43 protein-coding genes and 2 pseudogenes (2 of these 45 cut by a window edge) are annotated in these 57671 nt (G+C 68.3%); 19 read left to right on the top strand and 26 right to left on the bottom strand.

Features of this window, described 5'->3' with window-relative positions; all coding sequences use genetic code 11:
- The 9 genes from ACZ54P_RS33990 to ACZ54P_RS34030 form a co-directional block, all read right to left on the bottom strand.
- Positions 1-3824: the 5' end (the start) of an amino acid adenylation domain-containing protein gene (locus tag ACZ54P_RS33990; RefSeq protein ID WP_465465703.1), read on the bottom strand. 5617 nt of this gene lie to the left of the window's left edge; 3824 of the gene's 9441 nt are visible here — the first part of the coding sequence; its start codon is at positions 3822-3824; the stop codon falls past the left edge of the window.
- Between the two features lie 2 nt (positions 3825-3826).
- Positions 3827-5779, bottom strand: coding sequence for an ABC transporter ATP-binding protein (locus tag ACZ54P_RS33995; protein ID WP_465465704.1), 1953 nt, complete (start codon positions 5777-5779; stop codon positions 3827-3829).
- Positions 5780-5914: 135 nt separating this feature from the next.
- Positions 5915-6739, bottom strand: a complete 825-nt coding sequence (locus tag ACZ54P_RS34000) for a prephenate dehydrogenase (protein WP_465465705.1) — start codon at positions 6737-6739, stop codon at positions 5915-5917.
- A gap of 133 nt (positions 6740-6872) precedes the next feature.
- Complete coding sequence (locus tag ACZ54P_RS34005; protein WP_465465706.1) at positions 6873-7838, bottom strand: ParB/RepB/Spo0J family partition protein; 966 nt, start codon at positions 7836-7838, stop codon at positions 6873-6875.
- Between the two features lie 1517 nt (positions 7839-9355).
- Positions 9356-9886 carry a M15 family metallopeptidase gene (locus ACZ54P_RS34010; protein ID WP_465465707.1) on the bottom strand — a complete coding sequence of 177 codons (531 nt, stop codon included), beginning with the start codon at positions 9884-9886 and terminating at the stop codon, positions 9356-9358.
- A gap of 981 nt (positions 9887-10867) precedes the next feature.
- Positions 10868-11476, bottom strand: coding sequence for a D-Ala-D-Ala dipeptidase VanX (gene vanX / locus ACZ54P_RS34015; RefSeq protein ID WP_465465708.1), 609 nt, complete (start codon positions 11474-11476; stop codon positions 10868-10870).
- Complete coding sequence (gene vanA, locus ACZ54P_RS34020) at positions 11473-12513, bottom strand: D-alanine--(R)-lactate ligase (protein WP_465465709.1); 1041 nt, start codon at positions 12511-12513, stop codon at positions 11473-11475. The genes vanX and vanA overlap by 4 nt, the downstream gene beginning before the upstream one ends.
- Complete coding sequence (gene vanH / locus ACZ54P_RS34025; protein ID WP_465465755.1) at positions 12506-13465, bottom strand: D-lactate dehydrogenase VanH; 960 nt, start codon at positions 13463-13465, stop codon at positions 12506-12508. Before vanH ends, vanA begins: the two co-directional genes overlap by 8 nt.
- Before the next feature lie 202 nt (positions 13466-13667).
- A complete protein-coding gene (locus ACZ54P_RS34030) occupies positions 13668-14372 on the bottom strand; it encodes an alpha/beta fold hydrolase (RefSeq protein WP_465465710.1) in 705 nt (234 codons plus the stop codon).
- A gap of 82 nt (positions 14373-14454) precedes the next feature.
- On the opposite strand from ACZ54P_RS34030, the gene ACZ54P_RS34035 reads away from it, so the two are divergent.
- Positions 14455-15069: a TetR/AcrR family transcriptional regulator gene (locus ACZ54P_RS34035; protein WP_465465756.1), complete on the top strand. Its 615-nt coding sequence runs from the start codon at positions 14455-14457 to the stop codon at positions 15067-15069.
- 35 nt (positions 15070-15104) lie between these two features.
- Here ACZ54P_RS34035 and ACZ54P_RS34040 read toward each other — a convergent pair whose 3' ends face one another.
- Complete coding sequence (locus ACZ54P_RS34040) at positions 15105-16457, bottom strand: hypothetical protein (RefSeq protein ID WP_465465711.1); 1353 nt, start codon at positions 16455-16457, stop codon at positions 15105-15107.
- A 293-nt stretch (positions 16458-16750) separates the two neighbouring features.
- Positions 16751-17014 (bottom strand): hypothetical protein, encoded by a 264-nt coding sequence (locus tag ACZ54P_RS34045; protein ID WP_465465760.1) that lies wholly within the window; start codon positions 17012-17014, stop codon positions 16751-16753.
- Here ACZ54P_RS34045 and ACZ54P_RS34050 point away from each other — a divergent pair.
- Both ACZ54P_RS34050 and ACZ54P_RS34055 read left to right on the top strand, forming a co-directional pair.
- A pseudogene (locus tag ACZ54P_RS34050) lies at positions 16907-17143 on the top strand (RICIN domain-containing protein); the annotation flags it as partial. The gene ACZ54P_RS34045 and the pseudogene ACZ54P_RS34050 overlap by 108 nt on opposite strands.
- 64 nt (positions 17144-17207) lie before the next feature.
- A pseudogene (locus ACZ54P_RS34055) lies at positions 17208-17330 on the top strand (RICIN domain-containing protein); the annotation flags it as partial.
- Between the two features lie 139 nt (positions 17331-17469).
- Here ACZ54P_RS34055 and ACZ54P_RS34060 read toward each other — a convergent pair.
- Entirely contained in the window at positions 17470-17766 is a 297-nt protein-coding gene (locus tag ACZ54P_RS34060; protein ID WP_016331847.1) for a DUF1540 domain-containing protein, read from the bottom strand.
- A gap of 225 nt (positions 17767-17991) precedes the next feature.
- On the opposite strand from ACZ54P_RS34060, the gene ACZ54P_RS34065 reads away from it, so the two are divergent.
- Positions 17992-18225, top strand: a complete 234-nt coding sequence (locus ACZ54P_RS34065; RefSeq protein WP_465465712.1) for a hypothetical protein — start codon at positions 17992-17994, stop codon at positions 18223-18225.
- Position 18226: 1 nt separating this feature from the next.
- Here ACZ54P_RS34065 and ACZ54P_RS34070 read toward each other — a convergent pair whose 3' ends face one another.
- Positions 18227-19042 (bottom strand): oxidoreductase, encoded by an 816-nt coding sequence (locus tag ACZ54P_RS34070; protein WP_465465713.1) that lies wholly within the window; start codon positions 19040-19042, stop codon positions 18227-18229.
- 150 nt (positions 19043-19192) lie between these two features.
- On the opposite strand from ACZ54P_RS34070, the gene ACZ54P_RS34075 reads away from it, so the two are divergent.
- From ACZ54P_RS34075 to ACZ54P_RS34090, 4 genes are all read left to right on the top strand, one after another.
- Positions 19193-19873, top strand: coding sequence for a GbsR/MarR family transcriptional regulator (locus tag ACZ54P_RS34075; RefSeq protein WP_465465714.1), 681 nt, complete (start codon positions 19193-19195; stop codon positions 19871-19873).
- Positions 19874-20225: 352 nt separating this feature from the next.
- A complete protein-coding gene (locus ACZ54P_RS34080; protein ID WP_465465715.1) occupies positions 20226-20369 on the top strand; it encodes a hypothetical protein in 144 nt (47 codons plus the stop codon).
- A gap of 139 nt (positions 20370-20508) precedes the next feature.
- Positions 20509-21063, top strand: a complete 555-nt coding sequence (locus tag ACZ54P_RS34085) for a YbhB/YbcL family Raf kinase inhibitor-like protein (protein ID WP_465465757.1) — start codon at positions 20509-20511, stop codon at positions 21061-21063.
- Positions 21064-21095: 32 nt separating this feature from the next.
- Positions 21096-24260: an AfsR/SARP family transcriptional regulator gene (locus tag ACZ54P_RS34090; protein ID WP_465465716.1), complete on the top strand. Its 3165-nt coding sequence runs from the start codon at positions 21096-21098 to the stop codon at positions 24258-24260.
- Here the strand turns inward: ACZ54P_RS34090 and ACZ54P_RS34095 are convergent.
- Positions 24244-24966, bottom strand: coding sequence for an ABC transporter permease (locus ACZ54P_RS34095; protein WP_465465758.1), 723 nt, complete (start codon positions 24964-24966; stop codon positions 24244-24246). The two genes, ACZ54P_RS34090 and ACZ54P_RS34095, sit on opposite strands and share 17 nt — an antisense overlap.
- Before the next feature lie 17 nt (positions 24967-24983).
- On the bottom strand, positions 24984-25919 hold the full coding sequence (locus tag ACZ54P_RS34100; RefSeq protein ID WP_465465717.1) for an ATP-binding cassette domain-containing protein: 936 nt from the start codon (positions 25917-25919) through the stop codon (positions 24984-24986).
- A 133-nt stretch (positions 25920-26052) separates the two neighbouring features.
- Between ACZ54P_RS34100 and ACZ54P_RS34105 the strand changes: the two genes are divergently transcribed.
- Positions 26053-27267: a cytochrome P450 gene (locus tag ACZ54P_RS34105; RefSeq protein ID WP_465465718.1), complete on the top strand. Its 1215-nt coding sequence runs from the start codon at positions 26053-26055 to the stop codon at positions 27265-27267.
- Positions 27268-27925: 658 nt separating this feature from the next.
- On the opposite strand, the gene ACZ54P_RS34110 is transcribed toward ACZ54P_RS34105, so the two are convergent.
- Together ACZ54P_RS34110 and ACZ54P_RS34115 are read right to left on the bottom strand one after the other, a co-directional pair.
- Entirely contained in the window at positions 27926-30451 is a 2526-nt protein-coding gene (locus ACZ54P_RS34110; protein ID WP_465465719.1) for a phosphocholine-specific phospholipase C, read from the bottom strand.
- 257 nt (positions 30452-30708) lie between these two features.
- Positions 30709-31119, bottom strand: a complete 411-nt coding sequence (locus ACZ54P_RS34115) for a hypothetical protein (RefSeq protein WP_465465720.1) — start codon at positions 31117-31119, stop codon at positions 30709-30711.
- 186 nt (positions 31120-31305) lie between these two features.
- On the opposite strand from ACZ54P_RS34115, the gene ACZ54P_RS34120 reads away from it, so the two are divergent.
- The 3 genes from ACZ54P_RS34120 to ACZ54P_RS34130 all read left to right on the top strand — a co-directional run bounded on the left by ACZ54P_RS34120 (position 31306) and on the right by ACZ54P_RS34130 (position 34111).
- Positions 31306-32019: a Crp/Fnr family transcriptional regulator gene (locus ACZ54P_RS34120; RefSeq protein WP_465465721.1), complete on the top strand. Its 714-nt coding sequence runs from the start codon at positions 31306-31308 to the stop codon at positions 32017-32019.
- A 77-nt stretch (positions 32020-32096) separates the two neighbouring features.
- Positions 32097-32294 (top strand): hypothetical protein, encoded by a 198-nt coding sequence (locus ACZ54P_RS34125; protein WP_465465722.1) that lies wholly within the window; start codon positions 32097-32099, stop codon positions 32292-32294.
- 38 nt (positions 32295-32332) lie between these two features.
- Positions 32333-34111: an aKG-HExxH-type peptide beta-hydroxylase gene (locus ACZ54P_RS34130; protein WP_465465723.1), complete on the top strand. Its 1779-nt coding sequence runs from the start codon at positions 32333-32335 to the stop codon at positions 34109-34111.
- 1 nt (position 34112) lies between these two features.
- Here the strand turns inward: ACZ54P_RS34130 and fxsT are convergent, their stop codons facing one another.
- From fxsT to ACZ54P_RS34150, 4 genes are all read right to left on the bottom strand, one after another.
- Entirely contained in the window at positions 34113-38456 is a 4344-nt protein-coding gene (gene fxsT / locus ACZ54P_RS34135) for an FxSxx-COOH system tetratricopeptide repeat protein (RefSeq protein ID WP_465465724.1), read from the bottom strand.
- A 1-nt stretch (position 38457) separates the two neighbouring features.
- The gene (locus tag ACZ54P_RS34140; protein ID WP_465465725.1) at positions 38458-39540 is read right to left on the bottom strand and encodes an AAA family ATPase; all 1083 of its coding nucleotides are present in this window, start codon (positions 39538-39540) and stop codon (positions 38458-38460) included.
- A gap of 13 nt (positions 39541-39553) precedes the next feature.
- Complete coding sequence (locus tag ACZ54P_RS34145; RefSeq protein WP_465465726.1) at positions 39554-41365, bottom strand: VMAP-C domain-containing protein; 1812 nt, start codon at positions 41363-41365, stop codon at positions 39554-39556.
- Positions 41366-41604: 239 nt separating this feature from the next.
- Complete coding sequence (locus tag ACZ54P_RS34150) at positions 41605-42639, bottom strand: helix-turn-helix domain-containing protein (RefSeq protein WP_465465727.1); 1035 nt, start codon at positions 42637-42639, stop codon at positions 41605-41607.
- A gap of 96 nt (positions 42640-42735) precedes the next feature.
- On the opposite strand from ACZ54P_RS34150, the gene ACZ54P_RS34155 reads away from it, so the two are divergent.
- The 4 genes from ACZ54P_RS34155 to ACZ54P_RS34170 all read left to right on the top strand — a co-directional run bounded on the left by ACZ54P_RS34155 (position 42736) and on the right by ACZ54P_RS34170 (position 48494).
- Positions 42736-43635, top strand: a complete 900-nt coding sequence (locus ACZ54P_RS34155) for an alpha/beta hydrolase (protein ID WP_465465728.1) — start codon at positions 42736-42738, stop codon at positions 43633-43635.
- Entirely contained in the window at positions 43635-45389 is a 1755-nt protein-coding gene (locus tag ACZ54P_RS34160; RefSeq protein WP_465465729.1) for an ABC transporter ATP-binding protein, read from the top strand. Before ACZ54P_RS34155 ends, ACZ54P_RS34160 begins: the two co-directional genes overlap by 1 nt.
- Entirely contained in the window at positions 45386-47086 is a 1701-nt protein-coding gene (locus ACZ54P_RS34165) for an ABC transporter ATP-binding protein (protein ID WP_465465730.1), read from the top strand. The genes ACZ54P_RS34160 and ACZ54P_RS34165 overlap by 4 nt, the downstream gene beginning before the upstream one ends.
- Positions 47087-47288: 202 nt before the next feature.
- The gene (locus ACZ54P_RS34170) at positions 47289-48494 is read left to right on the top strand and encodes an acyl-CoA dehydrogenase family protein (protein ID WP_465465731.1); all 1206 of its coding nucleotides are present in this window, start codon (positions 47289-47291) and stop codon (positions 48492-48494) included.
- A gap of 61 nt (positions 48495-48555) precedes the next feature.
- Here the strand turns inward: ACZ54P_RS34170 and ACZ54P_RS34175 are convergent, their stop codons facing one another.
- From ACZ54P_RS34175 to ACZ54P_RS34190, 4 genes are all read right to left on the bottom strand, one after another.
- The gene (locus ACZ54P_RS34175) at positions 48556-49521 is read right to left on the bottom strand and encodes a sporulation protein (RefSeq protein ID WP_465465732.1); all 966 of its coding nucleotides are present in this window, start codon (positions 49519-49521) and stop codon (positions 48556-48558) included.
- Between the two features lie 44 nt (positions 49522-49565).
- The gene (locus ACZ54P_RS34180) at positions 49566-50909 is read right to left on the bottom strand and encodes an erythromycin esterase family protein (protein ID WP_465465733.1); all 1344 of its coding nucleotides are present in this window, start codon (positions 50907-50909) and stop codon (positions 49566-49568) included.
- Positions 50910-51099: 190 nt separating this feature from the next.
- Positions 51100-51942 carry a dioxygenase family protein gene (locus tag ACZ54P_RS34185; RefSeq protein ID WP_465465734.1) on the bottom strand — a complete coding sequence of 281 codons (843 nt, stop codon included), beginning with the start codon at positions 51940-51942 and terminating at the stop codon, positions 51100-51102.
- 78 nt (positions 51943-52020) lie between these two features.
- The gene (locus tag ACZ54P_RS34190; RefSeq protein WP_465465735.1) at positions 52021-52926 is read right to left on the bottom strand and encodes an AraC family transcriptional regulator; all 906 of its coding nucleotides are present in this window, start codon (positions 52924-52926) and stop codon (positions 52021-52023) included.
- 137 nt (positions 52927-53063) lie between these two features.
- Here ACZ54P_RS34190 and ACZ54P_RS34195 point away from each other — a divergent pair, with 137 nt between their 5' ends.
- The 3 genes from ACZ54P_RS34195 to ACZ54P_RS34205 all read left to right on the top strand — a co-directional run bounded on the left by ACZ54P_RS34195 (position 53064) and on the right by ACZ54P_RS34205 (position 56469).
- Positions 53064-54251, top strand: coding sequence for a glycosyltransferase 87 family protein (locus ACZ54P_RS34195; RefSeq protein WP_465465736.1), 1188 nt, complete (start codon positions 53064-53066; stop codon positions 54249-54251).
- A gap of 312 nt (positions 54252-54563) precedes the next feature.
- Entirely contained in the window at positions 54564-55520 is a 957-nt protein-coding gene (locus tag ACZ54P_RS34200; RefSeq protein WP_465465737.1) for a helix-turn-helix transcriptional regulator, read from the top strand.
- A 199-nt stretch (positions 55521-55719) separates the two neighbouring features.
- Positions 55720-56469 carry an SDR family NAD(P)-dependent oxidoreductase gene (locus tag ACZ54P_RS34205; protein WP_465465738.1) on the top strand — a complete coding sequence of 250 codons (750 nt, stop codon included), beginning with the start codon at positions 55720-55722 and terminating at the stop codon, positions 56467-56469.
- A gap of 157 nt (positions 56470-56626) precedes the next feature.
- Here ACZ54P_RS34205 and ACZ54P_RS34210 read toward each other — a convergent pair whose 3' ends face one another.
- Positions 56627-57671: the 3' portion of an FAD-dependent oxidoreductase gene (locus tag ACZ54P_RS34210; RefSeq protein WP_465465739.1), read on the bottom strand. Its footprint extends 164 nt past the window's final position; the window shows 1045 of its 1209 coding nt (coding positions 165-1209); its start codon lies off the right edge, out of view; it ends in the stop codon at positions 56627-56629.

Raw genomic sequence — 57671 nt, forward strand, 5'->3', positions numbered from 1 at the left:
CCCAGTACCGACGGCGGCGCCTTCACCTGCGTGATGCGCCATTTCTCCAGCACGTCGGTGAACGACGCCCTCGGCGGCAGATCCTCCTCCGGCGGCACGACCAGCGTCGCCCCCGACAATAACGCCATCATGACCTCGGACACGATGGTGTCGAAGCCGAGCGCCGCGAACTGCAGAACGCGCGACGACGGCGTCACCCCGAACCGGTCGATATGCGCCAGCGCCAGATTCCCCAGTCCGGTATGGGTGACGACGACACCCTTCGGGGTTCCGGTCGACCCCGACGTGTAAATCACGTAGGCGGCACTACGCGGATCCACCCGCGGCAGTTCCGCGGTCGAAGCCGCCAGCTCCACCTCGTCGATCACCAGCAGCCGGTCCGCGAACTCCGCGGGCACCGTGGTCCGCGTCGTTCCGGCGCACACCACCAGCATCGGATCCGCGCTCCGGAAGATCCATTCCTTGCGCTCGTCCGGATAGGCCGGATCCACCGGCACGAACGTGCCGCCCGCCAGCAGCACGCCCACCATGCCCACCGTCCACCAGGACGATCTTCCGACCACGAGACCGACCCGGCATTCGGACCCGACACCGTGTGCCCGCAGCACGGCCGCGAACTTCAGCGACCGCTCCCACAATTCCGCGTAGGACAGCTCGCCTTCGCTGTCCACCACCGCCACGTTGTCCGGCAGCCGCGCCGCGATCCGGCCCACCAACGTCGGCAGCGGCTCGCCCGCCACCAACGGCGGTTCCCAGCGGCGCGTCTCAGCCGTGCCGACCCCGATCCGTCCCACCAGGCCCGCCGGGTCGGCGACCAGAGCGTCGATCGCGCCGACGAACCAGTCCAGCAGCGACTCGGCGACGATCTCCGGGACCTGCCCCTGCCAGTAGCCGAGCTGGATCCTGAACCGGTCCCCCGGCGTGATGCCGAGGGTCAACGGATAGTGGGTGCCCTCGATCGTGCGCCGATGCGTCCATTGGGCGGCGTACTCCCGCGGGTAGTTCTCGACCACCAGCAGCGTGTCGAAGGTCGCGCCGGATCCGGCCGCCTTCTGGATCTCCGGCAGCCCGAGATGCTGATGCGGTTTGAGGGCCGTCTGCCTGGTGTGCAGCTCGGTGAGCAGGTCCACGGCCGTTTGGCCGCCGTCCAAGGTCACCCGGACCGGCACCGCGCTCATCAGCAGACCCGGCATCGACTCCACACCCTCGAGTTCCGCGGGCCGGGTCGCGACCATGGTGCCGAACACCACGTCGGTCCGCCGCGTCAGGCGCGCCAGCACCATCGCCCACGCGGCGTGCACCACCGTGCTCGGCGTCAGCCCGTGCTCGCGGGAGAACTCCAGCAGCCTGGTGTGCAGCGCCGTCGACAGGTGAGTGGCCCGGTAGTCGTAGTCCGTCGCGGCGGCCGCCGTCGCGATCAGCGCGGGCTCGTCGAGGCCGGAGAGTTCCGTCCGCCAGGCCGCGCGTGCCGCGTCCTTGTCCTGCCGGTCCAGCCAAGCCAGGTAGTCCTTGAACGAGGCCCCGCCGCGCGGTTCCGGCAGCTGTCCGCCCGCCGCGTAGGCCTCGGACACCTCGTTGAGAATGACCGCGACCGACCAGCCGTCGACCAGGATGTGGTGGATGACGAACAGCAGCCGGTGCCGGTCCTGCCCGGTCCGGATCAGCACCAGCCGGACCAGCGGCGCGGCGGCGAGGTCGAACCGCTTCTCCTGTTCCTGTCCGGCCAAGGCCTCGACGGCGGCGTCGACGTCGTCGGCCCCGCTCAGGTCCACCGCCCGCCACGGCAGGATGAAGTCCCCGTGGACGGCCTGCACCGTCTTGCCCGATTCGATTCGATGGAAGGTCAGCCGAAGCTCGGCGTGCCGTCGGACGACCGCTTCCCACGCGGCCCGCAGCCTGGCCTCGTCCAGCGGTCCGTTCAGCTCCAGGATCACCTGCACCTGGTAGATGTCCGGCCCTTGGTCGTCGAGGATCGATTCGAAGAGCAGGCCTTCCTGCAACGGTGCCAGCGGCCAGATCTCGTCGGCGGCGGGAGCGGCGATCGCCAGCTCCGCCTCCTCCGCCGCGGTCAGCTCGATCAGGGGGCCGTCGACGGGCCTGTCGGCCGGTACCGGGCGCGCCACGGCCGCCAGCCGGGCGGGGGTCTTCTCCTCGAAGATCTGGACGGGGGTCACCAGCAATCCCGCCTTGGCCGCCCGTGCCGCCAGGCGCATCGCGAAGATCGAATCGCCGCCCAAGTCGAAGAAGCCGTCGTCGACACCGGCCCGGTCCAGCCGCAGGACCTCGGCGAACAGTCCACAAAGGACGCGCTCTTCCTCGGTCGCGGGTTCGCGGCTCGTGGCGCTCGCTTCGAACTCGGGCACGGGCAGCGCCGCCCTGTCCACCTTTCCGTTACGGGTCAGCGGAAACGCGTCCAGCGCGAGCACGGCGACCGGAACCAGGTACGCCGGCAGTACCGCCCCGAGCCGCTCGCGAACGAGAAGGGTGTCCACCTCGCCGTCGGCCACCACGTAGCCGACGAGCCGTCCGTCGATCGCCGCCACGAAGGCGTCTTGCACCTCCGGCTGCGCGATCAGCGCGGCCTCGATCTCACCGGGCTCGATCCGGAACCCGCGAACCTTCACCTGGTCGTCGGCGCGGCCCGCGAACAGCAGCTCACCGTCCGCGGTCCATTGGGCGAGGTCCCCCGTCCAGTACATCCGCTGCCCCGGTGCGGCGGGATCCGCCACGAACCGCTCCGCCGTCAGTCCCGCCCGGCCGAAGTAGCCCTCCGCCAGACTCCCGGACAGGTACAGGTCACCGACGACGCCCAGCGCCACGGGCCGCAGCGACTCGTCGAGCACCTGGACCCGGCGGCCCGCCAGCGGATGTCCGATCGGCAGCACCGGACCCAGCTCGTCACCCGGCTCCACCACCAGCCACGTCGCGCACATCGTCGCTTCCGTCGGACCGTACATATGCCGGATCCGCGCCAGGGGACAGGCTTCCCGCACCCGCTCCACCGCGTGCACGGGCACCACGTCGCCACCGGTCAGCACTTCACGGAACGCCGCGAACGATTCCGGCGATTCCTCCGCCACCGCGCGGAAACTCCCCGCGGTCAAGTACACCCTCGTCACCCCGGCCGCGGCCGCGGCCCGCAGGCGCCGGGCATCCACCGAACCCGGCTCGGCGATCACCACCCGGGCGCCCGACGCCAGCGGCGTCCAGATCTCGAACAGGGACGCGTCGAAGGCGTGCGGTGAATGCATGAGCACCGCTTCGCCGGACTCCATCACCCAACCGGGGTCCCGCACCAATTCCGCGACACTGCCCTGGGAGATCGCCACCCCCTTCGGCGTGCCCGTCGAGCCGGACGTGTACATCACGAACGCCAGCTCTCCCGGGCCCACCGCGGCCGCGGCCGCGCCGGGGACCTCGCCGTCCGTGGCGGCGTCCGCCACGAGCGACTCGATCCCCGACGGTACGGCGGCACGCGCCGCGGCCGAGCACACCATCAGCGCGGCCGCCGAATCCGAAACCATGAATTCCACCCGCGGAGCGGGGTAGGCGGCGTCCACCGGCACGTACGCCGCCCCCGCCTTCCACACGGCGAGCAACGCCGCCACCAGGTCGGCCGAACGGTCCATCATGACCGCGACGCGGTCGCCGGGGCGGATGCCCCGGTTGATCAACCGCCCGGCGAGCCGGGCCGCGCGCTCGTCGAGCTGCCGATACGTCAGCACCCGGTCGCCGTCGGCCACGGCCACCGCGTCGGGCGTCCGGTCGACGTGCGAGGCGAACAGGTCCAGCACCGTCGGCGTGGTCCGCGCTGCGGAATTCATCGTCATCCTCCGAAACCCATGTATTGGATCGCCGGCTCGGGCTCGTCCAGCTCGGGTTCTTCGACTTCCGGTTTGGGCGCGTCGTTTGCCGGGTTGGCGAACTGCGTGTGGTACAGCTCGGCGTAGAGACCGCCCTGGGCCAGCAGCTCGTCGTGCGTGCCGCGTTCCCGGACCCCGCCGCCGTCGATCACGAGGATCTGGTCGGCCTCGCGGATCGTGGACAACCGGTGGGCGATCACCAGTGAAGTCCGGTTGCGCAGGGCGGTCTTGAGCGCCCGCTGGACGGCCGCCTCCGACTCGGAGTCCAGGTGAGCGGTGGCTTCGTCGAGGACGACGATCGTGGGCGCCTTCAGCAGCAGCCTGGCGATGGCCAGTCGTTGCTTCTCCCCACCCGACATGCGGTAGCCGCGGTCACCCGTGACGGTGTCCAACCCGAGCGGGAGGGATTCGATCAGGTCCCAGATCTGGGCCCCCCGGCACGCCTCGATCAGCTCGTCTTCGGTGGCTGTCGGACGGGCGTAGAGCAGGTTCTCCCGGATCGTGTTGTGGAAGAGGTAGGCGTCCTGGCTGACCACACCGACCGTTTCCCGCAGCGATGAGAAGCTGACGTCCCGCAGATCGTGTCCGCCGACGCGCACGGTCCCGGAATTCGGGTCGTACAGCCGGGAGACCAGGTGGGTGATGGTGCTCTTCCCCGCGCCGGACGGACCGACGAGCGCGGTGAGGGTCCCGGCCCGCACGTGGAAGTTCACGCCGCGAAGGACCTCCGGCGCCACTTCCCCGCGTTCCCGCTCGCCCTTGAGGTGCTCCAGCGACGCCAGCGAAACCTCGTCCGCGGTGGGATAGCGGAACTTCACGTTCTCGAATTCGACGTCCGGCGCCACGTCCTTCTCGAGCTCGACCGCGTCGGGGCGCTCCTGGATCAGCGGCTTCAGATCAAGCAGCTCGAAGACCCGGGAAAAGCTCACCACGACGGTCTGCGCGAGTTCCTGCATCCCGGACAGCTGGGTGATCGGCCCGAACAGCCGCGAGAGCAGGGTGGCGATGGCGACCAGCGTGCCGAGCTGGAACGCCCCGGCGAGCACGAGCTCGCCGCCGATCCCGTAGACGAGCGCGGTGGCGAGCGAGGCCATCAGCGCCATCATGACGAAGGCCGTGCGGCCCCAGACGGAGAGGCTCACCCCGATGTCGCGGATCCGACCGGACCGCTCCTCGTACTCGGCCATCTCCTCGGCCGGGCGACCGAAGAGCTTGGAAAGCATCGCCCCCTGGACGTTGAACCGCTCCTGGAGAAGTCCGCCGAGGCCGGTGTTCGCGTCCATCAGCGCCACACTGCGCCGCTGGATCACCCGCCCCACCCGGATCCAGGGCACGAGGAAGAGCGGGATCAGCACCAGCGTGATGATGGCGACGAGCCACGAAAGGTAGATCAGCTCCGCCAGCACCACCACGACCATGACCACACCGGTGGCGGCCATGAGCAAACCGGTGAAGTGCTGCTGCGCCATGATCAGTTCCGTGTGCAGCCTGCCGACCAGCACCCCGGTCTGGGTGCGGGTGAAGAACGCGATCGGCAGCCGCCGGACGTGGTCGAGCGCCTGCACGCGGAGGTCGTAGGTGATGCCCTCCCCGATCTTCCCGGAGATGTAGCCGGACACCAGCGCCAGCACCGCGGCCACCAAGGCGAGTCCGGCGGTGAGGCAGGCCATCAGGACCACGACCCCGGAATCGTTCTTGACGATGCCTTCGTCGATGAGCTCCCTCAACAGCAACGGAGTCGCGACGACGATCAGCGCCTCCAGCACGGCGACGAGCACGAAAAGCGCCACCTTGCCGATATGCGGGCGGAAGTAGGTGAGGACGCGGCGCACAGTCCCCTTGTTGACCTTGGTCACCCAGGGATCGGGATCGTCATCACTCTTGTCCACCCCCCCGAAGCGCAACACCACATCCATCCGGTCACCTCTCTCATACGCCAAGTCGGCGATCTCAATCGTGCTTAATCGAGTCGATGTCCACGAGTGGGTCCAAGCGCGCACTTTCGGCACTTGGACGCGGTGGCAAGGCTTTTCGCCGCGGAACCCGCTGGCCTAGCCGGAAATCCGGCCTTGGCCGTCCGCGCCACGCCACAGCAGATCCGTCACCTGAGCCAGGTCGCCGGACCGCAGCGCCGAAGCGGCCGAGGCCAGATCGGCCGCGATCCGGTCGAGCACCGCCGCGACGGGCCCGGCGTTGCGCGCGAGAATCATCCGCCACAGCAAGGGATTTCCGGCGGCGATGCGGGTCACGTCGCGCAGCCCCTGGCCGGCCAGGGCCAGCGCGACCTCGTCGGCGGATGCCAGTCTCGCCGCCACCGCGGATGCCACCACGTGCGGGGCGTGCGACACCAGCGCCACCGCCGAGTCGTGCTCACCCGCGCCGACGACGACCGCCTTCGCGCCGCACAACGACACCAGTTCCCGCGTGAGCCGTAAGGCGTCCGCACTGGTCGCGGCGCCGGGGCAGAGTGCCCAAGGGCGGCCGGAGAACAGCTCGGCGCGGGCCGCCGCCGGACCGGATCGCTCCCGGCCGGCGAGCGGATGCCCTGGCACATAAGAGATCAGGTCGCAGCCGAGCCGCTCCGCGTCGGCGATCGGCTCGGCCTTGACACTGGCGACGTCGGTGTACGCCCGTGCGGCACCTTGCTTCTGCAGTGCGGCCAGCCGCTCCCCGACCAGGTGCGGCGGTACGGCGATCACCGCCAGATCCACTTCCTCACCGGTCCACTCCAGGCCCGCGCCGAGCTCCCGCGCCAGCCGTTCGGCATCCGGGTCGACGTCGGAAAGGTAGACGGCCACGCCCTTCTCGCGAAGGGCCAGCGCGGCCGAGGTGCCGATCAGTCCGGTGCCGACGACGAGCGCCTTCTGGAGGGTCACCGCTCTTTCTTAAGCCGCCCCCTTGCCGATGTCCAGCGGCGAGGACTGGGCACCGACCTATTCGTCCACTGTGGACTCAGGAGCGGCCGGTGGCCGAACGGCGCGTCGTTCGGCCACCGGGTGGGTCAAGCGCTCATCCCGCGGCCAGATCGGTCGCCCGGTTCTCCAGGTGGTCCGCGAAGCCCGCCCAAACCCTGGCGTGATCCCTCGCGAATCCGGCGACGACGCCGTACAGATGCGGCGGGACACCGCGCACGATCCGCTCCCATTCCTGCCCGTCGATGGAGTGCATGGTGAGCATGCGCAACAGGATCCGGCCGACTTCGCTCAACCGCAGCGCGGGATCGGCCTTGAGGCGCTCCAGCATGGCGAGCCGTTCACGGTCCACGGTCTGGCTGAGGTCCGGCTCCGTCAAACTCAACGGATGCGGCTTCGTCCGCAATCTCCTGGTCCCGTCCGGGGTCGGGCTCTCGCCACGTTCGAGCCTGCCCCGCACGTCGCGGACCGTCTCCGGGGAGATGCCGACCTGTTTGGCGACCTGACGGAGCGAAAGGCCAGGATCGTTGCGGATGAGCTCGGCGGCGAGTTTCCGCCGCTCCGAACTGTCGACGGGACGGATCCGCCCATCCCGCCCGATCCTCGCCTGGTTCCCGTTCTCTCCTCCACGTCTTCGCAGGTCCGCCACCGTGCCGGCGGAGATCCCCGTCGCCGAGGCCACCCGCCGATCGGACCACTGCGGATGCGTCCCGATGATCTGGACGGCCGCACGTTTGCGGTCGGCGAGCGAAAGCGGCAGCCCATGCCGGATGTTCGCCTCGACCGCCATGACGAAGGCATCCGATTCGGTGCCTTCGATGAACCTCGCCAAGATCTTCGTATCGCCCCGAACCCGCGCCACCTTCAACCGGTGCAGGCCATCGACCACCTGCATCGTCGGTTGGTGCACGAGAATGGGCGGAAGCTCCCACTCTGCCGACAACAGCGTCTCGACGTGCTCCGGATCCTCGCCCGAGGTTCGTGGCGAGCAAACGGAAGACAGCCGGGACAGCTCGATTTCGACGACCGGGAGAGCGAGAATGTCAACTCTCGTCGGATCCACCTAGCCCCCAATGAATCTGTTATTCGGCAACTTGCGGTACGGCATGGAACCCACGGTCCAACTGCTCAAGCTCCGTGGTTGGACACCGGGATTTCGGCCAGCGGGCTGGCCGCGGGACGGGAGCCCTCGACGGTGAAGGTCCCGTGAACACCATTGACAGACCCGTATGCGCACGGGCCGTTTCCACGGTCAACCCGGTATCCGGAGGCGACGTTGCGCTCCGGTGGAACCACCGGGCCGACCGGCGTCCTCTGCTCGCCCCTGTGCGATGCTTTCGGCGAGACGAGCGCACAACGACATCGGCTCGGCGAGCCGATATCGGTTCGGCACGACGACGCCGGGGCGCGCTGTGATGCGAGGACTCAGGACAGGGCCGACCTCGCGTTCTCGGCGGAGGCCGAGCTCAGACCAGTGGTCTCACCGGTTGGTTTCTACGATTTCCTCGCGGTCGCGAGTCACCGTCGCACCCCCTAAGTCCCGAGCAGGTGCGCACATCCCCAGCGAGTGCACACACTGTCAGCATGACATGACCGATCGTTGTCGGCAATTGACGAACAGTGTGATTTCCGCAGTGAGGTCGCCGCCCAAGATCATTTTTCGGAACTTTTCCCTTTTCTGTTGACGCGCTAGCCATCCGATGCGTACAACGCCTCGCGCGACACCGCCACCCCTTGATGTCACCCCGGTTAGCCTGTTCGCAACACTTGTTAGACCGTTCGCGGGTCTTGATTTTTCGCCCGCGATGAGCATGCGGCGAGCCGGTCATATTCCGTCCATCGAGAGTTCTTCACACGAATGGCCGTACCGGTATTCCTTTCGTGGAACCACTGCGTCGAACGGGTGATCATGATGCCGATGGAGAGGTCGAACCCCACGAGCAAAGGGAGGGGTGTAATGGTGGATGTAGTCATGAGTCATCCGCGTCGGCGCGGTCGGCGTGACGGGCACGCGCCGACCGAGGAGGAGGTACCTGGCCTTCTTCACATTCAAGGACTTGACCTGCGAAAACACCCGGGTTCGCACCACCGGCAACGAACGGCCCGGAGCGAGCCGCGACGGGCGGCTCATCCGGTCTCGCCGAGGAGGCCGAGACGGGCCGCAATGGGGGTTGGACGTCCATTCACCCGGTCGAGACCGCGCCCGAGCGAGCCGCACACAGCGATTCCGTCATTGTCCGTTCACGGCTTGACAACGCGGATATCGAGAACCTTTTGCTTGGCACGTCGACTCCGTCTCACCTGCCTAAACCGGCGAAGTTATCCCACTGGCGCCGTTCGCCCGTTTATGCGAGCAAAGGCGATCGCGCCAACGCGGGATCCGCAGCAGAGCGGTCGAGTTTGTCGTCCGGGTACCGAGTCGCGCTTCGCCCCGCTTGAGAGATAAGGCAAAGGTGTCGTGCGCACGACTGGACCGAACCGAGTCCGATTGACAAACGACCGGGTCAACCGGGGTGCGTGCGCATAGTATGTGACGTTCTAACATGATTGCCACCACGCACGGTCGCGGCGCGCATGAAGTCAGTGTCGCAACCTCGGGTCGTGACTGGGGTCGGGCAACATGGGCGGGCAGCCGTTCTCCATCGCTTCGGGACGAAGCTCGTAGTGCCAGGGTTCGTTGCGGTAGATCTGGCACAACCCGTATGCGGCGCCGTGCTTGGACAGCCACGCCGCGGAAGCGGGCGGTCCGATGTCGGCCGCGCCGCCCGCCACGTGAATGGACTTCTCCGGCGTGGCCACCCACCGGGCGGCCTCCTCTTCGGATCCGTACTTCGCGACGGCCTCGCGACGGAGCCGGTCCTGATACTCCGGGGAACGCCAGCCACTGTTGACGAAGAGCTCGACGCCGTCGTCCGCGGCGGCCGTCGCGGCCTTGCGCAGGGCGGCGAGGAGATCCGGATCGAGATTGACCACACCGGGAACCCGCTCGTCGAAGACCGTCGTCCCCTTGGGGATGGCGCCGTGCGCCTCGCCGAGCGCGTCGCGCTGCCCGGCGGCGAAGGCTCTGAGTATCCGGCGGAGCCTTGTCCGTACTGGTTCGCTGCCGATCATGCGTCCAGTCAACACCGCGTGCCGACACCGGCGCGGGGGTGGGCTCCGGTCAGGTCCCGGCTCGCGGCAGCACCCGCACACCTGTCCCAGCCGACCACAAGCCTCGCCCAGAACGCGAGTGTCCACAACCCGCCCGCAGCGTTCCGACAGCGCGTGCCCGGCTCGTGAGTGAAGTACCTGAAGGCCCCCTTGAGGGACTCGTATTTGTGTTGCCGGCGCGGTCGGATGGGGAGGATTTCGGCCGTTGGACGTCCGGAATCTTCCCCGCCCGGTTGCCGGTCCACAGTCGTGCTCGGCACGAGCTTGATCAACGGAAGATCGGGTGGGCGCCCGATCGACCTTCAGTGTCCACAAGGGACACATCCTCCCGATCAAGCGTCCGGTTGACAGTTCTATGTCCGGTTCGGCGTGGGGTCGTGAGTGACAATGAGGGTTATTGAGGAGTAGGGCAAACGTGGCGTGTTGCGGACGGACCTGTTCGCGCCGCGGCCGGATGCCGCCAATGCCGCATTGGGGACGCTGACCGTCTCCACTGCCACATTGGAGACATGCCCGCCTCCCGATTCCCCGCTCACACCGCCAGGGGTGACCAACCTTCCCCAGCCCTCAAGGAGGTGTCGCGAAAGCCACTTTCAGGACATGTGATGTCCCGAAAATGGCTTTCGCGACACCTCGGAACACCACGCCCAGTGCCGAAGCCTGATGTCCAACTTCTCACAGGCCCTCCGACCACGACACCTTTGCCCTACCCCTCATTAGAACGACCCAAATCAAGTTACCCAAACCGGGCACCCTTGTCGCGAAAGTGTCCCATGTGGACAGCCAGGAGCCAGGCCGGACCTCTCGTGCGGTACCGCCAGCGCCTATCTCAACCGACTCCTGCCCCAAACGGACCACAAGCCACAAAAGCCGTTAAGGCCTCCTTCCCTACCTTGAGCGTAGGGAAGGAGGCCTTCACGGACCTGTCAAACCGGCGACCGGCTATTCGATGGGGAAATCGAAATAGGTGTCCGGATAGGGTTCGGCCCTCAAGCTGTAATGCCACCACTCGCACTCATAAGCGCTGAACCCGCTCGCCTCCATGATGGCACGGAGGTGGAGCCGGTTCTTCACTTCTTCTTCGGTGATCCCCTCCGCGCCGTGATGCGAGACGACATCCATCACGTCGTGGTCGCCGCCCATGGGAGCGAGTTCACCGGTGGCGAGGTGGTAAATCGTCAGGTCGACGGTGCTACCTCGGCTGTGGCCAGACTTCGTTGCCACGTAACCCTTTTCGAACATCTGGGGTCGATCGATGTTCGGGTAGTGCCGTGCCTTCTTCCGCCCGTCCTCAGGCTCTTCCGCCCAGCGCATGAACCGGTTCACCGCACGCTGGGGGCGGTACCCGTCCCAGAGAAGCAGACCGAAACCGAGAGAGGCGGCTTCGTCCTTCGCTTTTTCCAGTGCCGCGCACAAGGCCTTCGTGCCGACGATGCGGTTCACCAGGTACCCGTCCACCGGTTTGCCGGTGAAGTTGTCCCAGGTGGCGTATTTGGCGTCCCACCGTATTCCGGAGACGACCTCGTCTACGAAGACGAAATCATCCTTCATCCGTTACGACCCGCCAAGGTCAACGCCACCAGCCGGTCGACGACCTCGCCGAGCGGGAGGCCGGCGGCGGCCATCATCCGCGGGTAACGGCTGTAGGAGGTGAGGCCGGGCAGGGTGTTGACCTCGTTCAGCACGACGCTTCCGTCTTCCTTGAGGAACAGGTCCACGCGCGCGAGACCCCGGCAGCCCAAAGTGCGATAGATGGCCTTCGCCGTCTCCTGGACGAGCGTGCGCGATTCCGCCGGGATGTCGGCGGGAACGATGAAGGACGAGTTCTCGGAACCGGTTTCGGGGCTTTCTTCCTGGTGGATCTTGAAGAACCCGTGGGTCAGCGCGACGCGGTCCACCTCGCCGGCGAACAGGTCGTCGCCGTTGCCGAGAATGGAACAACCGATCTCGCTGCCGACGACGGCCTCTTCGATCAGGACCTTCGAGTCGAACTCCCGCGCGGTTTCCAGCGCGCTCGCCAGCTCTTCCTTGTTCGAGACCTTGCTGACGCCGAAGGACGAACCCGAACGGGCGGGCTTCACGAAGACGGGGTAGGTGAGCTTGTCGGGATCGACGTCGTTGTCCGACGTGACGATCCAGAAGTTCGGGGTCGCGATTCCCGCGCCGCGGATGACGGCATAGGTGAGGGACTTGTCCATGCACAGGGCCGAGCTCTGGACGTCGCAGCCGACGTAGGGGATGCCGGAGATCTCCAGCAGGCCCTGCATCGCACCGTCTTCACCGAACTTGCCGTGCAGGACGGGCAGCACCACGTCGAGGGCGATCGTCTCGTACTTGCCCTCGTCGAGGACCAGCAGGCCGTGGGCGCTCCGGTCCGGGGAAAGCACGACCGGACGGGTGTCGCCGGACTCCCACTCCGCGCTGGGGCCGTCGCAAAGCTTCCACTCGCCCGCCAGCGTGATCCCGATGTAGTACGGGTCGTACTTGTCGAGGTTCAGGTTCTTCGCGACCTCGACCGCGGACTTGACCGAGACCGGATGCTCTTCGCCGGATCCCCCGAAGATGATGCCGAGTTTCAACTTACCCATGCTGCGTCCCGCTTTCAAATTTCAGGCAATTGACGATAGAGTTTTCAACGGTGTCACGCAAAGCGTGATCCGTGTAATAGGCGGTATGCGGGCTGATGAGGACGTTCGGCAGTTCCTGCAACCGCAGCAATGGTTTGCTTTCGATGTTCTTGTCACTGCAGTCGGCGTAGAAGACTCCCTCCTCTCCTTCGACGACATCGAGCGCCGCCCCGCCCAGTTTTCCGCTGTCCAAAGCCGAGATGAGGGCCTCGGTGTCGATCAGTGCACCGCGTCCGGTGTTGATGATGAACGCGCCGTGCCGCATCTGCTCGATATTGTCACGACCGAGGAGATGGTATGTATCCGCGTTGAGCGGCGCATGGAGCGTCACGATGTCGCTCCGCCGCAGTAATTCGCCGAGAGAAACGTAAGTGGCGTCGGCGGCCTGGACCTTGTCATAAGCCAGCACTTCGCAGCCGAAACCGCGCAGCCGCTCGATCACCGCGACGCCGATGCGCCCCGTCCCGACCACGCCGACGGTCAGGTCACGCAGCTCTTTCCCGCGCACGTCGTGCAGTCGGTAGTCGTGGACGTCCGCCCGGCGGATGATGGACTTCGCGTTCCGCAGCGACATCAGCATCAGCATCAACGTGAAGTCGGCGACGCTGTCCGGCGAATAGGAGACGTTTCCGACGGTGATGCCGACGCTCTCGGCGTATTCGACGTCGATATGGTTGAACCCGATGCTTCTCGTGGAGACATAGGCCACACCGGCCTGACTGAGCGCGAGAAGAGTGGAGTTCTCGATTCGGCTTTTATGACCCACACTGACGCAGCGGTTCCCGGCGATCAGTTCGACATTCGCCTCGGATACCGGTTCCGCCACGATGGTCGGCCGCACACCAAAGCGAGGAGCCATCTCCCGGAACAAGATGGCTTCGTCCTGTCCGCATCCATAGATCGTGATCCCCATTACCTCCTCGACGGAGGGGGACGCGGACGCCAGCGATCGCGTGCGGGTGCCCGCTACCGGTGCTGGTTCGCTGTAGGTCATGCCCAGCAGTGTAAGCAGCGCGCTGTCGCCGACCCGTATGTGGTTCTATACCCCTGGTCATCACCATCGACGATTACGGTCGAGCGAACGTGCGTCACTGGTGGTCACCGCGACCGGCTCCTCACCCAGCGTCGGCCTTGACCGCGACGATGTGCGCCCATACGAGACGCGCGAGTTCCTCCGGCGCGTCCCTCGCCACGAGATGGCCCGCGCCCGGAACGCGGGCGACGGTGACCCGGCGGTTGGCCGCGCGCAGCCGGTGCAGATCGGCCTCGCTGAGCGGTGAATCCTGCCCGGCGTGCACCACGAGGATGGGCATGTCCAAGGCACCGGCCGTCGCGAACAGGGCGGAGCCTGACCCGAAAATGTCCGCCACGAGCTGGGTGTAGCGGCCGCCGAGGCCGTGGAAGTCCAGCCACGAGCGCGCTCGCGCCGGGGCCATGTCCGGTACGACGTCGACCAGCACGAGACCGCTCACCCGGGCCGCGACAGCCGGGTCGGCGAGGGCGGCGATGGCGGCCAGCCCGCCGGCCGAGGCGCCGACGAGGACGATCGGCGCCGGTTCGCGGCCGAGCATCTCGACCACGTCACAGGCGAGCGCCCGGAGCGTGGTCGCGCGGCCGGTGCTGTCGCCGTGACCGCGCAGATCGAAGGCCACCGTCCGGAGCCCGTGCCCGGCCAGCACCTCGGCGACCGGCGCCCAGACACCGCGGCGCTCTCCGCCCGCGTGGAGCAACAGGACCGTCGGACCGGTACCCGTCACGGTGCCCCGCAGCACGACTTCGCCCAGGTCGAGGTGGATTTCGCTGGTCGCTGATCGAGTCATGGGGTCGCTCCAGGGGTCACTTACCTTGAGATGTCAAGGTAGCCCAACTACCTTGGCGCATCAAGGTAGGATGCCGACCGTGATGACACCCCGAGCCCGAAGGTCTCCCGAGGAGGCTCGCCTGCTGATCCTCGACGCGGCGGCATCGCTGCTCGCCGAGTCCGGTGTGGCCGCCGTCCAGATGCGGGCGGTGGCCGCGCGGGTCGGCATGACCGACGCGGGCGTGGCACACCACTTCGGCAACCGCGAGAAACTGCTCGCCGAGCTGCTCCGGCACGGCGGACGCCGCCTCCGGGACGCGCTTCAGGATCTCCTCGCCGGCTGGCTGGACCACGACGCCGACCTGCTCGAACTCGTCGAGGCGCTCCATACCCTCTACCAGCGCGGTTTCGGCGAGCTCGCGGTCGCGCTGCACACGGCGGGCTGGCGCGACCCGGGCAGCGGCATGCTCGCGCCGGTCGTCGGCGCCCTCCATGGAATGCGGCGTGACGGCGGTTCACTCGACGACACCCGGCTCGCGGTCGCGGCCCTGCATCAGGCGATGGCGACGGAGGCCTTGTACGGGAGCGCCTTCCGGCGCAGTGCCGGCGTCACCGGTGCCGCGCCGGACGATTCAGCCGCCCAGGTCCGCTGGTGGGCCCGCCAGCTCCACCTCGCGCTCGGCCTGGCACCGGCCGACGACCAGCGGCGGCCCTGACCCACCGTGGTGAGTCAGGGCCGCCGGCCGGTGGGTCAGCGAAGACCCTGCGAAATGAACTCGTCCATCCCGTCCAGCTCACCCAGCGCCGCCCGCAATTCGGCGGCGTACTGCTCCGTCCCGGCCCGCAGGCCCCGCTCGACGACGCCGACGGTGTCGAACGCCTCGACGTCCCCACCGCTCAGCGCGGCGACGGACTCCTTGACGACAGCGCCCAGCAACAGCTCCTCGGGCACCCTCGGCGCACCTTCCAGCGGCCAGACGAGATCGTCCAGCACCCCTTGCCCGCCGACCTCGCGGACCAGCCCGGCCGCCGTGATCCCCGGCACCCGGAAGCCCTCCGGCAACACCGCGCGGACGCTCAAACTGTGCGACAGCCAGTGCAGCAGCCGCGTGTTCACCTCCTGCTTGACCGGCTTCGGCGTCAGCCACAGCACGAGGTTCACGTAGTACTCGGTGAGCCGGTCGAGCACCTCACCACCCTTCTGGAAACCCCACAGGTTGAGGTCGAAGTAGTGGTGCCACGTGGAATCCGCGACGATCCGCCCGACGCCGGCGGCGGCACCGTCGTACACACTGCTCACGCCGTGAACCTGGCCGTTGCGTTTGTCGACGCCCCGCGCGACGATCTCGGGTTTCGGCTGCCCCGCGCGCCCGGTCGGCCACACCTCCTCCGGATACCGCTCGGGAATGAGCAGCTGCCCCTCGTGCATATGGTCCGGGAAAACCGTGATCGGACCGCGCCTGCCCTGGAACAACGCATGCGGCCTGCCCGCTCGCTTCCGCAGGATCAATTCCTGCGGATACGGATCGAGGTCGTTCGGGATCGGCATGTCGATATCGCTGCCCCACGGGTCGGGCTGATGGGTGTTGTGACTGAATTCGACACTCGAATCCGGCCGGTCGTTCCACACCCGCAGCTCACCCGCGCGCGGAATCCGGTGCCCCAGCGCCCGGCCCAGATTCAGGTAATCGGGCAGGGACGGATCCGCTCCCGGCGGACGCGGATTGGAATGGTCACCGGAGACGAGAACTCCGCCACCGGCGTCCATCCAGCTCCGCAGCGCCGCGACTTCCGCGTCCACGAGTTCGTTCTCCGGCTCCCCTGGCATGTTGCATTGCACCAGGCCGAAGAACCACACCTGCTCGTATCGGCCGAGCACGTCGGCGGTGAGTTTGTTGACGGCGTGCCCGCCTTCGTGCCGGTTGAGCAGATCGACTTCGAACTGTGCGAAGAACGGCTGATTCCCCAAGATCAGATCACGGAGAATGCCCAGCGCGAAGCCATTGTTCCCGCCGAAGCCCACCAAATCCGTGTAGAACAGTATTCTGATCTTCGGCCTGGCGGCCATATCGACTTGATCGGCGACAATACGTGCCTCGAACATGAATTCCCCCTTGCGTCGAACAACACCTGCCGTCCTCCCCGGCAGCGCTGTCCCTTCCAGATATACCTGAACTTCCTAGGTCTTCGCAGATTCCGCGGCACGACGATGGATTTCGCGGAAACCTCATTCTCCGGCCTTCGGGAACAAAGCCGGGACACGCCGGTTTCACCGCTTTTCGTGGGACGGTGGGTCCTTGGGCGCAAGGGGCGCGGGTGGTTCGCCGTGCCGGGCGGGGAACGGCAGGAGGTCGTCGCGCCCGCACTGCTGGGGCTCGTCCCCGGCGTCGGGCATCACTACGCACCCGATCCCGCGCAGGGCCGGAAGAGTGCGTCGTCGATTTCGACGGCGGCGCCGTGGACGCTTACGTGGAACTCGGCTACAGCACGCCCGACGAGCCGGTGGTGCCCTTGGGCGACGTCGTGGTCGTCCGCGACATCGGGCACCGGATAGTGCGCTGCGCGCGGCGGCAGCCCTTTGGCGCAGGTCGACGCCTCGGCGGCCGTGCGCCGGGGTACCGAGTCCGGGCTGAAGGACCCTCTACTGACGCTTCGCCTCAACCGGGCGAGAATCTCGACGACCCGGACTCCTCCACGGCGACCGGCACTCCCTTGATCACCTGGGCGCCAAACCAGGGTGACAACCAGAAGTGGCTGTTCACCCGGCAGTCCGACGGTTCCTACGCCCTGACCAACGCGCATTCGAAGCTGTGCGCCGACGTCGAAGGCGGCTCGACCGCCGGGGGCGCGGGTCATCCAGTGGACCTGCACCGGTGCCCCCAACCAGCGCTGGACCGCGGCCGAGCAACCCGATGGCCGGTACAGGCTCGCCAGTGTCCGGTCCGGACTGCTCCTCACGACAGCGTCCACTTCGGACGGTGCGGCCGTCACGCAACGCGCGGACGCGGGCTCCGCGCTCCAGGCGTGGACGATCGGCCGACTGCGTCGCCGGTCCGTGAAGGCCTCCTTCCCTACTCTGAAGGTAGGGAAGGAGGCCTTCACGACCTTGGCGGTTCTTACGGGGCGTAGGTCAGGCAGTTCGCGGCGTGGTCGCCTTCACCAGGTCCGACCCGGACGCTCGAAGCCGTGCATTCCAGCGCGGAGTTGTGGCGGCAATCGGAGCGAGAGCAGGCACCCACCTGCGCGGTCACCCGATCGAGACCGCCCTTGGTGTTGAGCGGGACGAAGGTTCCGCAGTCGGCCGACCCGTTCCCTCCGCCGACGGTGATGGCGAAAGCGTGGCAGCCGTCGTGGTTGTAGGAACAGCCGCTCACCGTGCATTCGTGGACAGCGGGCATCTCGGTGGTGGTCATGACGACTCCTGTACTTCGTGGTGGTGGTGTCGTTCGGTCCTTCCAGGGTCACACCGCCGCCTGCCCGCGGCAATTCGAACGGCCGGGCCTCACCCATCGGTGCCCCGGCCCGCGTTCAGCGGACCAAACGCGGCGACGCGCGCCTCATTTTCGGGGGTTGACCAGGCGAAAAGTGGGTACTCACCGGTCATGAACCCGGCGGACGGCGCGAGGAGAGCAGCAAACGTGCGAGGCCGCTTCGCACGCTGGAGGCACCGAGGCAACAGCCTCGCCCTGGCTTGGACACTGATCACCTTCGGCCTGGTCGTCATGCTGTGGGTGTCCGGTTTCCGCGCGTGGCCGGTCTACCTGACGGCGGCGCCGAGTGCCGTGGTGTCCGTGCTGCTGTGGGTCGGGGCGGTCCGGACTCGCCGCCGGGGCGCCGGGCCGGAGCCCATCGGCGAGCGATCGGGCGGCTGAGTCACTTCGTGGAACGGGTGGCCAGAGCGTCGAACTCCCGGTCCGGCAGGGTCCGGTTGAGTTCGAGGAGCTTCTCCGCGAGGTGGCCGACGGCGTAGCGCGTCTCCGGACGTTCGGCCTCGATGGCGCGGCGGATGGCTTCGACCACGACCATGGGGTCGGAGCCGTCGCTGAGCCCGGTTTCGCCGTGCCGTGCCATGGCTTCCGCCATCTCCCGGTACGCCCCGCCGCCGGAGATCTCCCGAAGCTGGGCGGACGTCTGGTCTTCGAACTCGGTCTTGACGATCCCCGGCTGGATGATCACGACGTCGATGCCGAAGGGCTCGACCTCCATGCGGAGCGTGTCGGAAAAGGCTTCGAGCGCGTGCTTCGACGCGTAGTACCAGGCGCCGAGCGGCAAGGCGATTTCGCCGCCGATCGACGACACGTTGACGATCGTGCCGGACCGCTGCGCGCGCATGGCGGGCAGGACGAGCTGCACCAGCCTGGCCGGCGCGAGGAGGTTGACTTCGAGCTGGTCTCGCGCGCTGTCCAGCGGCACGTCCTCGATGGCACCGTGCAGCACCGTTCCGGCGTTGTTGACCAGGACGTCGATCCGCTGCTGCTCGTCGAGGACGGTTTCGACCGCGCGGCGGAGGTCGTCCTCGTCGCGAGCGTCCATCTTCAGCGCCTGACCACCCGCGGCCCGAAGGTCGTCCATCTTCTCCACGCGCCTCGCGGCACCGTAGACCGTGTGACCGGCGCGGAGCAGGTCCAGCGCGGTGGCGTGGCCGATCCCTGACGAAGCACCGGTGACCAGGCAAACCTTGGCCGTCATCCCTCGTGTACCTCCCGATCTCTTCACTGGTGACGAAACAGTAGAGCCGATTTTCCCGTCGATACAACGCGAAAAACCCATTCACCGAGGTGGCGAACCTACAATCGATGCAATGACCGTGGAGCTGAATGCATCGAGCCTGGAGGACGGGTGCCGGGAAACCGCCTGACCTACGAAGAGCGCGGGCAGATCGCATCGGGGTTGACGGCCGGGCTCACCTACGCCGAGATCGCCCGCCGGATGGCCCGCCCCAAGTCGACGATCATCCGTGAGGTGGCACGCAACGGCGGCGCCCACCGCTACCGGGCCAACCAGGCACAGCAGGCGACCCGGTGGCGGGCACGCCGCCGCGCCCCCGGCCCACCCGTCCACGCCGATCCGGGTGTGCGCACGCCGGAGGCCTTGCGCGACTTCGAGCGCGAGTTCGCCGAGATGATGGCCGGGACGGGCGTACCGCCGATGATGGCCAAGGTCCTGGCCTGCCTGTTCACCAGCGACACCGGCAGCGGTACCGCCGTCGAACTCGTCGCGCGCCTGGAAGTCAGCCCGGCGTCGGTCTCCAAGGCCGTCGGCTGGCTCGAACAACGCGGCCTGATCGCCCGCGAACGCGACGGCAGGCGGCAGCGGTACGTCATCGACGACCAGTTCGGCTATCGAGCCTGGCAGGCCAGCCTCGACTCGATGACCAGGTGGGCGGACCTCACTCGGCGGGGTGCGGGGCTGGTCGACGGCCCGGCGGGCGCCCGGTTGGCCGACACCAGCCGGTTCTTCCGGTCTCTGCACCAGGACATGAGCGCGGCGGCCGAACACTGGCGGCGGTCTCTCGGCTGAAAGTCTCTAGGTACCTACTCGCGGTCTGCGGCCTTGCCGGCGTGAAGTACATGATGGCCCCCTTCCTTGCGCCTAGCGCAAGGAAGGGGGCCATCATGTACTGGGGAAGGTGTGAAGGTCGAGTTTCCTCGGCTGAGCCGAGTGAAGGGAACTTTGAGGGCCCCAGAGTCCCTCAAGGAGTCCTTCACGGCACTGGGCCGCTACCGGACCCACCCACCGTAGGTACCTTCTGGACGCTGAACCCCGGGCGGCGCCAAGATCACCTGGAAGTCCGTGAAGGCCTCCTTCCCTACCTTGAAAGTAGGGAAGGAGGCCTTCACGGCACGCGCCTGCGGCCCTGGCTCGGCGGGCGGTGCCACGCGGCGAAGCCGACCTCGTGCAGCGCTTTCACCGCGGCGGTCTTGTTCGCCGCACCGACCTCCCGGTCGACGAGCAGGACCGGGAACTGTTCCCCGACAACAAACCGATCTACTTCTCCGTCCTCGTCCGAGCCTGAGCCGCGGCCGGAAACCGGAGAAAACACCTCGATCGACGGGGAAAGTGCGCTAGCCGCCGGTTTCCCGGCTGCCTACGCTGAATCAGGCGCACGGGAACCACCACTGCCTCGGGAGTCTCCAGTGAGAAGCACGAGAATCGTGTTCTGCGCCTTGTTCTTCACCGGTCTGTTCGCCGTTTCGCCGACCGCGGCGGCAGCGGGACAAAGCGCGTTCACCTTGTCCAGCACCGCATTCGCCGACGGCGGCGGCATCCCCAAGGTCCACGAATGCACCAGCGGCGGCGGCAACGACCCCGCCAAGAAGAACGAGTCCCCGCCGCTGGCCTGGTCGGGTGCCCCCACCGCCGTCAAGAGCTACGCGATCGTCATGCGGGACCTCAGCAACGCCAACCTCATCCACTGGGTCATCTACGACATCCCGGTGAGCACGACCTCGCTCCCCCAGAACGTCCAGCACGTCTACCGGCCTTCGGTCCCCGCGGGCGCCAGACAGGTCTACTACCGCGGGAGCGCGAGCCTCTACGGCTACCAGGGACCGTGCTCGCCCTCGACGGTGAACACCTACGAATTCGTCGTGCACGCCCTCGACCGGACGTCGCTGACCAGCCTGAACTCCAGTTCGTCGACTCAGACCGCCGCCAAGGCGATCACCGCCGCCTCGGTCGGTTCGGCCAGGATCAGCGGTAAGTCGTAAGACCGGCCGATCATCGTGGCAAAATCGGCGCAATGCAGATCGGGATGCTCGGCCCCTTCGAGGTTCGCACGGACGACGGCGGCCTCGCCGACGTCCCGGGCGCCCGGCTGCGCGGGCTGTTGATCGCGCTGGCGCTCGAACCGGGGCGAGTGGTCCCGAAGGCCACCCTCGTCGACTGGATCTGGGGTGAACAGCCACCCGCTGACGCGACGAACGCCTTGCAGCGCTTGGTTTCCCGCCTCCGGAAGGTACTGCCGGACGGCGTCGTCGATGGTCAGACCGACGGCTACCGGCTGAAGGTGGCGCCCGACGACGTCGACGCGGTGCGGTTCGAACGCCTCATCGGCCATGTCCGCGGTGACGCGGAGCCGCGACGGCTGCGTGAGGCCCTGGCTCTGTGGCGCGGCGCGGCCATGCAGGACGTCGGCCTGCCGGACAGCGGCGCGTTCGACGCGGCGGTCACCCGGCTCGAAGGGCTGCGCCTGACAGCCTTGGAGGATCGGTTCGACGCGGAACTCGACCTCGGCCACGGTGCGGAAGTGGTCACGGAACTGACCGATCTGGTGGCCGCGCATCCGCTGCGCGAGCGGCTCGTCGCCGCGCTGATGCGGGCGCTCGCCGCGACCGGACGCGACACCGAGGCGCTGCTCGTGTATCAGCGCACGCGGGAGGCCTTGGCCGACGCGCTGGGCGTGGACCCCTCGCCGGAGCTGTCCGCGGTGCATGTCGCGCTGCTGCGCGGCGAACTGGGACGGCGGGAGGAGAACCGCAAGACCAACGTGCGCGCCGAGCTGACCAGCTTCGTCGGCAAGGACACCGATGTCGCCAAGGTCCGCGAACTCGTCGCCGGGCACCGGCTCACCACGCTGATCGGGCCAGGCGGTTCGGGAAAGACCAGGCTGGCCACGGAAACCGCGCGCACCCTGCTCGGCGATGTGCCGGACGGGGCGTGGCTGGTGGAACTCGCGGCCATCGACCCGGGCGGGGATAAGGGGAGCGGGCCCGAAGGGCAGGGGGGTGGGAACAACATCGCTCAAGCGACGCTCGCCGCGCTGGGCCTTCGGGACGCGCTGCTCGGTGACTCGACGACCGCCGAACCCGTCGAACGGATCATCGCCGCGATCCGCGAGCGCGAAGTCCTGCTGATCCTCGACAACTGCGAGCACGTGATCGAGGCGGCCGCGGCCTTCGCCCATCGAGTGCTCGGGGAATGCCGCCGTCTGCGGATACTGGCGACGAGCCGGGAGCCGCTCGGCATCACCGGCGAGACGTTGTGGCATGTCGTGCCGCTGGCCGTGCCGGACCGGCACGCCGGCCCCGGCGAGATCGAATCCTCCCCCGCCGTCCGGTTGCTGCGGGACAGGGCGAGCGCGGTGCGCAAGGACTTCGTGGCGGACGAAGCCACTTTGGCCACGATGGCGCGGGTTTGCCGGGTACTGGACGGGATGCCGCTGGCGATCGAGCTGGCCGCCGCCAGGCTGCGCACCATGTCCGTCGACCAGCTCGCGAACCGGCTCGACGACCGATTCCGGCTGCTGACCGGCGGCAGCCGGACCGCGCTGCCCCGGCATCGGACGTTGCGTGCCATGGTCGACTGGAGCTGGGAGCTGCTGAGCGACGCCGAGCGGACGGTCCTGTGCCGGCTTTCGGTGTTCACGGGCGGCGCGAGCCTCGAGGCCGCCGAACAGGTCTGCGTCAGCGAGGCCGTCGAGCCGTACGAAGTCCTCGAGTTGCTCACCGCGCTGACCGAAAAGTCGCTGCTGGTCGCCGCGGGCGACGAAGCACCGCGCTACCGGATGCTCGGCACGATCAAGGAGTACGCCGCGCAACGGCTCGCCGAGGCAGGCGAGACGGTGGTGGCACGCCACGCGCACCTCGCCTGTTTCACCGAACTCGCCGAGGCGGCCGAGCCGATGCTCCGCCGCGCCGAACAGCTCGAATGGCTCGCCAAACTCAACGCCGAGCACGACAACATCACGTCCGCGATGCGCGGCGCGCTCGTCGCGGGCGAGGCACCGGAGGCGATGCGGCTCGCGGCGGCCTGCGGCTGGTACTGGTGGCTCAGCGGACACCGCGCGGAAGGCATGGAACTGGTCAGCGCGGCCGTCAAGACGCCCGGCGAGGTGTCCGACGACGTGGCGGCCGTGGTGTACGGGCTCGTCTCGCTGTTCGTGAGTTCCGGTTTCGCCGACGAGAACACCGCGGCGAAGTGGATCCACGAGTCGTACCGGCTGGGCACACGCGGTAGAAACAAGCACCCGCTGCTCGGGCTCGTCGTCCCGCTGGAACGCATGTTGGCCGGGGACGACGCGCTGTCCGCGTGGGAACCGGTGCTGGCGGACGAAAACGCGTGGGTCCGCGCACTCGCCAGACTGCACCTCGGCAAGATGCGGATCACGCTCGGCCATCCCGGCCGGGAGGCGGACGAGTATCTGGAGCAGGCGCTCAGCGAGTTCCGCGTCCTCGGCGAACGCTTCGGGATCTCGTTCGCCTTGACCGAACTGGCGGATCGGATCGCCACGCGCGGCGAGTTCGCCACCGCCTGCGAGTACTACGAACAGGCGATCGCGGTCGTGACCGAGGTCGGTTCCCTCGAGGACCTCATCCGGTTGCGGGCGCGGCAGGCACAGCTGTACTGGCTGATGGAGGACGAGGCCGCCGCCGCGGCCGCCGCGGCCGAAGCGCAGCGGTATTCGGAACAGGTCACGTGGCCGGGCGCGCTGGGCATGTTCGCCCTTTCGCAGGCGGAACTCTCCCACTGGCGCGGCGAAACCGAGGAAGCGGCGAAACAACTCACCTTCGCGATGACCGTGATGGGCGACGAAGCGGGCTTGGGACATGTTCGCGCCATCAGCCACGACCTTCGGGGTTATTTCACGGAAGATCTCGAGGAATCCCGTGCGCACCGGGAAGCGGCCTGGCAGGCGGCCGCCGAGGTGCGGCACATGCCCCTGATCGCCCACATGCTCGTCGGTATCGCGGATCTGGCCCTGCGCCAGGACGACCCCGGACAGGCCGCGCGGCTGCTCGGGGCGGCCGACGAACTGCGCGGGCTGCCGGATCGGTCCCGTCCGGACGTGACCCGGATCGAACAGACAGTGCTGCGCCGCCTCGGCGAAGCGAAATTCGCTGAGGCGGCGCGAGAAGGCACCGAGGCGGACTGGAAGAAGCTGGCCGAGATCACGCTCGCTTCTTGAAGGTGGAAGACGCCCACAGGTAACCGACGAGCGCGATCCCGGCGCTCCACGCGAGGGCGGGGATCACGTCACCGGCGGCCGGTGCGCCGTTGAGGAGCCCGCGCAGGGTCTCGATGATCGGGGTGAAGGGCTGGTACTCCGCGAACTCACGGAGTCCGGGCCCCATCTTCTCCGCCGGCACGATCGCGCTGCTGAAGAACGGCAGCATGACCAGCGGCACGGAGGCCATGCCCGCGGTTTCCGGTGACTTCGCCGCGAGGCCCAGCGCGACCGTGAGCCAGCCGGCCGCGACACCGAGGAGCACGACGATGCCGAGCACGCCGAGCCAGTCGAGGAAGCTCGCGGACGGGGCGAAGCCCAGCAGGAAGGCCACCCCGACGAGCGCCACGATGGCGACCAGGTTGGTCAGCACGCTCGCCACGACGTGCCCGGTCAGCACCGCGCCGCGGGAGACATCCATGACCTTGAACCGGTTGATAATGCCCTTCGTCATGTCGGAGTTCACCGCCGTCGCGGTGGCGCCGAGCCCGTAGCAGACGGCCAGCAGCATCAAGCCCGGCGTCGCGTAGTCGATGTAGTCGACGCCGACGCTGAACGCGTCACCGAAGACGTAGACGAACATCAGCATCATCACGACCGGCATCAGGACCGCGTTGAACACCGAGGTCGGATTGCGGGTGAGGTGCTTGAAGTTGCGGCGCAACATCACGATCGAGGGGGTGGTCACTTCACGGCCTCCGTGTTGTGGCCCGTCAGGGCGAGGAAAACGTCATCGAGGTCAGGGGTCTGAACGGAGAACTCTTCGGCGCCGATCGAGTACTCGTCGAGCCGGTCCAGCAGGGACCGCAGGGATTTCGTCCCGCCGTCGCTGGGGACCCGCAGGGCCAGCGTCTCGTCGTCCCGCGTGGCGTCGGGGAACACCCTCGCCGCCGCGTCGAGTTCGGCGACGGTGGTGAACCGGAGCCGGACATGCGTGCCCGGCATCTGGCGCTTGAGTTCGTCGGGGGTGCCCTTGGCGACCAGACGGCCCTGGTCGAGGACCGCGATCCCGTCGGCGAGCTGATCGGCTTCCTCGAGGTACTGGGTGGTGAGGAAGATGGTCACGCCGTCGGCCACCAGCTCGCGGATGATCGACCACATCGTGCGACGGCTTCGCGGGTCCAGTCCCGTGGTCGGCTCGTCGAGGAAGATGATCCGCGGATCGCCGACCAGCGTCATCGCCAGATCCAGTTTCCGGCGCATGCCACCGGAATAGGTCGACGCCGGCTTCCTGGCCGACTCCACCAGGTCGAAGCGTTCCAGCAGCTCGCCGACGATCCGCTTGCCACCGGTGGAACCCCGGCTCAGGTCCACCATCAGCTGCAGGTTCTCCTGCCCGGTGAGCAGTTCGTCCACCGCCGCGAACTGGCCGGTGACCCCGATCGCCGCTCGCACCGCCTTGGCCTCGGTCGCGATGTCGTGCCCGGCGACCCTCGCCGACCCGCCGTCGGCCTTCATCAAGGTGGTCAGCAGGTTCACCGTCGTCGTCTTGCCCGCGCCGTTCGGGCCGAGCAGGGAGAAAATGGTGCCCGCCCGGACATCGAGGTCGATCCCGTCGAGCACGACCTTGTCCCCGAAGGTCTTGCGCAGTCCGGAGACCGCGATCGCTGTTTCTGTCATGGGAGCCACTGTGGGCGGCCGTGCTGACACGCCTCCGCCACGCCGCTGACACGGGTGGTGTCAGCGCTGTGTCAGGCCGGTGTCAGCCCGATCGGTGAAGCTCCTCCTCACAACCACCACGAAAGGCGTCCCGATGACTCAGCCGGTTCCCGTTCCGCAGGGCCTCCCGATGCAGCGCGACGCGGGTCCCTTCGACCCGCCCCGCGAGATCACGCGGCTGCGCGACGCCCGCCCGGTGAGCCCGATGGTCTTCCCCGACGGACACGAGGGCTGGCTCGTCACCGGTTACGAAGAGGTCCGGCAGCTGATGGCCGACACCCGGTTCAGCTCCCGCCAGGACATCGGCATCCTCCACCTGCCGTACGAGACACCGGGGATGCCCGCCCCGACCGAACCGTCCCCGCCGATGCCGGGCATGTTCGTCGCCATGGACCCGCCGGACCACGGACGACTGCGGAAGCGGCTCACCGGCGCCTTCACGGTGAAGCGGATGAAGCAGCTCGAAGAGCACATCGCCGAGATCACCGAACGGCAGCTGGACGCGATGGCCGCGCTGGTACCGCCGGTCGACCTGGTCAAGGAGTTCGCGCTGCCGGTGCCCTCGCTGGTGATCTGCGCACTGCTCGGCGTCCCCTACGAGGACCGGGAGAAGTTCCAGGCCAACTCCGCCCAGCTCATGGTCCGCGACCAGACGCTGGAAGAGAAAATGGCCGCGTTCATCGGGATGAACACCTTCCTCACCGAACTGGTCACGCGCAAACGCGAGACGCCGGCGGACGACATCCTGTCCGACCTCGCCCGCCACGACGACCTCACCATCGAGGAACTGACGGGCGCCGCGTTCCTTCTGCTTCTCGCGGGCCACGAAACCACCGCGAACATGCTGGCGCTGGGCACTTTCGCGCTCCTCGAACACCCGGAGCAGCTGGCCGAACTGCGCGCCGACGCGGAGTTGTTGCCGGGCGCCGTCGAAGAACTCCTTCGCTACCTGTCCGTCGCCGACATCTTCTTCCGCTACGCCACGGAAGACATCGAACTCGGCGGCGAAACGATCCGCGAAGGGTCGACCGTCATCATCTCGCTGCTGGCCGCCAACCACGACCCGCGGCGCTTCGAGAACCCCGGCACCTTGGACATCCGCCGCAACGCCCGCGGTCTCCTGTCCTTCGGCCACGGCATCCACCAATGCCTCGGCCAGCAGCTGGCGCGGATCGAGATGCGCGCGGGCTTCGAGGGACTGCTACGCCGCTTCCCGAACCTCAAGCTCGCGATTCCCGCCGACGAGGTGAAGCTCAAGACCGACATGAACATCTACGGCGTCCACGAACTGCCGGTCACCTGGGCGTAGCGCCTCGTGAGTGGTAATGACGGTTCTAAGCGTCATTACCACTCACGAGAGATGTTGCAGGCCTGATCGTGGACGCCGACCGGGCTTGAACGGTTCCGCTTGGCGTCGTGAGTGCCAATGAGGGTTATTGAGGGGTAGGGCAAAGGTGTCGTGGTCGGGAGGGGCTGTGAGACGTTGGGCATCAGGCTTCGGCACTGGGCGGTGGTGTTCCGAGGTGTCGCGAAAGCCACTTTCGGGACATCACATGTCCTGAAAGTGGCTTTCGCGACACGAGCAGAGGGCGCCGCCTTCGCGGGAACGCGCACCACATAGGTGGCCGATCATGACACCTTTGGTCACCCCTGGCGGTGTGAGCAGGCAATCGGGAGGCGGGCATGTCCGGCTGTGGCGCGAGCCGACGTCGCTCGCTACACGACACCTTTGCCTTACCCCTCAAATAGAACCCGAATCGGACGCCATGGTCTCGGAGCGTCCCTTACCGCGAGCCCGTCGCCATTTCGCGGCGACGGCCACGACGACACGGCCGCCGAACAGTGTCCCTTGTGGAGACTTGAAGGCCTCGTCGGCGCAGTTACCCAGAAGGCAAACGTGGCAGGGGGCTTCGATGCCGGGCAGCGGCCGTTGACACGCGGCGTTTCCGCACGCCGGTCACGTTCGGTCAAGTCCAGCCCAGCGCGACGACCTCCGCCGCGGACGTCCACGGGCCCCGTCCACCCGCCTCCGTGAGGGCGCGCAGACGAACATAGCGGGCCCGGGCCGGCCAGAATCGCAGGATTTTCGGGGCGGCGTCGTCGGGGAAGGTCCCGGTGGCGACCGGGCTCCCCCAGGCCGAACCGTCGGTGCTCAGGTAGACCTCGTAACCGCCGACGCGGCCATGGGCCGAACCGTCCTGCCGCGGAAGGTAGGTCAGGCCGGTGACGGTGCGGGCGGCACCCAGATCGAGCTGCAGCTCGTGGGGCAACGGGTCCGACCACTTGGTGTGCCAATGGGTCGCGGGATCGCCGTCGACGGCGTTCGTGGCGGCACCGGACTCACCCGCGGTCTCCTCACTGTCGGCGGACCGAACAGTCGCGGGGAGCGGACCCGAGCCCATGACCGGGTCGCTGATGGTCTCGGCGCCTGTCTCGACATGACCCGCGAAGCGGCGCGCGAAACCGTCGGGCCCTTGGGCGGTCAGGTCGTACCAGCCGCCCATGCCGCCTTCGACGCTGAACCAATCCTCGACCGTCGCGCCCGGAGCGACCGCGTACTTCCACGGCCCGCCGCCCCGGTTTCCGGTACGCACGGTCAGCTCGCACGCGGCACCACCGCTGTTGGTCATCTTCAGGTACACGACGCCGGAACCCTGCCGCAGCACGACTTCCGGATTCGGTTTGCCCGCGGTGGTCGCGGTGATCCGGTTGCCCGCGAACCGGCGCAGGAAACCGTTGGGGCCGTGCGTGGTGAGGTCGTACGCTCCATCCGGGGTACCCGCCTGCCAGTAGTCCGAGAGCGTCGCGCCCGCGCCGACGGTGTACCGCCAGGGCCCGTCTGTCCGGTGCGCGGTGGCGTAGACGTAGAAGTGCGCGCCCGCGGCTCCGGTGTTGGCGAAGTCGATCCAGAACCGCTCGCGGGTCACACGTCCCGACGCCGTCACCTGATAGGGCAACGGCCGGGCCGTCCGGACCCCGCTTTCCGGCACGGGCGGCTTCTGCACGGAAGGCGGCTGAGGCTGGGTGTTCCACGGCCCGCTCGTCGGCACCGGCTTGGTCAGCGCCGGATAGGTGGCGCTCGGCGCCGTGGTGTCCAGCGCCGAGGTCAAATCACCGCAGACGGCACGCCGCCACGGCGAGATGTTCGGTTCGCCGACGCCACTCCACCGCTCCAGGAACCGCAGCACGGAGGTGTGGTCGAAGACCTCCGAGCACACCTTCCCGCCCCGGCTCCACGGCGAGATGACGAACATCGGCACGCGCACGCCCAGCCCGATCGGTTCACCGGAGACGAATTCGTCGGTCGTGGCGACGGAACTCTTGCCTTCCGAATCGGACGCGGGCGGCGCGGGCGGTGGCATGTGGTCGAAGAAGCCGCCGTCCTCGTCGTAGGTCAGCAGGAACAGCGTCTTGTTCCACACCTCGGGTTTGGAGGCGATCGTGTCGAGGATCGATTTGACCAGATCCGCGCCGGTGTTGGGTCCCCACGCGGGATGTTCGGTCTGCGCTTCCGGCGCGACGATCCAGGACACCGACGGCAGTCGGCCCGCGTCGACGTCGCTTTTGAAGGCACTCAGCAAGTGCTTCGGCGCGACCCTGGCGAGACCACGGTCGTAGAGGGCACGTTCGGCCGCGGTCAGGGTCGCCACGCCGGCCGCCAGTCCGTCGAGCAACCGGGTCCGCTCCGCGGCCGAGGCCGAGTCCAGCGCGTAGTAGAAGTACTCCAGCTTCGGAAAGGCCTTGCCCGCGGAATCCTTCACCTTCGACAGCGCCTTGGTGCCGACGGCCAGGAAACTGCTGAAGTAGTCCAGCGAATTGTCGCCGTAGTTGTCCCATTCCTGATAGACCCGCCAGTCGCGTCCCGCGGCCTGGAGCCGCTCGGCGTAGGTCTTCCAGGTGTAACCGGTGTGCCCGGGGTTCTGCCAGGCGGCGTTGCCGATGGCGCGGGTCGTACCGTCCGGCTCGTATCCGAGTTTGCCGGTGAACAGATACATCCGGTTCGGATTGGTCGGCCCCATTTCCGAGCAGTGGTAGGCGTCGCAGACGGTGAAGGCGTCGGCCAGCTCGTGGTAGAACCGCAGCGCCGATCGCGTGTGATAGGTCAGCGAGCGCACGCCCTTGGCCGCGCGCCACGCGTCGTGACGGCCCTTGTTCCATGCCCGGTGCCCGCCGGACCAGCTGTGGTCGACGTCGGCCATGAACTGGTCGTCGATCGCGTACGGCAGCAGCGTGCCCGCGCCGTCGGGCTGCTGGAAGACCGACGCCCCCGAAGGCAGTTTGATCGCGGCCGGATCGTTGAAGCCACGGACACCGCGCAGTGTCCCCAGATAGTGGTCGAAAGACCGGTTCTCCTGCATGAAGACCACGACGTGCTCGATGACGTCGAGGCCGCCCGTCGGCGCCTCGGCGGCGAGCGCCTGCCGGACACTCGCGGGGAGCAGAGTGAAGGCGGAAGCCGCACCAGCGGCCTTCAGCAGGGTACGACGGCGCACGGAGCCCTCCAGAAACTGCGTTGAACCCGTTCGAAGGTGTTCGAAACTGCACCTTAGGCGCGGCTATCGAGCAGATAGAAACATAGACCGCGGCAGGGGTTCAAGAGTTTCGGCGCTGGGCTACGTGATCGGAGCACCAGGACGCGACTTTCGGAGGGTGGCTCGCCCGGACGGGTGAGCCCGCGGTGGGGGCCGCCCCCTCGATCGGCCCCCACCGGCTCATCCGGCCGAATCCGGCCGGACGGCATCGGTGTCCCTCATCTTCCGTCCTCGGAGCGCCGGGGCAAGGCCGCCAGCGAGAGCACCATGACGACCGGCCAGATCACGGCCGTCAGCGAAGCTCCCCCGAAGGTGACCGCCGTGACCGAAACCGCCGTCGCGATCAGGCCTCCGATGGGTGACACGTAGCAGAGCCCCAAGGGGCCCAAGAAAAGCGTCCACAGCAAAGCCGCCTTGACGGACTTGGCCGGTGGGCGCGGAACCGGATACCGCCCCGGGCCGACGACCTCGTGATCGTCGCCCTGGTACCACCCGCCGGACATCAGCGGCGGATGCGGCGCGAAGAATGCCGGTCGTCGCCCGACCGCCCTCGGTGTCCGCGGATTCTGACCGGCGGGCGCGTGGCGATGATCCTTCGGCCTGCCCAACACACTTTCGGCACTACGCATGACATCCTCCCCCGTCGCCGGGCCGAGGCCTGGTGAACTCACCTCTTGCCTGGCACAATTACCGATTCCGGTGCGAAACTTCCGGGTCGTTCCGCCCACTGACCATGCTGACGAGTCGGGGGAGTTGCTGATGCGTCAAATGGAACACAGCGCCGATCCGGTTCCCGCGAAACCTCCAGGACAAGGATGACCGGTTCCTCCGCCGGTGAGCACGGGGAACTCGGGACCTGGCGTCGGCTGACGCCTGCCGAGCAGACCGCTCTCCGGAACGCGGGCCACCTGAAGGTGTGGCAGCCGGGCCAGATCCTCGCCCTCCAGGGCAGCCCGCCCACGAGTATGTTCGTCGTCCTGCGCGGCTGGGTGAAGATCAGTGCCACCAACTATCGCGGTGAGGACGCCCCGCTCGCCGCGCGCGGCCCCGCGGAAATCGTCGGCGAAATCGCCCCCATCAGCGGACTCCCGCGGTCCGCCACGATGTCGGCGATCGACGAGGTGCACACCCTCATCGTGCCGAGGGAGAAATTCCTCGGGGTACTGCGCGCCCAGCCACGTATCGCCGAGGAGATCTTCCGTACCGCCGCGATCCGGCTGCAGCAATCCGATCGCCTGCGTCTCGAATCCGGTGGACCGGATTTCCCGCAGCGGCTCGCCGCGGTACTGCTGGAACTGGTCCTTCAGCACGCCCTCGACCCGGCGGACGGGAAACAGGTCGACCTCCATTTCAACCAAGGGGAATTGGCGGGTTTCGCCCGCGTCTCCCGCAGCACCCTGATCCGGGGCCTCGACGAACTCCGGCGACTGGGCGTGGTGCGCACCGCCCGCCAGCGCGTCACCATCACCCGGCCCCGCGCGCTGCGTGAATTGGCGGCCGGACGGCCACCCCCGCCGGAAGAGGACTGATCAGTGGGGAAATCTCGGCTATCCTGGTCAAGGTTCAACTCTCGCAACCGTTTCACGGGGTGGAGGGAATCGGCACGATGAGTTCTTTCTCGGCGAACACGGAACCGGACATCGAATCCGCGTTGATCGATCTCGACGCGGTCTCGTTCACCGCGTTACGAGAGCTCGACAGCGAAGCCTTCCGCCATTCGGCGCACCATGTCGTCGAACGCACCAGACACGTTCACGCGCGCTACAGAAGCGGGACCACCAATGCCGGTGAGCGCATCGACTGATGCCGCCACCGGCCGAGGCTCGTCCCACGTTCCACCGCTTGTCGTGGCGAGATTTCGACGCTCTCGCGTGCCTTGACGGCGACGAGGACATGGCTCGGCGCCTGCGCCGGGCCGAGCGGAGCCGGCGCAAACTGTTGATTCACGCGCTGTTGACCGAAGCCACGAAGATCCCGGACCACTCCGGTCCCCTGGCGCCGCTGGATTCCGCTTGGGAACTCCTCGCCCGTGCCGAAGCGAGAGCACCCCGTGCGGTGAGCCGGATGCTCACCAATCCCTACACCGGAAGCTGGGCGGGTTACACGACTCGGCTGCTGCGCAACGGAACCGACGGTGTCGGTCCACTGTGGATGCACCTGGGGCACGGGCACGCGATCGCGGCGGCCGCGGCGATCCGGGCGGAACTCGACTTCGAAACCGCCATCCCGGCTTGGCAGGGCAACGCCATGCTCCCGTCACTCGGCATGGCCAGATTCGCAGGCACCGCGACGTTCTCCGCGGCCACCGTACGAGGTGCGGACGGCCGCTACCGCGTGACGAACGGCGAAACGACGGTCCAGCTACCGGACGCGCCCGCTTCGGACGCCCCGGGCTGGTGGGGCATCCGGCAGGTGCGGAGCCAGGTCGGCGCACATCGGTTCTCTCTGCGGCTGGACGACCTCGACCCTTATCGCGGGCTCTACGAGCCGATCCCGCCGGAACGGCTGCCTGCCAAGGATCTGGCGGATTGGCAACGGCTGATCGACGAGGCCTGCCGTCTGATCGCCGCCCATCTTCCCGGTCTGGCCCGCATCATGCCGGTGGGTCTGGCTTCCCTGGTACCGAAACCCCGGGTGCTGTTCCGGAATCCGAGCGCGTCGACCGGTGAGGCGTTCGGCAGCGCGGTGGTCGCCCTTCCCACCGACGGCGCGTCCCTCGCCGAAACCCTCATCCACGAGTTCCAGCACATCGTGCTCGGCGGGCTGCTGCATCTGGTCGAGCTGTACGAACGCGATCCACGGGAACGGATCTACGTCGCCTGGCGGGATGATCCGAGGCCGTTGAGCGGTGCCCTGCAAGGGGTCTACGCCTTCTTCGGCGTCACGGCGTTCTGGCGCGCGCTGTCCAAGGCCGGCCGGCTTCCCCGGCGCTCGGGATTCGAGTTCGCGTACTGGCGCGAGCAGACGTGGCGCACCCTGCTGGTCCTGCGCGCGGACGCGGCCCTGACCTCCGCCGGACGCCGGTTCCTCGACAACATCGCCGACCGCCTCGGCACCTGGCGGGACGAAACCGTCTCGACGGAGGCGGGTGAACTGGCCGCGGCCGCCTGCCGGGACCACCTCGCGGGCTGGCGTGCCCGCCACCTCCGCCCTGCGCCGTCCGTGGTCGTCGCACTGGCGGCGGCGTGGCTCGACGGAAGGCCGAGACCGCCGGCCACCCTCGACGCGACCGATCTTCCGCCGACACCGGTACCGGACGGGAACTGGTCCCACGCCAGAATCGACCTGGTCCGGCTGGCCGTCAGCGGCGCGCCGCCCGCACCGGACGGAGAGGCACCGGCGGTACCCGGCGCCACCGCCGCGGATTTCGCTTACGCCGCAGGCGATTTCCTCGACGCCATCGAGGGCTACCGGCAGGAACTCGCCGCGGACCCGGACCGGCCGAACTCGCTGGTCGGACTGGGCCTCGCGCTCTCCGCGCGAGGCCCCCATCCCGCCGCCCGCGCCTTGCTGCGGTGCCCCGAACTCGTCCGCGCGGTGCACCGGCGCCTGCGCTCCGGTCCGCGGCCACCGACCGTGGAACAGCTCGCCTCCTGGATCGGGCAACTCGTACCCGGCTGACTCACATCAGCATCGGGTCGATGTCGCAGTCGCCACGGGTACCGCGGCCCGCCGCCTGTGTTCCCGGATGGGCCTCGCCGAGCACCTGGCGGTACTTCACCAGGATCGGGTCGCGGAACGGCGCGGCCTCCTCGTCCCGGCCGACGGCGGCCAGATCCAGCCCGAGGTTGAAGGTCGCCGCCAGGACCGTGGGGTGGTCATCCCCCAGCACCTGTTTGCCGCGTTCGACCGCGTCACGGCCCAGTTCGATCGCCCTGTCGTACTCGCCCAGCACCGACAGGTCACTCGCCAGGTTGATCATGACGACCAAGGCGTAGGGGTGATCCGGGCCGATGGTGGCCCGGAAATGCTCGAGGGCGCGCTCGTTCAGTGCGCGGGCGGCCGCGGTGTCACCCTGCTGCCGCAACGTCACCGCGAGGTCCGCGTTCGCCCCGAGGGTGTGCGGATGGTGCTCACCGAGACCGCTCCGGTACCGCTCGAAGGTCTCTTCACCGAGTTTCTTCGCCGCCGCCAAGTCACCAGAGTGCCGGAGATCGATCGAATGGGCGAGCGCGCAAGCCATCGTAATGGAGTGGTCGTCACCATAGGCGAACCGGAACCTCTTGAGGGCCGCCATGGAGAGGCTGAGCGCGCCAGGGTGGTCGCCGTCCTTGCGCCGCGCCACCGAAAGCAGGAACGAGTTACCCGTCGTGTCCAGCTGATCCTCACCGAAGCGAGCCTGGAAGTTCTCCGTGAGCCTTTCCTGCTGCACCCGGGCCCGGCCGTACTCACCGGCCTCGCGCAGATCCACGATCAGCGCGCTGTTGACGCTGAAAGTGCGGACGTGGTCGCGGCCGAGCACCTCGATGCGCCGCTTGAGGGTGTCCTGGTCCAGTTCCGCGGCCGCCCGGTAGGCACCGGCGAGCCGGAGGCTGATGGCGTGCTGGTAGGCGGCGTTCAGCGTCTCCGGATCGTCTTCGCCGAACATGCGCTTGGCTTTGTGGAAGACCTCTTCGCTCAGTTTGGTAGCCGCCGCGAAGTCGCCCTGTGCCCGGAGATCGATCGTTATGTTCCGCTGGAGGGCGAAGGTCTCCTCGTTCTCTTCACCGGAAACCTGAAGGCGCAGCGCGAGGGTGCGCTGATTGAGTTCCGCGGCTTCGGAGTACCGGCCGATCGACCACAGGTAGAGCCCCAGCCTCGACGAAACCTCGAGCGTCTGCGGATGCGTGGGGCCGAGCCGTTCGGTGAGCAGCTCCCGCGCCTGCAGGCCGAGCCGGGCGGCCTCTTCGTGATCGCCGTACTCGAACAGGTAGCGCATGATGTTGATGTGGAGCTGCCGCGGCCAGCTGTCGTCGCATTCCAGCACGTTGGCCGCGTACACGTGCGGCAGCAGTTCACGGTAGCGCGACCAATGCCTGCTCGACTCGGGGTCGTTCGGGTCCAGCGCGGCGAGCAGCTGATGGGCACCGTGCTGCATCCGTGCGTGCACCTGGCGGGCCATGACCCGGTTGCGCAGGACCAGCTGCACCAGCCGGTGCAGCTGGAGGGTGTTGTTGCCGTGGTCGATCTTGGCGAGGCCGTACCGGTTGATGTCGCGAATGGCGCGAGCCAGCTTGATCGGGTCGCGCAGCGCGGCGTCGAGCTCCGGGGAGATCGAGACCCGGTTGACGCCGGTCAGCAGATCACGGGAAATCGGTTCCGGGGAGAAGAAAGCGCAGATGTGCAGGATCTGATGGGCGGCCGGGTTCCGGGTCTTCAGTTCCTCGAACGAAACGTTCCACGCCGCGGCGACGGAAACCTCGTAGTCGGGCGCAGAGGCGGTGTCGAGGATTTCCTCGACCGACTCGTCGAACAGGCGCAGGTACTCCTGCACCGGCATCCCGGTCACCGCGCGCCAGGCCGCCGCCTGCTCGACGGCCAGGGGCAGATCGCCGAGCTTTTCGGCGAGTTCGTCGGCGTCGGCCGGGTCGATCTCCGGACCGCGGCGGCCGAGCAGTTCGACGCTTTCCTCACGCTTGAACACCGCCAGTTCGAGCGGTCGCGCGATACCCGCCCAGTCGGAGTTCCGTGAGGTGATCAGGATTTCGCCGGGACCGTTGCGCGGGAAGAACGGCAGCACGGTCTCCGGGCTTTCCGCGGCGTCGAAGACCAGGAGCCAGCGACGGAACGGCCGTCCGGTCCGGAGCGCCTCGATCACCGCCGGTACCGCGACGTTCGCCTCGGAGGCGCCCTGCAGGCCGAGCAGCGCGGCTAGTTCGGTGAGGCCTGCCCGGATCTGGGTGGTGTGCGCGGCGTCGATCCACCAGACGAGGTCGTAATCGTGGAGATGCCGATAGATGTATTCGGTCGCCATCTGCGTTTTGCCGATACCGCCGAGGCCGTGCAACGCCGAGGGGAGCACGGCGGTGGTACCGCTGCTCAACCGCTTGGTGAGTTGTTCCAGCAGCTCGTCGCGTCCGGTGAAATTGGGGTTGCGCGGCGGAACGTTCCCGAAGACCAACGGCGGATCGTCGGGCTGGCGCGTCGGGAAGTTCCGGGCCGGGCTCGAAACCGAAGGATGGACGATCCTGGTCGTCGGCTCATTGGATTCGGGTTCACTGAGATAAGACGAGCGTCCCTGCGCCGCGGGAGTGGAAGCAGGTGGACGTTCGGCCGTCTCAGGCATCTTTGCGCTCACAGTCTTGATTGATGTCTTGATTGATTCAGATTGAAAAAGGACGGATTGGGACACGAGGGAACTGCGGCCTTGAACGACGTTCCGCAACCGGTCCGCGCGGGACAGGTACGGCCCGGACAGCGCGCGCATGACGGCGCTCTCCAGCTCGACGTCGGACGAGGACTCCTGGGTGAGCACCGGATCCGGCGTGTTGTTCGGGTCGGCGATGGCGTCTCGGAGGTGACCGAGCAGCGGAATCCGGCCACCGAAATGGGTGGCGGCCACTCGGACGACACTGGCCGTCTCCGACCGCCGCGCGCCACTGAGCAACAATTCCCGGACTGCCTCGGGAAAAGCGAAGACCCCACCGGTGTCCCAAGTGGACTTCCCTTCCCTGAGTCCGGGAGCGTACATGATGCCCGAAAGCAAAAGTTCGAGGAGGTGCTCCAGCCTCGCCTCCGGCACGAACCGTTGTCCCACCAGCTTCGCCACGTCGAGACGGACCGGTACCGCCGCGAGCAACTGCGCCAAGCGTAGCGCCGGCGGGGACGCGACACTGCGGAATCTGTGCACTCTTTCGGCGGGTGACAAAGTCACCGGCGGATCGTCGGATTCCGAGCGGGAAATCCGTTCTGTGGTGAGTACGACGGTTCCTTCGACGGCCTCGGCGTTTTCGCCGGTCATCAGTCCGGCCCACCAGCCGAGCGACCGCGGCCGCAGTTCGAGCAGCGGGACGGGGACGGTTCCCTCAGGCGTCCTCGAACCGGGATCGAGCCAGGCGTCCGCGAGGTCGCAGCCCCAGCGACCGTTGGGCGCCAACGCGTTCGGGACCCGCAACCGCGCCTTGCGGGGACTCATCCCGCAGCGGCCCCACAGCCATTGTGGGAGCAGGTGCACGAGACTCACCGGCATCGCCGCGCCCCAGCGCGCCAGCATCGGGTACAGCGCGTCCTTCTTCTGCCAGGCGTCACCGACACCGTCGGTCACCAGCAGAACCACGCGCCGTCCGGACGAATCCAGAATCTCGTTCGGGTCGCGGGCCGGCGCGCCGGGCGCGCCACCACGGAGAACGGGACCCTCCTGACCGTTGTCCTTCGCGGTTTCCAACAGCCGGACCTGAACGGTTCGGAAAGCACCGACCTGCCGGAGCAGTTCGACGAACGCGGACACCTTCGGCCGCCACAAGGCCATCGACGGGCCGTTGTCGATGACGAGCGTCAGGTCGAGCCAGCGCTCTCTTCTCGATCGGGTGACCGGCCACCACCGTCCGGTCTCCGCGGCCCGGACGGCGGTCGCCTCTTCGTCCAGGACCACATCGTTGTGTCGCAACGAGGCCGTCTCCCGTTTCAGTTTTCTCAAGACGCGGAAGTAGGCCAGCGATTCCAGCGGCACGATCCCGGCCGGCCCGGTGCCGTCCACCGCCGGTTCGGGCGGTGTGCCGGGGACGGCGTCGATGTCCACGGCCGGGCCGTCGTCCCCACCCGGCGACTCGCCACCGGGAGCCGGGGCCTGCCGCGATTCGGGGAGCGGCGGGATTTCCCGGCGTTCCGATGGCGCGTTGCGAATCCTCACCTCATCCGACGTCGGCTCAGGCTCCTTGACGGGCTCCGGCCGGTCGGCTTCGCGCTGGGGAGCGATGGCCGCGGCCAGCCAGACGATGTCGCCGACATCGGTCCAGTTCAGCTCGAATTCGCCGCCCGGCCCGGCCATGTCACCGCACCGTCAGTCGTTGCCAAAGAGCGTCCACCAGTCGCGGCCATTCCTCCTGATCCGGCCGGTAGGCGCCCGACGTCGCGAGATAGACGGCATCGAGAAGCCGGTCCGTGGGGAGACCGCCCTCCGCCTTGCTCCGTTCGGCGAAGTCACGGATGAGCCGGTCACGGTGTTCGCCGTTCTCGTCGATCAGATGACTGGCCACGATCGCCGCGAGCTGGTCGTGGCCGGGGTTCTCGATCCGCAATTGCAGGCACCGCCGGAGGAACGCGGGCGGGAACTCCCGCTCCCCGTTGCTGGTCATGACGATGACCGGGAAGGCGTGGCAAGCGATCCGGCCGTCACGGACGACGGCGGTGCGCTGCGGATCGGCGGTGTGCACGACGACTTCGGGATGCCGGTTGCGCACGCGGGCCAATTCCTCGATGGAGAATTCGCCGTCCTCGAAGATCGACAGCAGATCGTTCGGCAGATCCGCCTCGGATTTGTCCAGTTCGTCGATCAAGAGCACGCGGGGCAGCCTGCTGGGCAGGAACGCGGTGCCGAGCGGGCCGAGCCGGACGAAATCACCGATCGGCGGCTCTTCGGCCTCACCGCCGCGCTGGGCCTGGCTGGTCGCCGCGGCCTGGACCCGGCCGATCGCGTCGTAGCCGTACAGCCCGGAACTCAACGACGTATGACTGGTGATCGCCCAGCGCAGCACCCGGCCGAGGCCGAGTTCCCTGGCGATCCGGTAGGCGAGGCTGGACTTCCCGGTCCCCGGATTCCCGGTGACCAGCAACGGACGCCGCAGATAAAGGGCGGCGTTGACCATGTTCAGTTCTTCCGCGTCGGTGTCCCGCTCGGAAAAGGTGAACGCGGTGCCGAGACGGCGCTCCGCCTCGCCGTCGTCCGGCGGCGGGACATCGTTCTCCGGCGGCGGGTCACCGCGATAGGAACGCCAGGGCGGCGGCGCGGGCAGCAGTTGCGCGAGATCGATGTCGTGGATGGGCCTGCCGGTGCCCCGATAAATCCACCAATCGGGTGCATCGAGCCGCGGCATCCGACCCTCCACGGCCGCGTCCTGGTCGTTCACGCTCATCCGCGGCATCCCCTTACTGTCGAGTCGGGATCAACGGCTGGTCCAGAACGATTACGCGTTTCGGGTCGTCCCACATTACCACCAGGTCGTGAGCCAGCGAATTCTTGAACGGTACCGCCGCACCGGAATTCGCCAGTTTGCGGCGATCCGGAAGTTCGATAAAACCGGCCTCGGCGGCCAATACCCAGTCCAGCAACTCGCGCAGGCTGTCGGGCTCGGCGTCCGGATGCCACAGCACCACCGGCAATCCACTGCGGAGCGCGCTCGTCAGCTCGTCCGGCCCGCCGCCCGGTTCCGCTTGGGGCGACGGCGGTTTCGCCAAGACGAGCCCGACCCAGTGATCGTCGCTCAGTATCGCGTCGATCGGGTGATCGTCGAACTCCGCGCACCCGGAATAGTGCAGGCGATCGGGGGAAGGATCCTTCACCATCGAGTCCCAGCGAACGTGCCATGCGCGATGCCAATGCCTCGCCCGCATCCTCTCCAAAGACCGTATTCCCAACCGGTACCCGTAACGCAGCGGCTGGGGCTGACCGGTCTCATGTTCCTTGGCCCACCGCTGCACGGGCAAATTGATCAACGTCCGTGGCAGCAGGAATTCCACCGACGCGGACACACTCTGGCCCGACCAGACGCCCTCAGTCTCCAGGATGACGTCGTCGACCCTGAACTCGACCTCGTCTATTCCGATTTCGCGGACCCCGCCCAGCGGCGGCGGCCACACTTCCGGGTCGTCCTGACGCCAAAATGCGAGAGTGCACCGCGTCGGATCCGCAGAAACCGGTTCGAGCATGATCATCAAATGCAAATGCGGACGCTCGGGAAGGGGTGGCCGGTTCTGCCGCTGGTACCCGAGCGCGGGGCCGAGGCGCAGGGATCGTGCCTGGTCGGCGATCCAGCCGGCGATCATGGCACCCGGCTCACCTTCGGCGCTCTCGGCCAGCAGACGCAAAAACGTTACAGCGGGCGGGATCCCGTCCGGACCCGCGTTGAAGTCGGTGAGCAGGTGAAAGGCGCTCCACGCGTCGGTGATGCCGTCCAGCCGGGGCAACGGGACCGCCGGACCGAGCGCGCGGCTCATCATCACCGCCAACTGGGGGACCTCCATCCGGGTCAGATGGTGGTGCAGGCCCGCGAGATCCTTGCGTGGAATCAAATCGAGAACGGCGCTGTTCACGTCCGCGAGAAACGAGTCGCCGATGGGTTCCGGCACGAAAGTGGACGGTTTCACCGCCGGCACGGCGACTTCACCGAGCAGCCGTAAATAAGCCATTCCGGTGAAAGTCTTCACCGAAACCGGTATCGGACTGTACGACTCCGGCAGCAGACCTGGATCCCGCTCGATGACGTCGGCGAAGAAGCGCTCCGAAGAGATGAAGGCGAGCATCCGGCCGGATTCCGCGAACGCGTCCTTCACCGGTTGCGCGTCCAGGATGCGGAACGCGGTGTCGACCGCCTCGCCGACCCACCCGTTCCCGTCGTTGAGCACCTCGCCGGAGTTGAGACTGACCCGAAGGCGGATCTGCGCCCGCGGCGTCCGGGTGTGGTTGTACCGGCGGAGGGCGACCGCGATGCGATCGGGTAACCGGTCGGCGACAACGCTTTTGGTCGTTCCGGGCGGCAGCAGGATCAGCGCGCCGTCGCCGCGATCCCCCCGCGCACAGGAATCGAAGTCGACGTCGCTTTCGGCGAAAGCGGTCTTCAGCAGCTCATACATGCCTTGACGGACGGCCAGCCGATCGGGGAGGTACCGGTCCGGGGCGGTGAACCCCGCGACGTCCACCACGACGATCGTGCGGTCGAGAGCCTGTGCCGGTAGTACCACTGGCCCCCTCCCAAGGTCCGTGACGCCGACGCCGACATCGGCGCAGACCGCCACATTATCGCGTCAATCGCCCCCAGGTTGAGTGTCAATTGACAAATGACTCCGTCCTTTCCTGTGCTCGTGATTTCCCCACCAGGTGCCGCTCCAGTACATGAAGGCCCCCTTCCTGTACCTAGGCGCAAGGAAGGGGGCCATCATGTACTTCACCGCCGGATCGCCACTCACGGCCACCCGCGCCTTCAGTCGTCGAGAAGCCGCCAGGCGGTGAGCGCGAGCCGGGCCCGCGTCAGGCCGCTGGGCTCGTTCAGTTCGATGCCCAGGTTCTTCCCGATTTGCGTGAGCCGTCGCGCGACGCTGCTGTGGTGCAGGTGCAGCGAGTCGGCGGCCTGACGCACGGAACCCGTGGCGCAGTAGGCGTCCAGGGTCCGCAGATCCTCCGGATCCGCTGCCAGCTCAGCGATCGCGATGACGTCGGCGTTGGCCCGCGTGTCCGCTTCGGGGATCCGCGCAAGCAGCGCCAGCGCACCAAGGTCGGCGTAGCGGACCACCGGACGGCGCGCGGTCGTGAAGCGCAGCGCGGTCCTGGCGTCCTGCCAGGACCGATGCGGGCAGCCGGCGGCGCCGATTCCCGCGCGTACGCCGTCCGGCAACCGGGTCGCGTCCACGGTGGCCGCCAGGATGATGCCGGCGTCCGTGAGCGGCGCCGCCTTGACCGGGCGGCCCGGGCAGATCAGGCCGCCGATCTTTTCGAGCGGGACACTCGACCGGACGGCGACCACCTGTATCGGCGCGTCGGCGGGAAAACCCAGCAGGCGCAAGGCCCGGTTCCTGGCGGCGTCGTCGGTGGTGGAGCTGAGCACGAGTTCCACGAGCGCGGGATCGGCCATGGTGGTGCGTGCCGGACCGTAGCGTTCGACGACGGTCGCCACGGCGATCGCGAGTCGCTCCAGCACCGCGTCGTCGAGTGCGCCGGGCGCTTCCCCGCGTTCCAGCCACACCGTGCCGATCTCCTCGTCGTCGAGGGTGATCGCCATCGTGGTGGATGCGGGCGCGGGCGGGGCGGCGGCTTCCCGGCCATCGGGCCCCATGCGGATCGTGCGTCCCGTGCCGTGGAGCCGGATGCCCACGACGCATGCCGCGAGACCCGCCGTGGCGCGGGCGAGCGCGGGGAGGTCGACCCGCCGCCGCATCAGGGTGTCGTAGAACATCACGACCCGGATCACGCCTTCGACGTCGGAATCCAGATGCGACAACCGCGCCGCCAGTGCCTCCATGAGGGCGAGCGTACGCGGCGATCGTCGCGCGAGCTGGCGATCAAGCGCGACGGTTGGCGGCCGACGTCGGGACCGGAAGCCGGAAGAATCGTCGTCATGGATCCCGAATTGGAAGCCTTCGTCGCCCTGTTCCCTCCCGCCAAGCTCGACGACCCGATCACCGAACGCGTGAACTTCGCCAAGCTCGCCGCGTCGGTGCCGGAACCGGACACTTCCGCGATGACCGTCGAGGACCGGACGGTGCCCGGCGATCCGGACGTCGCGATCCGCGTCTACCGTCCGCATGAGGCACAAGGCGCCATCGTCTGGATGCACGGCGGCGGCTGGGTCATGGGCGATCTCGAGACCGAACACCCGTGGGCGGCCCGCCTCGCCGAAAGCTCCGGCGCGGTGGTGATCTCGGTGGACTACCGCCTCGCCCCCGAGAATCCGTTCCCCGCCGCGCTCGACGACGTCTACACCGTGCTGAGCTGGGCGTCCGAGAACGCCGCGGAACTCGGCGTCGCCCCGGACCGGATCGCGGTCGGCGGGCACAGCGCCGGCGGTGGGCTCGCGGCGGCGACGGCGTTGCGGGCCCGCGACGAACAAGGTCCGTCCATCCGCTTTCAGCTGCTCAATCAGCCCGGCCTCGACGACCGGCAGGAGACCTGGTCGGCGCGTTCCTCCACCGACACGCCCTGGATGAACCGCGAAAAGGTGTCCGCGATGTGGCGGCACTACCTGGCCGGACAGCCCGCCTCTTCGCCGTACGCCGCCCCCGCGCGCGCCACCGATCTGTCCGGACTTCCGCCCGCCTATGTGGCCACCGCCGAGTTCTGCCCCAACCGCGACGAGGACATCGACTACGCGGTCCGGATGCTGCGGTCCGGCGTGTCGGTCGAACTGCATCAGTGGTCCGGCACCTTCCACGGGTCGCAGGCGATCCTGACCGCCGACGTGTCACGCCGTCAGCTCACCGAACTGGGCGTCGCCCTGCGCCGCGCCCTGGCCGAGTGATGACGACCGCCGTACGGGCGCCCACCCTGGCCCGGCTGCTGCGCCCCTATACCGGGAGTTTCGCCGCTCTCGTGGTCCTTCAGGTCATCGGCGCCATCGCGGGGTTGGCACCGTTGCTGGCGGTCGTCGAACTGGGCCGGACGCTGCTCGCGTCCGGTCCGGTCGACGAAGGCCGCGTCTGGACCGCGGTGTTCGTGGGCGCGGGCGGATTGTTCGTCCGGCTGCTGTTCACCGCGGGATCGTCCGGAATCGGGCATCTGCTCGACGGCCGGGTCCAGCTCACCTTCCGCCGTCTGCTGGCGCAGCGACTGGGGCGCGTGCCGATCGGCTGGTTCTCCGGCCGCCGGACCGGTGAACTGGCCAAGGTCGTCGGCGAGGACGTCGGCGCGGCGCACCCGTTCATCGCCCACACCCCCGGCGAGCTCGTCTCCGCCTTCGTCGTTCCGCTGGTGTCCCTGGCCTACCTGCTCACCGTCGACTGGCGGCTCACCCTGATCACGCTGATCCCGGTGCTGCTGGCGGTGGGGCTGATCCCGCTGATGATGACGCCCTCCCGGCTGCGCGAGCAGGAGGAGTTCGACCGCGGGATGGCGGGGATCTCGAGTTCGGTCGTCGAATTCGTGCAGGGCATCGCGGTGGTCAAGGCGTTCGGTGGCGCCGGGCGCGCCCACCGCAGATTCCGCACCGCCGCGGACGACTTCGTCGCCACCTTCACCCGCTGGGTGCGCGGTATGGCGGGACCGGCGGCCGGAATGCAGCTGGCGTTGTCGCCACCGTTCGTCCTGCTGGTGGTGCTGATCGGGGGCACGGTCCTGATCACCGGCGGTGGCCTGGCAGCGGCCGATCTCCTGCCGTTCCTGGTACTCGGGCTCGGGCTGACCGCGCCGGTGGCGGCACTCGGCCACGGCTTCGACGAGCTGCAGGCGGCGCGACGGGCGGTCGGCCGGATCCGGGACGTGCTCGGGGTTCCGGCACTGCCGGAGCCGTCGAACCCGGTCACGCCAAAGGGGCATCGTGTGGAACTGCGTGACGTCCGGTTCGGCTACGAAGCCGGTCACGAGATCCTGCGCGGGATCGACCTGGTACTCGAACCGGGAACGGTCACCGCCCTCGTCGGGCCGTCGGGCAGCGGGAAGTCCACTTTGGTCGCTTTGCTGCCGCGGTTTTTCGATCCCACCCACGGTTCGGTCCTGCTGGGCGGGGCCGACCTGCGTGAGATCGGCAGCCGGGAGCTGTACCGCAAGGTCTCCTTCGTGTTCCAGGACGTCCGTCTGTTGCGCGCGTCGGTCGCGGACACCATCGCGCTGGCGGTTCCGCACGCCGACCTCGACGACGTCGTCCGCGCCGCCCGCCAGGCGAACATCCACGACCGGATCCTGGAACTTCCGCGTGGCTACGAAACGGTGCTCCAGGAGGAGACCGGGCTGTCGGGTGGCGAGGCCCAACGGATCTCGCTGGCCCGCGCGCTGCTCGCCGACACACCGGTTCTGGTGCTCGACGAGGCCACCGCCTTCGCCGATCCGCGAACGGAACTCGCCGTGCGCCGGGCATTGACGGCGTCACGGGGCGACCGGACGATCCTGGTCATCGCACACCGCCTCGAAACGGTCGTCGACGCCGACACCGTCGTGCTGCTGGAGAACGGCACGGTCGCCGAACGCGGTACACCAGCGGAACTACTGGCACGCGACGGGAAGTTCGCCGCCTTCTGGTACGCCAACCGCCCGGCCGAAACCCAGGGAGAATCCCGATGATCCGCATGTTGCTGCGGGTACTGGGGCCCGAGTACGCCCCGCCGGTGCGGCGCACCGTCGCGCTGATGACGACGACCTCGATCGTCGAAGGCCTGTCCTACGCCTTGCTGGTTCCTTTGCTGCGCACGCTGTTCGGGAGCACTCCCGGCGACGCGCTGCCGTGGCTGATCGCGTTCGGCGCGGCCGTCTCGGTGTTCGCGATCCTGCGCTATCGCAGCGATCTCTCCGGTTTCCGGGCGGGTACGACGTTGCTGCGGGGGATGTATCACCGGCTCGGTGACCATCTCGCCCGGCTGCCGATCGGCTGGTACAGCAAGAACCGGGTCGGCGAGGTGTCGGTACTGGCCGGACCGGGTGTCCTGCAGTCGATGGGGGTGATCGCGCATCTGCTGGCGCCGTTCATCACCGCCTGCGTCAGTCCGCTGACCATCGTGTTCGTGATCCTCGTCTTCCACTGGCAACTGGGACTGGCCGCGCTGATCGCCGTCCCGGTCGTGGCGGCGATCCAAGTCTGGACCGGCCGTTCGATGGCCGCCGCCGACGAGGAAGGCACCGAACGCGGACACGAGGCCACCGGACGGGTCATCGAGTATCTGCAGGCACAACCGGTGCTGCGGGCGGGCGGCCGGACCGCGGAACGGTTCCGGCTGCTCGACGACTCGCTCCGTGACCTTCAGCCGGCGAACCGTCGAGCCACGTTGTCGGCGCTGCCCGGCGTCGTAGGGCTGGCCTTCACGGTTCAGGCGATGTTCACGATTCTCTTGGTAATGGGCACTTTTCTCGCACTCGGCGGGGAGATCGGGGCGGCCGAGGTGCTGGCGATCCTCGTGCTGGCGGCGCGCTGCGCGGATCCGCTGCTCTCGTTGTCGGATATCGGCGGCAAGGTGCGCGGCGCGCGTTCGGTACTGGCGAGACTCGACGCGGTGCTGCGGACCGAACCGCTGCCGGAACCGCTGAACCCGGTCCGGCCGGAGCGGCACGATCTGGAATTCTCCTCGGCCGTCTTCGCCCACGGCGACCGCACGGTGCTCGACGGTCTGACGTTGTCCGTCCACGAAGGACAACGGCTCGCCGTCGTCGGTCCGTCCGGCGCGGGGAAGAGCACGGTGCTGCAACTGCTCGCGCGGTTCTACGACGTGGATTCGGGCACGGTCCGCGTCGGCGGGGTCGACGTCCGCGCGATCAGCACCGAGGACTTGATCTCGCGGATCGCGATCGTGTTCCAGGACGTCTACCTTTTCGACGGCACGATCGAAGAAAACGTCCGGCTCGGCCGCCCGGACGCCGACGATGCCGAGGTGCGGGCCGCGGCGACGGCGGCACGGCTCGACGAGGTGATCGAACGGCTGCCCGGCGGCTGGTCGGCGAACGTCGGCGAGGGCGGCGCGCTGCTGTCGGGCGGGGAACGCCAGCGGGTCTCGATCGCGCGGGCGCTGCTGAAGGACGCGCCGATCGTGCTCCTCGACGAGGTGACCTCCGCACTGGATCCGGTGAACGAGGCCGCCGTCCACGAGGGAATCGAACGACTGATGGCAGGCCGGACCGTGGTCATGGTGGCGCACCGGCTGCGGACCGTCCAGCGCGCCGATCACGTGGTCTTCCTGGACGGCGGCCGGATCGTGGAGGAAGGCCACCACGACGAACTGTTGCGCCGGGGCGGCCGGTACGCCGATTTCCGGGAGCTGCAACTCGCTTGACCAGACCGTGGGCGGCCACGATCTCAGAGCGCGGACGTTCGTTGACACCCCGTAGTGCCACTGCTCTACTCGGACGCATGGAAGGCACTCTCTGTCCGGCCTGAGGCAGTCTCCGCGCTCGCTTTGAGAATCACCCGGGAATTCCGGGCGCTCCGCCCTGCCCGGAATTCCCGTTCGCCCACGCACAGAACGGAATCGAAGTATGACCACGACCGAGAACCGGGTCCGGTCCGCCACGGAATGGCTGACCATCGCGAAGGACGTCGCCACGAAACTCGCGGTGGACGCGGCCGAGCGCGACCGGAAGAACGAAACTCCCTATGCGGAAGTCCAGCTGCTCAAGGATTCCGGCCTGGTGACCCTGCTCGGCCCGGTCGAACACGGCGGTGGCGGGCAGAGCTGGGAAACCGCCTACCGTGTCACCCGCGAGGTCGCCCGCGGCGACGGCTCCATCGGCCAGTTGCTGGGCTATCACTACCTCTGGGCCTGGGCCGCCCGCCTGGTGGCGACCGACGAGCAGATCGCCGCGGTCGAAGAATTGTACACGCGTGACAATTTCTTCTTCGGCGGCGCGGTCAACCCCCGCGATTCCGACCTGAAGATCACCGATGACGGCGACGAGATCGTCTACAATGGACACAAGTCGTTCTCCACCGGCGGCAAGGTCTCCGATCTGACCGTGCTCGAAGGCGTTCTCGAGGGCACCGAGGACCACATCTTCGCCATCGTTCCGTCCGAACAGGACGGTATCGTCTTCCATGACGACTGGGACAACATCGGCCAGCGGCTCACCGAGTCGGGCAGTGTGACCATCACCGGCGTGCGCGTCCCGTGGGCGGGCGCGGCGGGTTACGTCGACAAGAAGTTCCACCCGCTGACCTACAACACGCTCAACGTCCCGGCGATCCAGCTGGTGTTCGCGAACTTCTACCTCGGCATCGCCCACGGTGCGCTGGAAACCGCGCTGGCGTACACGCGCGAGCACACCCGCGCGTGGCCGTACGGCGGCGACAACAAGACGTCTTCCGGCGAAGAGTGGTACATCCTCGACGGCTACGGCGATCTCCAGTCGAAACTGTGGGCAGCCGAAGCGCTGGTGGACAAGGCGGGGTCGGCGATCTCGGCCGTGCTGCACGCGCCACGCGGAGAGCTCACGCCCGAAGCGCGCGGCGAGATCGCGGTCCTGATCGCCGCCGCCAAACAGCGCGTGATCGACACCGGACTCGAAATCGGCACGAAGGTCTTCGAGCTGACCGGCGCCCGCGCGAGTGCGACGAAATACGGCCTCGACCGGTTCTGGCGAAACCTGCGCACGCATTCGCTGCACGACCCGGTGGCCTACAAACGCCGCGAGGTCGGCGCCTACGCGCTGCTCCACGAGCTCCCGGAACCCACCTGGTACACCTGAGCCCAGTCTCTCTCGTGAGTGGTAATGACGGTTCTAACCGTCATTACCACTCACAAGGCGGTCACTCCTCCTCGCCGCCGTCGAAGGCGTCCTCCATGACCTCGCCGAGGATCATCCCGCCGACCACCCCGGCCGCGGCACCGGCGACCATGCCGCCCATCCCCGGACCACGCCTGCCATGGTGACCGTGCTGGCCGTGGTGGTCGTAGTCGTGGCCGTAATGCTCCTGGTGCCCGCCGAACATGGCATGCCCGCCACCGGATTCGGCGACCTTGGCCAGCCACCCGTCGATCGCCGCGGCCCAGTCGGTGCGCAGGGCCTCCTCGTGCGAGACGTGGAACCGGCCGAAGGAGTCACCGCCGGAGCGGAACATGCCACCGCGCTTGTCCGCCTCCAGAATCACCACGAGGTCGTCCGGGCTCGCGACGAAGGTCAGCTCCACCTGGCTGACCCGGCCCGCGTAGCGCGACGGCGGGAAGAATTCGATCTCCTGGAAGAAGCCGAGTTCCTGCCGGACACCGTGCAGCCGCCCGGCTTCGACGTCGGCGCTGCGGAAGGAGAAACCCAGCTCGCCGAAGGCGTCCAGTACCCGATCCTGCGAGTCCAGCGGGCCGACCAGCACCGGGTCGAGATCGCCCTTGTCCGGCGCGCCGGCGATGACGAGTTCGGTCCGCACGCCGACGACCATGCCCGGCAGTTCACGGCCGCCGACCGCGCTGATCGGTGTCTCCCACGGCAAGGCGATCCGGAACGGCACCGTGGTCAGTTGCCCCGCGGTCACCTTCACCTTGTGGCCCGCGCTGACCCGCAGGAACTCGGCGGTCCCGGCGCGCTCGTGGTCGCCGTGTTCGACCTCGACCCGGGTGACCAGCGAAAGCAGGATCTCCTCGATCTGGGCGTCGCTCGACCCGCCCTGGATGCGGACCTGGCCGGTGATCACCTCGCCGGGAGTGGCGTGCGGCGAGTCGAGCACGGTGTCGACGGACGGGCCGCCGACACCGAAAGCGCTGAGCATCCGTTTGAACATCAGGGTTTTCCTCCGCTGGGGGTACTGGGACAAGAGCGAGGTCACTACCTTCTCAGGTCGGCCTGACGGACGTCGTGCAGGTGGATGACGACGTCGTAGGAGCGCCCGAGCGAGATGGCGGCGGGATCGACGGGGAACTGCGTGCCGATGGTGCGCGTGGGGCGGGCGGTGTCCAGCCAGCTCCTCGCGGACGGCGGAGCGGTGCGGACGTCGAGGTAGAAGTCCTCGAACCGGACCTGGTCCAGGGCGTGCTCGTTCGATCCGGGCGGCGCGGCGGGGACGGAGAAGCGCTTCCAGTCGCCTTCGAGCGCCTTGTCCTTGGACAGGAAGGAACCCCGGTCGAAGCTGAACCCGATCGGCAGGTAGTCCCAGCCCAGCGTTTCGCGCAGGAAGGCACCCTGCGTCTTCGGGTACAGCCCGGGATTGTCGGTGACGTAGGAGACGTGGCCGTTGTGCGCGGAGAGCAGGATCTTGTGCCCGGTCCGGCGCTGCCACCAGGCGACGTTCTCCGCCATCGCCCGGTCACGCAGGATCTGCGCGGTGGGCAGCCCCTTCGGGTCCGTGAGGTCGACGGCGAGGAACCGGGCGGTCTGCGCGACGAACCGGGCGTGCTGCTCCGCCCAGTCTCGGTCTTCCGCGCCGCGAAGGCCCTTGATCAGCTCGTAGGCCTGCTCCGCCTGCGTCGCGAGCCGCAGCCGCTCATCGAGCGGTTTGCGCAGGTAGGCGAACGCGTCGTCGATCGGGCGCAGACCGGTGTAGAGCCGGTCCAGCCGGGGCAGCTCCGCCGGATGGTGCCGCCGCACGTAGTCGGTGATCCTGGCGAAGAAAGCGTCGTTCACCGAAGGCGCGCCGAGATCGTCGCCGACGAAATGCACGGTGCGGCCGGGGTGGGCGCGGTTGTGGTCGCGCATCCACCGGATCAGGCTGACGAACTCCTCGCGATCCCAGGGAGAACCGGCCAGCGTCCGCTTCGCCAGCTCCCGCGCGTCGCCCTTGCCGGTCTGGACGAACTCGTCGATCTCCAGGCCCGCGGACCAGCTCAGCTCCAGCGCGAAGGCCCGGAACCCCTTCTCCTCGACGAGGTAGCGGAACACCCGCTCCTTCATGGTGAAGAACTCGTGGGAGCCGTGGGTCGCCTCGCCGAGGCCGACCACCTTCGCCGCGCCGATCATCCCGCCCAGAGCCCGCAGGTCGGCGGTGTTCCGGCCGGGTTCGGTCGAACGCAGCGGATGTGCCGCCCGGTCCAGCGACCGCACCGGGTCCTGCCAGGACGTGGCCGCCTCCTCCGCGACCGCCGGGCTCGCCGCGGGAGCGAGCACCGCTCCCGTGGCCACCACCGCGGCCGCCACCAATCCTCGTCTACCCCACCGCTTCCGGCCGTCTGCCATACCGTTCACCCCTTCGCTCCGATGTCGAAGACGATCATCGGTCGCGGAGCGGGTGCGGCGCGCTGTAGCAGGACTCCGACTTCGTACGGGGGAAAACCCCACCCCGAGGGCGGGTGGACCCCACCGCCGGGGTGTGGGTCCCGGCGGCGGGAGTCCACCCGCGTTTATCTCCCTCCTCAGCGGCCGTTCCTCACTCCGCGCGCCACAACGCGGGTGTGGACGGCGGCTCCCAGCCACGCTGGGCCGTGTGCCCCTGCAAGCACACATAACCGCGACCGCTGTAGGTGACCCGGGCGCCCGCGGAATAGCCGGTTCCCGCCGCCCAGGTCGTCCCGCCGGGCGGGTTGGAGGTCGAAGTCGCCGTCGTCGGCGTCGTACTGGTCGGCCGGGAGGTCGACGTCGGCGTCTGCGGCACGTTCAACACGAAGTCGAACGCGGCCTCCTTGGCCGAACCCGCGTCCCGCACGGTCATCAGCAGCCGCGGGTCGAAGATCGAGTCGGTGTTGTTGCGCGGCTCGTTGGGGAAGTAGAGCTGCGTGGTCAGCACCGGCCGACCGGGGGCCTGCACCTTGACGTGGATGTGCCGCGTCCGGCCGGGGTACAGCCCGGGCACGATCGTGCTCAACGTGAACGCGCCCTGCTCGTTGGTGAACTGGTGACCGCGGAAGGTGTACCCCACGTTGTCGTAGGCGCCGTTGACGTCCGCCTGCCAGAAGTCCAGCAGCGCCCGCGCGATCGGCAGGCAACCGAGACCGAAGACGTAGCCGGACACGGTGAGCCTGGTGCCGGGCGTGCCCGACGTGACGAGCGAGGTGCGCTGTGGGGAATTCGGCTTGAAATAAGGACCTTCGGTCTGCGGCGGGGTCGGGTCGTCACCGTCGTCACAGGCCGGGGTCAGCTCGGGTGCCTTGCCGTTCGCGACAGTGGTGCGCGCGAGCGCGGGGCCGCCGATGAGCGCGACCGGGGCCGCGACCCCCGCGGCGAGCGCCGCCCGCAGTACCGTCTTCCGGCTGAGCTTGTTCTCTTCGTCCATACCTGCTCCTCGTGGGGGCTTCGGGAATCACCCTCGACGGTATGGAGAAGATCAGCTGCGGACGATGGACTGATCTGGTCAGTCGTGGTGAATCTCCGGGGCCGCGTCCCCTGTTCGGCGATAGTCGCCGGGGCTCAATCCCGTTTCCCGCCGGAAGAACCGGCAGAAATACGCGGGATCCGCGAAACCGACCCGGCTGGCCACCTGCCGCACGGAGAGGTCGGTGCCGAGCAGGAATCGTTTGGCCTCCCGAGTCCTCGCCTCGCGCATCAATTGCGCCGCCGTCCGGCCGGTCGCCGTTTTCACCGCGTCCGTCAGGTATCCCGGGGTGACGCCGATGCGTTCCGCGAGTGCGCCGACCGACCACAGGCCGAGATCGGGTCTGCCGAGCAGCCGGGCGAATTCCGTTCCCACCGCCTGTGCCCGTGCAGGCGGGCGCGCGTCGGACAGACCGGGAAGCCGCCCCGCCCGCACGATCAGGACGTGCATCAGTGCCCGCAGCACCGAATCGGTTCCCTGGCCACCACAGCGGAATTCCTCGTCCAGTTCGGTGACCAGCCGCGCCGTCTCCTCCGCCGCGCGATCGTCGAGCTGCCACGGCTGCTGACTCAGCCGTCGCAAGGTTTCTCGATCCGCCGGATGGTCGAGCAGGAAATCGTCGGTGAACAAGACGACATATCCCTTGAGATCGCGGGCATCCCAATGATGCACCTGCCCCGGTGCTATGACCGCGAGTTGGGGCGGCCGCACTTCCCAGCGCGTGAAATCGACGACGTGGTCACCCGTTCCGCCGACGAGGTGGACGATTTCGTAGAAAGTGTGCCGGTGCGGGAAAGACGCCCGCGACATCGGGCCGATCGCGTCGAAGGTGCCGACCGCGAACGGCAGGGCGTCCGGCGCGCGGACCTCCAGCCGGTGCAGTGGCAATTCCCCCGCCTTCGGCTGCAGGCAGGGCGTCCTCGGCAACACCGTCGTTCCGCGCATGGACCGGTCCCTTTCACCACACTGGGATGGAAAAGTCTAGACCAATACGCGAGGTCGTCGCAGCCGACGGAAGTTGCCTCTCGGCCCCCTCGGTACAGTCCGGGGGCACTCACCGCCGTCGAAGGGGCCACCACACGATGCTTCCCGGCACGTCGCGCGGCCGGGCCCCGTGGTCGCTCGGCGTGTTCGCCGCACTGGCGATGGCCTGTGCCGTGGTGTGGGCGACGGCGGGCGATTCCCACAGCGACCTCGAGATCTACCGCTTCGGCGTCGACACCCTGTGGAAGGGCGGCGATCTCTACGGCGCCCTGCCGCTTTCCGACGCCGGCATCCCGCTGCTGTTCATCTACCCGCCGTTCGCCGCGCTGCCGCTCACCCCGCTGACCCTGCTCCCGTGGACGGGCGCGGTCATCCTGCTGTTCGCGCTCAGCCTGGCCGCGCTGGGGGTCACCTTCTACGCGATCATCCGCAGCCTGTGGCCGTCCGGTGATCGACGGAAGGCGCTGCTCGTCGCGGCGCTGGCGATCACGCCGTCGCTCTTCCTCGAACCGGTGCGCCAGACCCTCGGGTTCGGCCAGATCAACCTGCTGCTGATGGGTCTCGTCGCGGCCGACTGCCTGCTGGCGCGGGGCCGCTACCGGGGCATCGGCGTCGGCCTCGCCGCGGCCGTGAAACTGACGCCGATGGCGTTCCTGCTCTTCTTCTTGGTGCGCAAGGACTTCCGCGGCGCGCTGACCGCCGTGGGCACCTTCGTCGCCGCCTCGGCCCTCGCGTTCGCGGTCGCCCCGGAAGCCTCCGCCCGGTACTGGTTCGGCGGGCTCGCCGGAGCGTCGGGGATCAGCGGTACCTCGTTCCACACCAACCAGACCCTGCAGGCCGTACTGGCGCGGTTCGGGGTCGACTCCGCCGCCGCGAAGCCGTGGTGGCTCGTTCTGACCGGCGTGCTGCTGGTCCTGGTGACGTTGACGATGTCTCGCTCGGCGGTGGTGCCCGCGCTGCTGCTGAACGCGACGTTCGCCCTGCTCATCTCGCCGACGTCGTGGTCGCATCACTGGGTGTGGATCGCCCCGGCGCTGTTCACCACCGCGGCCTACGCGGTACTCAGACGGCGCCGAGCATTGCCATGGCTCGCCGTCACCGCGGTCGTCGCCACGATCTTCGTCGCCGCCCCGTTCCGGTATTTCCCCGCCTTCGACCGGCCGGGCCAGACGTGGACGACTGCGCAGCAGTGGCTGGGGAACTGCTACGTCCTCGCGGGGCTGGCCTTCGTGGTCGCGTCGGGGGTGCTCACGCTGCGCAGACGCGGTGGCAGTGGAGCTGAATGAACGGGACATGTTCGCCTTGCCCCTCTGCAGCAGCAGCGCCGACCAGCGGTTATCGAGGGACAAGGCGTCCGTGTAGGCCCCCTTCCCTCCTTTGAAGGTCAGGGTCCCGGGGAAGTCGCGGTAGGGCAGGCCTGATCTTGGACGTCGGCCGGGCGGTCGTGAGTGGTAATGAGGGTTAGAACGACCCAAATCACTCACGACCCTCAAGGTAGGGAAGGAAACCTTCACGGACCTGGGACCCTTCGACTTACCTCTGGTCAGTCACCTGATTGCGGGCTCCCGGGTCCCGGCGAAAGCGGGTACGCAGGAGCGATGCCGGTTCCCCAGCATCTGGTGTTCCACACCACCGACTACGACGAGGCCGGCGAATACCTCGTGAAGATGTACGGGCCCAGCGCGCGGATGACCGGCCGCGAGACCGGCTACTCGTTCCGCCACACCAGGCTGAGCGCCGGCGCCTTCGCCATCGATTCGAGCGGGCAGACCGACGAAATCGCCTACACCGTCGGCCCGCTGCCGACGTTGCTGATCGGCAACCCCCGCAACATGGTGATGGACTTCCACCGCGATGGCGTCGACCACCGATTCGGCCCCGGCGAGGTCTTCATCGCCGCCGGGGACCCGGACGGCAAGCCCTTCGGGGCGCACTGGGGCGACGGGGACATGCAGGCCGTCACCGTCCCGTTCCCGCTGCTGTCCCAGGTCGCGGGCCCCGAGCCGATCCGGTTCACCGACCTGCGTCCGGTGACCCCGGCCGCGGCCCGGCAGCTGACCCGGACCATCGACTACGTCACCGAATCCCTGTGGACGGTTCTCCCGCTCGCCGGGACCCCGCTCGTCGTGGCCGCCGCCGGTCAGTCGCTCGCGGCCGCGGTGCTGACCGCGTTCCCGAACACCGCGAAGGCCGAGCCCACGATCGAAGACCGCCACGACGCCCATCCGCGCACGGTGCGCTGGGCGATCTCCTTCATCGAATCCGAAGTCCATCGCGACATCACCGTCGCCGACATCGCCGCCTCCGCGCACGTCACCATCCGCGCACTGCAATACGCCTTCCGCCGCCACCTCGGTATCACCCCGACCGAGTACCTCCGCCGGGTCCGCCTCGACCACGCGCACCGAGAACTGCTGGCCGCCGACCCCACGACCGGCAGCACGGTCACCGAAATCGCCGCACGCTGGGGTTTCCTCCATCCGGGCCGGTTCGCGCACTACTATCGCCGCGCTTACGGTCGTTCGCCACTGCAGACGCTCCACGATGGCGAATGACCCGCAAGCGGGCTCCGGAGCGGCGAAACCACCACTGCGGAGCCCGCTTCCCAGGGCGGGGCACGGGGTCCGGATGCACTTTGCCCAAGGCGCCTACCGGCCCGACCAAGGGTGCGCCGCGAAACCGGCCGACGCAGCACACCAGACGAATACCGCAGTCCGCGAAACGAAATCCGCGGCAGGTACCGAAGGGAACTCGATGCTGGACCTGAGCGGCACCACCACCCTCGTCACCGGGGCCAGCGGCGGCATCGGCCAGGGCATCGCCCTGCGCTTCGCCGAGGCCGGCAGCGCCGTCGCCGTGCACTACCACCGCGGCAAGGCCTCGGCGGACGCGCTCGTCGAACGGATCGAGGCGGCCGGAGGCACCGCCGCCGCGTTCGCCGCCGACCTGTCCGACGACGGTGCGTGCCGACGGCTCGTGGCCGCCGCCGCCGCCTGGACCGGACGGCTGGACACGCTGATCAACAACGCCGGGGTGCAGCCGGTGGAGCCGCTGCCGGGGATGTCCGCGGAAAGCTGGCGCGCCGTCCTCGACACGAACCTCACCAGCGCGTTCTCCTGCACGCAGGCCGCTGCCGAGGTGATGACCGGCGGCAGCGTCGTCCACATCGCCTCGATCGAGGCGGCCCAGCCCGCGCCGGGACACGCGCACTACAGCAGCGCCAAGGCCGCACTGGTCATGCACGCCCGCGCCGCCGCGCTCGAATACGGTCCGCGAGGGATCCGCGTCAACGCCGTTTCCCCCGGCCTCATCGACCGCCCCGGGCTCGGTGACGACTGGCGGGACGGCGTCCGGCGCTGGGCGCGGGCCGCGCCGTTGAGCAGGCTCGGCACTCCCGACGACGTCGCGAACGCCTGCCTGTTCCTCGCCTCACCGCTCGCCGCGTGGATCACCGGGCACAACCTGACCGTGGACGGCGGCGTGTCCGCGCACCCCACCTGGTGACGGCGTCCTGGCCGGTCCCGCCGTCCTCGACCCACTCGCTCGATGATCATCAGCCGCGCCTCGCCGGGCATCGCCTCCACCGGGCATCCCGATGTCGCGACTGTGGCTGAGGTCCGGTCTCGTGAGTGGCGATTCGGGTTCTAACCCGAATCGCCACTCACGACCCACCCAGCCCGCTTCGGATCTCGGCCCCCTGCCGCAGGTTCGTCACGAGCGCCGTCGACTTGCCCGTGACGGCCGCCGCCAGCGGACGTTCGAGCCCCGGAAGGCGGGCCACCCGGAGCAAGACCCGGCGCGCCTGAAGCAGGAACCGATTCGCGGGCAGGAACCAGCGCGCGCCCCGGCGGGCGACCTGTTGCTTTTCGGTCACCACCGGCCGGACCAGCTTTTCGTACTCCGCGAAAGCGACCTCGATCGAGCGGGCCCGCGTGAGCCGGTCGGCCAGGACGAACGCGCCCGCGATCCCCAGCGAAGCGCCCTGCCCGGCGAGCAACGAGACGGCGTAGCAACTGTCGCCGACGAGGACGACCCGACCGCGGCTCCACGACGGCATTTCGATCTGCGCGACCTGGTCGTAGTACACCTCCCCGGAAGGCGGGCAGCGTTCGAGGGCTTTCGGCACCGCCCAACCGAGCGAGCCGTACGTCGCGCGGAGAGTCCCTCGTGCGTCTCCAGGCAGGGCCGGATCCGCCGCGCGGTGCACGGCGAAGGCCGCGAGTTTGCCGTCGCGGAGACCGTAGAAACCCATCTGCGTCCCGATGGTGTCGGTGAGGCAGAACCGCTCCCCCACCTCCTCTCGGATCTTCTCGTCCTCGAAGACGAACGCCGCCGTGTGGAACCCGAGATAGCGCAGGAACCGTTTCTCGGCACCGAAGACCAGCCGCCGCACGGTCGAATGGATCCCGTCGGCGCCGACCAGCAGATCGGCTTCAAGCACTTCACCGCCTGCCAGCGAGACGCGCACCCGGTCGCCGAGGTCCTCCACTCCCGCGACCCCCGCCCCGAACCGGACGTCCACTGTGGACGGCAGTTCGGTCCGCAGTACGCGCTCCAGATCGGGCCGCATGATGCTGCACAGGCGGCCCCGCACCGACTTGGCGAACCGGACGTAGTCGATCGCCGCCCGCCGACGGCCACGGTCGTCCAGCAAGGTCGCCTCGTCCACTCGGTATGCCACGGCTTCGACCTGGGGAAGCAGACCC

The organism is Amycolatopsis sp. NPDC034160, from assembly GCF_055575355.1.

Excerpts from the sequence above, each read along its gene's own strand:
- ACZ54P_RS33995 (WP_465465704.1), bottom strand. The coding sequence starts at position 5,779 with ATGGATGTGGTGTTGCGCTTCGGGGGGGTGGACAAGAGTGATGACGAT.
- ACZ54P_RS34010 (WP_465465707.1), bottom strand. The coding sequence starts at position 9,886 with ATGATCGGCAGCGAACCAGTACGGACAAGGCTCCGCCGGATACTCAGA.
- vanX (WP_465465708.1), bottom strand. The coding sequence starts at position 11,476 with ATGAAGGATGATTTCGTCTTCGTAGACGAGGTCGTCTCCGGAATACGG.
- vanA (WP_465465709.1), bottom strand. The coding sequence starts at position 12,513 with ATGGGTAAGTTGAAACTCGGCATCATCTTCGGGGGATCCGGCGAAGAG.
- vanH (WP_465465755.1), bottom strand. The coding sequence starts at position 13,465 with ATGGGGATCACGATCTATGGATGCGGACAGGACGAAGCCATCTTGTTC.
- ACZ54P_RS34030 (WP_465465710.1), bottom strand. The coding sequence starts at position 14,372 with ATGACTCGATCAGCGACCAGCGAAATCCACCTCGACCTGGGCGAAGTC.
- ACZ54P_RS34035 (WP_465465756.1), top strand. The coding sequence starts at position 14,455 with ATGACACCCCGAGCCCGAAGGTCTCCCGAGGAGGCTCGCCTGCTGATC.
- ACZ54P_RS34040 (WP_465465711.1), bottom strand. The coding sequence starts at position 16,457 with ATGTTCGAGGCACGTATTGTCGCCGATCAAGTCGATATGGCCGCCAGG.
- ACZ54P_RS34060 (WP_016331847.1), bottom strand. The coding sequence starts at position 17,766 with ATGACCACCACCGAGATGCCCGCTGTCCACGAATGCACGGTGAGCGGC.
- ACZ54P_RS34070 (WP_465465713.1), bottom strand. The coding sequence starts at position 19,042 with ATGACGGCCAAGGTTTGCCTGGTCACCGGTGCTTCGTCAGGGATCGGC.
- ACZ54P_RS34090 (WP_465465716.1), top strand. The coding sequence starts at position 21,096 with ATGCAGATCGGGATGCTCGGCCCCTTCGAGGTTCGCACGGACGACGGC.
- ACZ54P_RS34095 (WP_465465758.1), bottom strand. The coding sequence starts at position 24,966 with ATGTTGCGCCGCAACTTCAAGCACCTCACCCGCAATCCGACCTCGGTG.
- ACZ54P_RS34100 (WP_465465717.1), bottom strand. The coding sequence starts at position 25,919 with ATGACAGAAACAGCGATCGCGGTCTCCGGACTGCGCAAGACCTTCGGG.
- ACZ54P_RS34105 (WP_465465718.1), top strand. The coding sequence starts at position 26,053 with ATGACTCAGCCGGTTCCCGTTCCGCAGGGCCTCCCGATGCAGCGCGAC.
- ACZ54P_RS34115 (WP_465465720.1), bottom strand. The coding sequence starts at position 31,119 with ATGCGTAGTGCCGAAAGTGTGTTGGGCAGGCCGAAGGATCATCGCCAC.
- ACZ54P_RS34120 (WP_465465721.1), top strand. The coding sequence starts at position 31,306 with ATGACCGGTTCCTCCGCCGGTGAGCACGGGGAACTCGGGACCTGGCGT.
- ACZ54P_RS34125 (WP_465465722.1), top strand. The coding sequence starts at position 32,097 with ATGAGTTCTTTCTCGGCGAACACGGAACCGGACATCGAATCCGCGTTG.
- fxsT (WP_465465724.1), bottom strand. The coding sequence starts at position 38,456 with ATGGCCGGGCCGGGCGGCGAATTCGAGCTGAACTGGACCGATGTCGGC.
- ACZ54P_RS34140 (WP_465465725.1), bottom strand. The coding sequence starts at position 39,540 with ATGAGCGTGAACGACCAGGACGCGGCCGTGGAGGGTCGGATGCCGCGG.
- ACZ54P_RS34150 (WP_465465727.1), bottom strand. The coding sequence starts at position 42,639 with ATGGAGGCACTGGCGGCGCGGTTGTCGCATCTGGATTCCGACGTCGAA.
- ACZ54P_RS34155 (WP_465465728.1), top strand. The coding sequence starts at position 42,736 with ATGGATCCCGAATTGGAAGCCTTCGTCGCCCTGTTCCCTCCCGCCAAG.
- ACZ54P_RS34160 (WP_465465729.1), top strand. The coding sequence starts at position 43,635 with ATGACGACCGCCGTACGGGCGCCCACCCTGGCCCGGCTGCTGCGCCCC.
- ACZ54P_RS34165 (WP_465465730.1), top strand. The coding sequence starts at position 45,386 with ATGATCCGCATGTTGCTGCGGGTACTGGGGCCCGAGTACGCCCCGCCG.
- ACZ54P_RS34170 (WP_465465731.1), top strand. The coding sequence starts at position 47,289 with ATGACCACGACCGAGAACCGGGTCCGGTCCGCCACGGAATGGCTGACC.
- ACZ54P_RS34175 (WP_465465732.1), bottom strand. The coding sequence starts at position 49,521 with ATGTTCAAACGGATGCTCAGCGCTTTCGGTGTCGGCGGCCCGTCCGTC.
- ACZ54P_RS34180 (WP_465465733.1), bottom strand. The coding sequence starts at position 50,909 with ATGGCAGACGGCCGGAAGCGGTGGGGTAGACGAGGATTGGTGGCGGCC.
- ACZ54P_RS34185 (WP_465465734.1), bottom strand. The coding sequence starts at position 51,942 with ATGGACGAAGAGAACAAGCTCAGCCGGAAGACGGTACTGCGGGCGGCG.
- ACZ54P_RS34190 (WP_465465735.1), bottom strand. The coding sequence starts at position 52,926 with ATGCGCGGAACGACGGTGTTGCCGAGGACGCCCTGCCTGCAGCCGAAG.
- ACZ54P_RS34195 (WP_465465736.1), top strand. The coding sequence starts at position 53,064 with ATGCTTCCCGGCACGTCGCGCGGCCGGGCCCCGTGGTCGCTCGGCGTG.
- ACZ54P_RS34200 (WP_465465737.1), top strand. The coding sequence starts at position 54,564 with ATGCCGGTTCCCCAGCATCTGGTGTTCCACACCACCGACTACGACGAG.
- ACZ54P_RS34205 (WP_465465738.1), top strand. The coding sequence starts at position 55,720 with ATGCTGGACCTGAGCGGCACCACCACCCTCGTCACCGGGGCCAGCGGC.